Source organism: uncultured Flavobacterium sp. (genome assembly GCF_963975515.1).
Taxonomy (GTDB): Bacteria; Bacteroidota; Bacteroidia; order Flavobacteriales; family Flavobacteriaceae; genus Flavobacterium.
The window spans coordinates 115,343-173,013 of the sequence record NZ_CAXBGY010000004.1 but is presented as its reverse complement, the minus strand read 5'-3'; the positions used below and the strand labels follow the sequence as shown (position 1 = coordinate 173,013).

55 protein-coding genes and 1 tRNA gene (2 of these 56 running past the window's edge) are annotated in these 57,671 nt (G+C 28.9%); 23 read left to right on the top strand and 33 right to left on the bottom strand.

The genetic code is table 11. From position 1 onward, the window contains the following. From AAC008_RS07170 to xrtF, 12 genes are all read right to left on the bottom strand, one after another. Nucleotides 1-231: the 5' portion of a DUF2490 domain-containing protein gene (locus AAC008_RS07170; protein WP_339888352.1), read on the bottom strand. The gene continues 516 nt to the left of window position 1, outside the view; the window shows 231 of its 747 coding nt (coding positions 1-231); the start codon lies at nucleotides 229-231; the stop codon falls past the left edge of the window. Nucleotides 232-321: 90 nt separating this feature from the next. After that, nucleotides 322-1,920: a SulP family inorganic anion transporter gene (locus tag AAC008_RS07165; protein ID WP_339888351.1), complete on the bottom strand. Its 1,599-nt coding sequence runs from the start codon at nucleotides 1,918-1,920 to the stop codon at nucleotides 322-324. 89 nt (nucleotides 1,921-2,009) lie between these two features. Beyond that, nucleotides 2,010-3,878, bottom strand: a complete 1,869-nt coding sequence (locus tag AAC008_RS07160) for a proton-conducting transporter membrane subunit (protein ID WP_339888350.1) — start codon at nucleotides 3,876-3,878, stop codon at nucleotides 2,010-2,012. 6 nt (nucleotides 3,879-3,884) lie between these two features. Then, on the bottom strand, nucleotides 3,885-6,374 hold the full coding sequence (locus AAC008_RS07155; protein ID WP_339888349.1) for a DUF2309 domain-containing protein: 2,490 nt from the start codon (nucleotides 6,372-6,374) through the stop codon (nucleotides 3,885-3,887). Nucleotides 6,375-6,534: 160 nt separating this feature from the next. Then, nucleotides 6,535-6,915, bottom strand: coding sequence for a hypothetical protein (locus tag AAC008_RS07150; RefSeq protein WP_339888348.1), 381 nt, complete (start codon nucleotides 6,913-6,915; stop codon nucleotides 6,535-6,537). Between the two features lie 112 nt (nucleotides 6,916-7,027). Then, the gene (locus tag AAC008_RS07145) at nucleotides 7,028-7,381 is read right to left on the bottom strand and encodes a metal transporter (protein WP_339888347.1); all 354 of its coding nucleotides are present in this window, start codon (nucleotides 7,379-7,381) and stop codon (nucleotides 7,028-7,030) included. Nucleotides 7,382-7,453: 72 nt separating this feature from the next. Next, the gene (locus tag AAC008_RS07140) at nucleotides 7,454-9,697 is read right to left on the bottom strand and encodes a TonB-dependent receptor (RefSeq protein WP_339888346.1); all 2,244 of its coding nucleotides are present in this window, start codon (nucleotides 9,695-9,697) and stop codon (nucleotides 7,454-7,456) included. 54 nt (nucleotides 9,698-9,751) lie between these two features. Beyond that, nucleotides 9,752-10,159, bottom strand: a complete 408-nt coding sequence (locus tag AAC008_RS07135; protein WP_339888345.1) for a hypothetical protein — start codon at nucleotides 10,157-10,159, stop codon at nucleotides 9,752-9,754. Between the two features lie 45 nt (nucleotides 10,160-10,204). Beyond that, nucleotides 10,205-11,560: an MBL fold metallo-hydrolase gene (locus tag AAC008_RS07130; RefSeq protein WP_339888343.1), complete on the bottom strand. Its 1,356-nt coding sequence runs from the start codon at nucleotides 11,558-11,560 to the stop codon at nucleotides 10,205-10,207. Nucleotides 11,561-11,563: 3 nt separating this feature from the next. Continuing rightward, nucleotides 11,564-12,400, bottom strand: a complete 837-nt coding sequence (locus AAC008_RS07125; protein WP_339888341.1) for a restriction endonuclease — start codon at nucleotides 12,398-12,400, stop codon at nucleotides 11,564-11,566. A gap of 39 nt (nucleotides 12,401-12,439) precedes the next feature. After that, on the bottom strand, nucleotides 12,440-12,871 hold the full coding sequence (locus tag AAC008_RS07120; protein ID WP_339888340.1) for an exosortase F system-associated protein: 432 nt from the start codon (nucleotides 12,869-12,871) through the stop codon (nucleotides 12,440-12,442). Next, nucleotides 12,861-13,403 (bottom strand): exosortase family protein XrtF, encoded by a 543-nt coding sequence (xrtF, locus tag AAC008_RS07115; protein WP_339888338.1) that lies wholly within the window; start codon nucleotides 13,401-13,403, stop codon nucleotides 12,861-12,863. The genes AAC008_RS07120 and xrtF overlap by 11 nt, the downstream gene beginning before the upstream one ends. Nucleotides 13,404-13,548: 145 nt before the next feature. On the opposite strand from xrtF, the gene AAC008_RS07110 reads away from it, so the two are divergent. From AAC008_RS07110 to AAC008_RS07055, 12 genes are all read left to right on the top strand, one after another. After that, a complete protein-coding gene (locus tag AAC008_RS07110; RefSeq protein WP_339888337.1) occupies nucleotides 13,549-14,004 on the top strand; it encodes a GAF domain-containing protein in 456 nt (151 codons plus the stop codon). A gap of 113 nt (nucleotides 14,005-14,117) precedes the next feature. After that, a complete protein-coding gene (rpsO, locus tag AAC008_RS07105) occupies nucleotides 14,118-14,387 on the top strand; it encodes a 30S ribosomal protein S15 (RefSeq protein ID WP_026718332.1) in 270 nt (89 codons plus the stop codon). Between the two features lie 137 nt (nucleotides 14,388-14,524). Beyond that, nucleotides 14,525-16,678 carry a polyribonucleotide nucleotidyltransferase gene (locus tag AAC008_RS07100; RefSeq protein ID WP_339888336.1) on the top strand — a complete coding sequence of 718 codons (2,154 nt, stop codon included), beginning with the start codon at nucleotides 14,525-14,527 and terminating at the stop codon, nucleotides 16,676-16,678. Between the two features lie 147 nt (nucleotides 16,679-16,825). Continuing rightward, nucleotides 16,826-17,539 carry a hypothetical protein gene (locus AAC008_RS07095; RefSeq protein ID WP_339888335.1) on the top strand — a complete coding sequence of 238 codons (714 nt, stop codon included), beginning with the start codon at nucleotides 16,826-16,828 and terminating at the stop codon, nucleotides 17,537-17,539. Nucleotides 17,540-17,556: 17 nt separating this feature from the next. Further along, nucleotides 17,557-20,310 (top strand): TonB-dependent receptor, encoded by a 2,754-nt coding sequence (locus tag AAC008_RS07090; RefSeq protein ID WP_339888334.1) that lies wholly within the window; start codon nucleotides 17,557-17,559, stop codon nucleotides 20,308-20,310. Between the two features lie 3 nt (nucleotides 20,311-20,313). Further along, nucleotides 20,314-21,552, top strand: coding sequence for a DUF4249 domain-containing protein (locus AAC008_RS07085; protein ID WP_339888333.1), 1,239 nt, complete (start codon nucleotides 20,314-20,316; stop codon nucleotides 21,550-21,552). Nucleotides 21,553-21,562: 10 nt separating this feature from the next. Then, complete coding sequence (locus AAC008_RS07080; RefSeq protein WP_339888332.1) at nucleotides 21,563-22,774, top strand: DUF4249 domain-containing protein; 1,212 nt, start codon at nucleotides 21,563-21,565, stop codon at nucleotides 22,772-22,774. An 11-nt stretch (nucleotides 22,775-22,785) separates the two neighbouring features. Beyond that, nucleotides 22,786-24,006, top strand: coding sequence for a DUF4249 domain-containing protein (locus AAC008_RS07075; protein ID WP_339888331.1), 1,221 nt, complete (start codon nucleotides 22,786-22,788; stop codon nucleotides 24,004-24,006). A 10-nt stretch (nucleotides 24,007-24,016) separates the two neighbouring features. Beyond that, nucleotides 24,017-25,225 (top strand): DUF4249 domain-containing protein, encoded by a 1,209-nt coding sequence (locus AAC008_RS07070; RefSeq protein WP_339888329.1) that lies wholly within the window; start codon nucleotides 24,017-24,019, stop codon nucleotides 25,223-25,225. An 11-nt stretch (nucleotides 25,226-25,236) separates the two neighbouring features. Next, on the top strand, nucleotides 25,237-26,454 hold the full coding sequence (locus AAC008_RS07065) for a DUF4249 domain-containing protein (protein WP_339888328.1): 1,218 nt from the start codon (nucleotides 25,237-25,239) through the stop codon (nucleotides 26,452-26,454). A gap of 20 nt (nucleotides 26,455-26,474) precedes the next feature. After that, nucleotides 26,475-28,175: a hypothetical protein gene (locus tag AAC008_RS07060; protein WP_339888327.1), complete on the top strand. Its 1,701-nt coding sequence runs from the start codon at nucleotides 26,475-26,477 to the stop codon at nucleotides 28,173-28,175. A 132-nt stretch (nucleotides 28,176-28,307) separates the two neighbouring features. Next, on the top strand, nucleotides 28,308-30,539 hold the full coding sequence (locus AAC008_RS07055; RefSeq protein ID WP_339888325.1) for an amino acid permease: 2,232 nt from the start codon (nucleotides 28,308-28,310) through the stop codon (nucleotides 30,537-30,539). Nucleotides 30,540-30,618: 79 nt separating this feature from the next. Here AAC008_RS07055 and AAC008_RS07050 read toward each other — a convergent pair whose 3' ends face one another. The 5 genes from AAC008_RS07050 to AAC008_RS07030 all read right to left on the bottom strand — a co-directional run bounded on the left by AAC008_RS07050 (nucleotide 30,619) and on the right by AAC008_RS07030 (nucleotide 35,096). Next, nucleotides 30,619-31,290: a hypothetical protein gene (locus AAC008_RS07050; protein WP_339888324.1), complete on the bottom strand. Its 672-nt coding sequence runs from the start codon at nucleotides 31,288-31,290 to the stop codon at nucleotides 30,619-30,621. Nucleotides 31,291-31,446: 156 nt separating this feature from the next. After that, nucleotides 31,447-33,375, bottom strand: coding sequence for a hypothetical protein (locus AAC008_RS07045; RefSeq protein WP_339888323.1), 1,929 nt, complete (start codon nucleotides 33,373-33,375; stop codon nucleotides 31,447-31,449). A 15-nt stretch (nucleotides 33,376-33,390) separates the two neighbouring features. After that, nucleotides 33,391-33,747: a hypothetical protein gene (locus AAC008_RS07040; protein ID WP_339888322.1), complete on the bottom strand. Its 357-nt coding sequence runs from the start codon at nucleotides 33,745-33,747 to the stop codon at nucleotides 33,391-33,393. A 6-nt stretch (nucleotides 33,748-33,753) separates the two neighbouring features. Continuing rightward, nucleotides 33,754-34,170: a hypothetical protein gene (locus tag AAC008_RS07035; protein ID WP_339888320.1), complete on the bottom strand. Its 417-nt coding sequence runs from the start codon at nucleotides 34,168-34,170 to the stop codon at nucleotides 33,754-33,756. A 2-nt stretch (nucleotides 34,171-34,172) separates the two neighbouring features. Further along, nucleotides 34,173-35,096: a hypothetical protein gene (locus AAC008_RS07030; protein WP_339888319.1), complete on the bottom strand. Its 924-nt coding sequence runs from the start codon at nucleotides 35,094-35,096 to the stop codon at nucleotides 34,173-34,175. A gap of 119 nt (nucleotides 35,097-35,215) precedes the next feature. Between AAC008_RS07030 and AAC008_RS07025 the strand changes: the two genes are divergently transcribed. Then, a complete protein-coding gene (locus tag AAC008_RS07025; RefSeq protein WP_339888318.1) occupies nucleotides 35,216-36,349 on the top strand; it encodes an OmpA family protein in 1,134 nt (377 codons plus the stop codon). A 96-nt stretch (nucleotides 36,350-36,445) separates the two neighbouring features. Here the strand turns inward: AAC008_RS07025 and AAC008_RS07020 are convergent, their stop codons facing one another. From AAC008_RS07020 to AAC008_RS06990, 7 genes are all read right to left on the bottom strand, one after another. Further along, the gene (locus AAC008_RS07020) at nucleotides 36,446-37,282 is read right to left on the bottom strand and encodes a DUF2807 domain-containing protein (protein WP_339888316.1); all 837 of its coding nucleotides are present in this window, start codon (nucleotides 37,280-37,282) and stop codon (nucleotides 36,446-36,448) included. 15 nt (nucleotides 37,283-37,297) lie between these two features. Beyond that, the gene (locus AAC008_RS07015) at nucleotides 37,298-38,125 is read right to left on the bottom strand and encodes a mechanosensitive ion channel domain-containing protein (protein WP_339888315.1); all 828 of its coding nucleotides are present in this window, start codon (nucleotides 38,123-38,125) and stop codon (nucleotides 37,298-37,300) included. A 2-nt stretch (nucleotides 38,126-38,127) separates the two neighbouring features. Further along, nucleotides 38,128-38,331 (bottom strand): hypothetical protein, encoded by a 204-nt coding sequence (locus AAC008_RS07010; protein WP_339888314.1) that lies wholly within the window; start codon nucleotides 38,329-38,331, stop codon nucleotides 38,128-38,130. Between the two features lie 3 nt (nucleotides 38,332-38,334). Beyond that, on the bottom strand, nucleotides 38,335-38,898 hold the full coding sequence (locus tag AAC008_RS07005; protein WP_339888312.1) for a sigma-70 family RNA polymerase sigma factor: 564 nt from the start codon (nucleotides 38,896-38,898) through the stop codon (nucleotides 38,335-38,337). A gap of 130 nt (nucleotides 38,899-39,028) precedes the next feature. Continuing rightward, the gene (locus tag AAC008_RS07000) at nucleotides 39,029-39,640 is read right to left on the bottom strand and encodes a hypothetical protein (RefSeq protein ID WP_339888311.1); all 612 of its coding nucleotides are present in this window, start codon (nucleotides 39,638-39,640) and stop codon (nucleotides 39,029-39,031) included. A gap of 3 nt (nucleotides 39,641-39,643) precedes the next feature. Continuing rightward, on the bottom strand, nucleotides 39,644-40,072 hold the full coding sequence (locus tag AAC008_RS06995; RefSeq protein WP_339888309.1) for a hypothetical protein: 429 nt from the start codon (nucleotides 40,070-40,072) through the stop codon (nucleotides 39,644-39,646). A gap of 13 nt (nucleotides 40,073-40,085) precedes the next feature. Continuing rightward, on the bottom strand, nucleotides 40,086-40,505 hold the full coding sequence (locus AAC008_RS06990) for a hypothetical protein (protein WP_339888308.1): 420 nt from the start codon (nucleotides 40,503-40,505) through the stop codon (nucleotides 40,086-40,088). 101 nt (nucleotides 40,506-40,606) lie between these two features. Here AAC008_RS06990 and AAC008_RS06985 point away from each other — a divergent pair, with 101 nt between their 5' ends. The 3 genes from AAC008_RS06985 to rpe all read left to right on the top strand — a co-directional run bounded on the left by AAC008_RS06985 (nucleotide 40,607) and on the right by rpe (nucleotide 43,499). Then, nucleotides 40,607-41,557: a hypothetical protein gene (locus AAC008_RS06985; RefSeq protein WP_339888307.1), complete on the top strand. Its 951-nt coding sequence runs from the start codon at nucleotides 40,607-40,609 to the stop codon at nucleotides 41,555-41,557. A 79-nt stretch (nucleotides 41,558-41,636) separates the two neighbouring features. Further along, nucleotides 41,637-42,500, top strand: coding sequence for a sigma-70 family RNA polymerase sigma factor (locus AAC008_RS06980; RefSeq protein ID WP_008256407.1), 864 nt, complete (start codon nucleotides 41,637-41,639; stop codon nucleotides 42,498-42,500). 336 nt (nucleotides 42,501-42,836) lie between these two features. Next, nucleotides 42,837-43,499, top strand: a complete 663-nt coding sequence (rpe, locus tag AAC008_RS06975; protein WP_339888306.1) for a ribulose-phosphate 3-epimerase — start codon at nucleotides 42,837-42,839, stop codon at nucleotides 43,497-43,499. A 60-nt stretch (nucleotides 43,500-43,559) separates the two neighbouring features. Here the strand turns inward: rpe and AAC008_RS06970 are convergent, their stop codons facing one another. The 3 genes from AAC008_RS06970 to AAC008_RS06960 all read right to left on the bottom strand — a co-directional run bounded on the left by AAC008_RS06970 (nucleotide 43,560) and on the right by AAC008_RS06960 (nucleotide 45,984). Further along, nucleotides 43,560-44,603 (bottom strand): T9SS type A sorting domain-containing protein, encoded by a 1,044-nt coding sequence (locus AAC008_RS06970; RefSeq protein WP_339888305.1) that lies wholly within the window; start codon nucleotides 44,601-44,603, stop codon nucleotides 43,560-43,562. 80 nt (nucleotides 44,604-44,683) lie between these two features. Further along, nucleotides 44,684-45,100 carry a CBS domain-containing protein gene (locus AAC008_RS06965; protein WP_339888304.1) on the bottom strand — a complete coding sequence of 139 codons (417 nt, stop codon included), beginning with the start codon at nucleotides 45,098-45,100 and terminating at the stop codon, nucleotides 44,684-44,686. 89 nt (nucleotides 45,101-45,189) lie between these two features. Beyond that, nucleotides 45,190-45,984, bottom strand: coding sequence for a zinc-dependent peptidase (locus AAC008_RS06960; protein WP_339888302.1), 795 nt, complete (start codon nucleotides 45,982-45,984; stop codon nucleotides 45,190-45,192). A 227-nt stretch (nucleotides 45,985-46,211) separates the two neighbouring features. Between AAC008_RS06960 and AAC008_RS06955 the strand changes: the two genes are divergently transcribed. From AAC008_RS06955 to AAC008_RS06935, 5 genes are all read left to right on the top strand, one after another. Further along, the gene (locus AAC008_RS06955) at nucleotides 46,212-47,852 is read left to right on the top strand and encodes a hypothetical protein (RefSeq protein ID WP_339888301.1); all 1,641 of its coding nucleotides are present in this window, start codon (nucleotides 46,212-46,214) and stop codon (nucleotides 47,850-47,852) included. Nucleotides 47,853-47,864: 12 nt separating this feature from the next. Next, nucleotides 47,865-48,533 carry a response regulator gene (locus tag AAC008_RS06950; RefSeq protein ID WP_339888300.1) on the top strand — a complete coding sequence of 223 codons (669 nt, stop codon included), beginning with the start codon at nucleotides 47,865-47,867 and terminating at the stop codon, nucleotides 48,531-48,533. Nucleotides 48,534-48,655: 122 nt separating this feature from the next. Further along, on the top strand, nucleotides 48,656-48,859 hold the full coding sequence (locus AAC008_RS06945; RefSeq protein ID WP_339888298.1) for a hypothetical protein: 204 nt from the start codon (nucleotides 48,656-48,658) through the stop codon (nucleotides 48,857-48,859). A 215-nt stretch (nucleotides 48,860-49,074) separates the two neighbouring features. Beyond that, on the top strand, nucleotides 49,075-49,248 hold the full coding sequence (locus AAC008_RS06940; RefSeq protein ID WP_339888297.1) for a hypothetical protein: 174 nt from the start codon (nucleotides 49,075-49,077) through the stop codon (nucleotides 49,246-49,248). Nucleotides 49,249-49,564: 316 nt separating this feature from the next. Then, on the top strand, nucleotides 49,565-50,368 hold the full coding sequence (locus AAC008_RS06935; RefSeq protein ID WP_339888296.1) for an endonuclease/exonuclease/phosphatase family protein: 804 nt from the start codon (nucleotides 49,565-49,567) through the stop codon (nucleotides 50,366-50,368). Nucleotides 50,369-50,421: 53 nt separating this feature from the next. Here AAC008_RS06935 and AAC008_RS06930 read toward each other — a convergent pair whose 3' ends face one another. After that, the gene (locus AAC008_RS06930; RefSeq protein WP_339888294.1) at nucleotides 50,422-50,769 is read right to left on the bottom strand and encodes a MotA/TolQ/ExbB proton channel family protein; all 348 of its coding nucleotides are present in this window, start codon (nucleotides 50,767-50,769) and stop codon (nucleotides 50,422-50,424) included. A gap of 233 nt (nucleotides 50,770-51,002) precedes the next feature. Here AAC008_RS06930 and AAC008_RS06925 point away from each other — a divergent pair, with 233 nt between their 5' ends. Both AAC008_RS06925 and AAC008_RS06920 read left to right on the top strand, forming a co-directional pair. Then, complete coding sequence (locus AAC008_RS06925; protein WP_339888293.1) at nucleotides 51,003-52,049, top strand: histidine kinase; 1,047 nt, start codon at nucleotides 51,003-51,005, stop codon at nucleotides 52,047-52,049. Next, a complete protein-coding gene (locus AAC008_RS06920; protein ID WP_339888291.1) occupies nucleotides 52,042-52,758 on the top strand; it encodes a LytTR family DNA-binding domain-containing protein in 717 nt (238 codons plus the stop codon). Before AAC008_RS06925 ends, AAC008_RS06920 begins: the two co-directional genes overlap by 8 nt. A gap of 70 nt (nucleotides 52,759-52,828) precedes the next feature. Here AAC008_RS06920 and AAC008_RS06915 read toward each other — a convergent pair. The 5 genes from AAC008_RS06915 to AAC008_RS06895 form a co-directional block, all read right to left on the bottom strand. Next, nucleotides 52,829-52,902, bottom strand: a tRNA-Arg gene (locus tag AAC008_RS06915). Nucleotides 52,903-52,985: 83 nt separating this feature from the next. Then, nucleotides 52,986-53,432: a GatB/YqeY domain-containing protein gene (locus AAC008_RS06910; protein ID WP_339888290.1), complete on the bottom strand. Its 447-nt coding sequence runs from the start codon at nucleotides 53,430-53,432 to the stop codon at nucleotides 52,986-52,988. 289 nt (nucleotides 53,433-53,721) lie between these two features. After that, nucleotides 53,722-55,701, bottom strand: coding sequence for a cell division protein FtsZ (ftsZ, locus tag AAC008_RS06905; RefSeq protein ID WP_339888289.1), 1,980 nt, complete (start codon nucleotides 55,699-55,701; stop codon nucleotides 53,722-53,724). 69 nt (nucleotides 55,702-55,770) lie between these two features. Continuing rightward, nucleotides 55,771-57,135 (bottom strand): cell division protein FtsA, encoded by a 1,365-nt coding sequence (gene ftsA / locus AAC008_RS06900; protein ID WP_339888287.1) that lies wholly within the window; start codon nucleotides 57,133-57,135, stop codon nucleotides 55,771-55,773. 7 nt (nucleotides 57,136-57,142) lie between these two features. Next, a protein-coding gene (locus AAC008_RS06895; protein WP_339888286.1) for a cell division protein FtsQ crosses the window boundary here: on the bottom strand, nucleotides 57,143-57,671 show its 3' portion. 194 nt of this gene lie beyond the right edge of the window; the window shows 529 of its 723 coding nt (coding positions 195-723); its start codon lies off the right edge, out of view — the gene reads right to left on this strand; its stop codon occupies nucleotides 57,143-57,145.

The following is a 57,671-nucleotide window of genomic DNA, read 5'->3' as shown; positions in this document are numbered from 1 at the left end:
ATTTAAGTGATAATCTACAGAAGGTCTCCATAAAAAAGTACCTTGATCAGTTAAAAAAGCACCTGTTCTTTCGTGAATTTCATTTGAAACGCTCCAATCTTTATTAATATTTAAACGGTTTAATAAAGTAAACCAAGTATTTGTTTTGTCGTGATGAATTGTTTCTTGTGCAAAACTATTTATAGACAAAAAAACTAATGCCGTTAATGCAATTATATTTATTTTTTTCATTTTATATTTAATATTTTCAAACATCAAAGGCAAGAAGCATTTAAAAAAAAATTAAATACTTCTTCCTTTAACTAACTAAACAAATTGTTATTATTTATTTTTTCTACCAGATAATGGATGTTCTGAAAGGGGTTGATGATTATCTAAACCGATAATTGAAACAGTGCTATTATCATTAGATTCATAGTCATTTTTAAAATGTTCTAGGTTTTCCATAACAGAGTGATCAACTAATTTTGTTTTCTTTAAATCGATAGTTACATTAAATCCAGGAGGAATAGCTTCTAGTTTACGTTTTACTCCCAAATAATTTGTAAAAATGGCTGCTTTATCAATTTCAACTAAATAATTATTTCCTTCAAATGACACTAATGTTGGTGCTTTAAAGAACGATGAAATTGGTGTTCCGTTAAATAAATGAATTATCATTTTAAGTATAATTCCGGCAGCAATTCCTACTAATAAATCTTCAAACAATGTAAAGAAAATTGTTACCAAGAAAATAGCCAATTGTTCTTTTCCAATTTTAAATGTGTGAACAAATTCTTTTGGATGAGCTAATTTAATTCCTACAGTAATTAACATGGCAGCTAAAGCAGCATTAGGAATCATTTCTAAAATAGGTGCTGCTAATAATACAAAAGCTAGTATAAAAACTCCATGAAAAAAATTTGCCCAACGAGTATGTGCTCCGTTATTTACATTTGAAGAAGAACGAGCGACTTCAGAAATCATTGGTAAACCACCTAAAAATGCTGCAATTGTATTTCCTATTCCAACAGCTATTAAATCTTTATTCATATCTGACTTACGTTTAAAAGGATCCATTAAATCAATCGCTTTAACCGTTAAAAGTGACTCTAATGAACCCACTAAAGCAAACATAATTACGTATTTAATAAAAACACCCGTTTGAGAAAACCCATCAAAACTTGCATTAAATCCTAATGCATCTACAAAATTTCCAATTTTCACTAATGCATATGCTGGTTCAGTTTCTTTAAAATGCATAAATAATTCACATGGAATTGCAAACAGCAATACTACTAAAGGTGCTGGAATTATTTTAATACTTTTATTTTTGATATAAGGCCAGCCCATCATAATTGCTAAACTCACAACACCAATTAAAGTTGCTTTTGGATCTAAATTCATTATGAAATTTGGAATATTAGCCAACAATTCTAAAGGCCCTTTTCCTTTCCCTAAAGCTGGATCATCATTTAATAAAACCGGAATTTGTTTTGCAATAATTATAATTCCAATAGCAGCCAACATTCCATGAATAGCAGAAAGCGGAAAGAAATCGGCTAATTTTCCTAATTTAAAAACTCCAAATAAAATTTGAACTACTCCAGCAACAACCATTGCACCAAGAGCTAATTTCCAACCTAAAATTGGATCACCTTGTCCAAATTCGGCAACAGAACCTGCGACTATTACAATTAAACCTGCAGCTGGTCCTTTAATTGTTAATCGAGAACCCATCATAAAACTTACTACAATACCACCAATGATAGCGGTTAACAAACCCATTACTGGGGGGAATTCTGAAGCTTTTGCAATTCCTAAACTTAAAGGCAATGCTAATAAGAAAACTATAAATCCTGATATTGCGTCTGTTTTAAAATTCTCTCTCAATCCTGCTAATCCGTCAGCAGGAATATATTTTTTTATGTTTGAACTCATTTTTTCGAATATTTTTTCATTCTGAACTCGTTTCAGAATCTTTTTGATTATTTATTTTAATTGATTTTTGATATTGTAATTGCCATTGGTTAAGAAGAACGATATGGCAATTCGTGATAAGTTTTAATATGTGGCCCAAGGAATAATCTTGTATAAATACGAATTCCAGCAATTCCGGAAACGATAAAACTCGAAGCAATAAAGAATGCCAACAACACTTGATGACTTTCAATATGACTAAAAATCAAATCTTCACCAATAAAAGTTGTTGTTATTGGAAAGCCCGTTACTCCTAAAGCAGCTAATAAAAAGAAAAAAGCAAATTTTGGATGTTCATATACATGTCCTAGATATTGGTTTAAGCCAACTTTAGTTTCCATTTTACTTAATTTTATTAAAGCTAAATAACCAACAATTCCTGCAACAACAATTCCAGATAAATAGACTACTAATTCTGAGTATTCTACTTTTTCATTAAAAACAATTGCAAGTGAAATCCAGAAATGATTCAAGACAATTAACATCCATGCTATAAAAGGGCTTTTTCGCTCAGAAAAAGATTTAAAGACAAACAACAAGCCAATAAAAGCAAATACCTCAGGTAAAACACTTATTACTCTTATTGGAACTGATTCTTTAAATTCAAACAACAAAATTCCTAAGATAAAAGTTGGAATAAATATAAGAATCAGTCGCTTTAAGTTTAAAAAATCTAGTGATTTACCTAATGTTTTTAAAGGTCTCCATAGAATTAAGTTTACAAATTTTTCTAAATTAAATTCATTTAAACTCCAAATGTATAAAGCATATTCCAGTCGTTTTGGCAACGTGTTTTTAATACCTCTTTCTTTAGCCTCAAAATTGTAAAATTGCTCACGAATCATGTAACTCACAACTGATGGCGAAACCAATAATTGATAAGTTCTTAAAAAGGCATTTCCTGCAAAGTGAAATAAAGCTAAAGTCTCTAAACCAAGTGCGACTTCTATAAAAATCAATCCAATTTGCGATATAGAACTATAAGCAATTTGACTTTTAACAGACGATTGAACTTTTGCCATATAAGCTGCCATGATGCTTGTTGTTAAACCCATTAAACCAATAGCAATACGCATAAAAGTTTGATGTTCCCAAAAAGGAAATGTTCTTAACATTAAGAAAACTCCTAAGTGTACAGAAAGCGAACCATAGAAAATAGCACTTGATGGCGTTGGTCCTTCCATTGCTCTTGGCAACCAAGACGAAAATGGAATTTGTGCTGATTTTGCAGCAGCAGCTAAAGCCAATGAAAGTGCAATAAATGTCCCAATTAAAGTATGGTTTTGCAAATGCTCATTTACTAATTCAAAGTTATTCATCTTCATGAAAGTAATATTTTCATGAAATAAATGATGACTTGCCCACATGGCTAATATCATTCCAATATCTCCAATTCTGTAAATTGAAAATACTTTAAAAGCGTTTTTTACAGGTAAATAACGTTCTCTATAAAAAGCAATTAATAAGAAAGATGAAATTCCGATGATTTCCCAACCAATGAAAAGGGTTTCAAAATTTCCTGCTAAAATGGCTAAATTATACCCAAAAAAGAAAAACAAAACAGTATTAAAAAAACGCTTGTATCCTTTTTCTCTATGTAAATAATAACGACTATATGTTGTAATCATTGAAGTTAAAAGTGCTCCAATAAATAAATACACTGCCGAAATCTTATCGAAATAAAAATCAATAAAAAATTCGTAATTAGCCGTTTTTAGAAGTGTAGCTTCGTTCAAATTTAAATGATTTGCACCATTAATTATCCAAAAAATAATAAAAATAATTAAGGCTACTAATTGTGTAAAAACAGTTCCAAATGCTAGCCAAGAAATTAAAGCTTCTTTTTTTTCTGGCAACATTAAACTTATGATAAAACCTACAAAAGGTAATGCTATAAAAAATAGTAATAACTCGTTCATCTTACCTTAATTTAATATTCCAATTGGAAGGTTATCAATAGTTTCTTCAGCTAGTTTTAATTCATCAGAAATTGTAATAATTTCTTTTTGAATTGGTGTATAAATTTCAAATTCGCCATTTTTAAAATGATGTAAATCTAAAGTATCAGGATGTACAACAACTAATTTCACCCATTCATTTATGAACCATTCATAAGTTGCAGGATTTTTTGTTATTGCATACTTTACTTTTTCTGGAAAATGCTCTACGATGACTAATAGGCGAATTGGATCATGAACTTCAATCATTTGACTTGGTAAGCCAGGTCTTAAATCGCCATCAATTCCATTAGCAACACCAATTAGTCCCATGACATTATGAGGTAATTTACTTCCTGCACCTAATTTTTGATTATCAACTCTTGAGAAGTAATATTCTAAATTAATTCCACCACCAACTGGAGCTACTGCATTTAAAATTCCAGACAAATAATCTCCTGATGGATCAACTGTATAATCATAGGAATTCATAAAAGAACGTCTGTCTAAAAACATGTGTTTAGACAAACTTCTTCTTCCTACAATACACATTGCATTTGTAGCATGATTTAGTTCTGGACGTGGTTCAAACAATGAAACCGAACGTCTTTTAATACTTTCATGAATTTTTTTAAGTGATTGGGTAGAATCAATTGTATCAAATCTACGAGAGCGTTCTTTAGCATTATTTAACAATGCTTCTTCAAAAATGATTACATTTTGTTGGTGCAAACTTTTATTCTCATCTGATAAAGTTTCTTCTTGATAAAAAGTAATTTCATCACGAGTTGTATCGTGTAAACCAGGCAAAAACTGTGTCTCATTTGGAATTTCAATTCCTCTTTGAACTAAAATTTCTCTAACTTCAGGATGATTTATGGCAAAACAAGCAACGGTTGCATTAACCGAACTTGGTCTACCACAACAAGCACCGCAATCATAACCTGCATAATGTGTGTTATTAACGCTTGTTGCACCATGACCAACTAAATAAACAATTGGAGCAAAATTTTTGATTAAACCATTACTTTTTAGTAAGCCTTCTACTCTATTTGCCATTTCTTCAACAGTGAAACCTACTTGCAGATTATCTACTCTATCAGTAACATCTTTGTTTTCGATATGTAATTTTGCTTTTTTATTTAAATGCTTAAAAGATGCACTTGTTGCAGGAGTCATTCTTGGTTGAAATATATTAACAAACAACTTTATAGCTGCTGAAAAACCAAGAGTTTGTGAAATTATCCATCCAAAAAACAAAGAATGTGAACGCTTGTGATAATGAAAATCTTTGGCATGTTTTTTCTTTCTATGTTCTTCTTTTACTAAAAAAGTTGGTGTCATTGGAGCAGGACAAAGCTTAGTGAAAAACTTGCCATTAACTGGTTGATAGAAAAATTCGAAATTAAAAAAAGCAGCAGTTCCAAAAGTAATAGCTTTTTTATCTAGGTGTTCGATGTGTCTTCTAAAAGAACATTCTCTATCATCCATACAAAAGAAAGCCTGAAAACTTGGTTCGTCTTTTTCTTCTAATGGTTTATATTGCTTAACAGTTGCTAATACTTGATCGTATAATGACCATTCAAAAGCTTGTTGCCATAAGGATAAAACTTCAAAATGCTCATCTGAATCAACTGGACTAAATAAATTTTGAGGATTTTGTTCAATTCTGCTAGCTAAAGGTGCCCAATTTTCTCCAAATTTCTTATCTAATGTATCAATTTCAAGAAGTAATTCGAAAATTATAAGTTCTTCTAAAGTGATTGATTTTTTATCTAATAATGATGTTGGATTACTTTCTAAAGTTGCTACCATTCCACTCCAACCAGGATGCGAAAACTGTTGATCAAAAATATAGGTTTCATAAAAACGTTCATCACCAACTACAATTTTTAATAAATCTGTAATTGTAGCTTTCTCTTCTAGTAATCTCTTAGCACGCTTTGTGCTGAAAAATCCCGAAAAACTAGTAAGTTCTAATTCACGAATTGAGGATAAAAAACCTTTATCATGAATTGGAAAAGACCACATAGCAATTCCTTGATCTAAATAACTACAAAGAACTCTAAATAAGGTACTATGCGTAGATTTATCAAGATTCATTGAATATTGTGATTTCCAATGAGAGCGTAAACTCCCAATTCTTGGGTTTAAAGATTCATCGTACTGTTTTTTAAGCATTTTATCTAACCAAACAGAAGCATTTTCTACACCTTTATTTTTATTTATGACCTGATTTAATACAGCAGCACTAATTTTATTTTTGTGAAAACGTTTTCTAAAATCTTCGATAGACAAATAGGTTTTATACCCAAATATTTTCGAGGATTCTTGCAAAGCATCAAAAAAATGTCTGTCTTGAAAAGCATGTAATGTATTGTGATGCACAAAGTCTTTTAACGGATTTTGTGCAGGTAAATAATGAGTTAAGTAATGAAGAACATGTTGTTCATCAAAACTTATAGTTGAATTATTCATTTTTTGAATGAAATAAGATTAATACATAAGTGAATTTTTGGATTAATTAACAGATATTTCTGTTATTCTGAACTTGACTCAGAATCTATGATTAAACCAAAATAACTTTTTGAGATTCTGAATAAAGGTTAAAGTCTCAAAAAATAATCAAAATTATGTATTAAGAAAGGTGTAATTTCCACTTACAAAACAAATCATACAACGGAAGATTTTGATTTGACTTATGGAAATTATATGCTATCGAATTTATTCCAGATTTAAATTTTAGATCAAGAAAATTATTCGAAAAAGAATAGTTGTGGTAAAAATCTAATTCAATTTCAAATTCTGATTTCTCTGATTCATTATAAACCAAGTCCTTATCTTCTAAATCTGAAGAAATAAATATTGGATATTGTTTAGTATCAGAATTAGAAACAATAGTTTTTGTTTCTAATTGAAAAGTTTTTTGTTCTTGGGTAAAGCTGTTCAATGCTAGCAGCAATGCCAACATTGGTAATATAAAAACTAGTTTTTTGAAACTGTATTTGATTATACTCACTTTTACTTTTAAATAACGAACAAATGTATAACAAAAAACAAATATGAAAATTAATATTGACTTAATTTTAAATAAAAAATCCCGAAATCGATTTCGGGATTTTTTATTTAATCTATTTTATTCGATCATATTGACAACATTCGTGCATTTCTTCATAAGCTTCATCAGAAGCTCTAACTATATCTGTGTCGTGCCCAACATTTGCAATTGCCTTTGCTACATCTTCTTTTGTACATTTATTCTCGTCGATAATAACATGAATATCTTGACAATCTACATGCCATTCTGCACTTTTAACTCCTTTAACAGAAAATGCTGCTTTTTCAATACGCTTTTCACACATTTCACAATTACCAGCAGCTTTTATAATTACTTCTTTGTTTTTGCTTTTCTTAACGGCTTTATCTTGAGCATTCATTGAAAACCCAACAAAAGAAAGCAATAGTACTAAAATTAATTTTTTCATCATATTATTATTTATTGTTATTATTTTTTTTCTGAAAATCTGAAAATCAAAAATCTGAAAATCAAAAAAATTCTATTTAATTTTAAACCTTAAGCCAACGTAATACATAGAACCAAAAGTTGGTCCATAAATCATACTACTATCAAAATACGAACCAAAAGGATCATTTGTTCCTACAATTGCATTGTTTTGTTTGTAATTTCCGATATTTTCTCCACCAACATACATTTCAAACGTGCTAGAAAAAGTTCTTGTAATTTGAGCATTTATAACTCCAAAAGCTTCTCCAAATTCATTTAAACGGTATTGGGGCAAATTACTTGCTGTAATTGGCAAACGTTGCTTCCCTAACCAATTGTATGTAGCATCAAATTTCCATTGTTGCCCTTTATCTAAAATATGTGTTTCGTAAGATAAATTAGCAAAAAATCTGTTTTTAGCTTGTAATGCTTTTTGAAGATTTCCAACAATATAATCTGTGTTAACATCATAATATTTATAAGCTGTTTTTAAATTCAAATGCTTTTTCAATTCAATATTAAATTCGGCTTGAAATGAATTGGCAACACTATTTCCCTTTAAATTATAGAAAACAACTTGTTGAGGACTAAAATCAACATCCACAACAGCTTGATTTTTAAAATCGGTTCTATAATAATCCAAAACCACATCAGCATCTTTACCAAATAATTTAAAATTCTGAATAAAACTTAATCCGTAATTCCATGCAATTTCTGGATTTAAACCATATAATTTTCCATCAGTATTTAAGATTGAGAAATTTCTGCTAGAAGCAAATAATTGTTGATTTTCGGCAAAAATATTTGCAGCTCTTTTTCCTCTTCCAGCAGAAGCTCTAACAACTGCATCTTTCCAAGGATTATATCTTATGTGTAATCTTGGTGTAACAAACGTTCCTAAACGGTTGTGATTATCAATACGAATTCCTGCAACAACTTGAAAGTTATCTAGATTATCATAATCATATTCAAAAAAAGCACCAACTGAATTATCGATTCTAGAAAAATCTTGAGCAAAATTTACGGCAACAAACTCTTTATATTTATCGTAAGTAAAATTAACTCCAGTGGTGAATTTATTTTTTGTATTTGTAATTATCGAACTGAAAAGTAAATTAGAATAATAACTTTTTTGATCAATATCATATTGGTTTAAACCAAAATATGATTCTTGTTTATGCGATTGAAAAGAGTTTTGAAAACCAATACTTTGATAAGGCATGTCTGGAAAGACGTAACCTGTTTTGTTTGAAATTTCCATTTTTTCGGTGTCAATTTCACTTCCCCAAGCATTTGTAGTTAATTTATCCGTATCAGGATTAAAAGCCACTTGACCCGCTTGTTTTTCGTCATTCATATAACGAAGATTTAGAAAACTTACAATTCCATTTTCAGCATCATTATATTGCCAACGGTTTAAAACATTAACTTGTTTTCCTATAGGGTTGTCTAAAAAACCATCGTCATTATTATCCGTTTTAGTATTTCTAGTATTTCCATGAAGAAACAACGTTGAACTTAACTTATCAGAATATTTATGATTGAAGTGTGTGTTTAATTCATATCTTCCACCCATTCCTGCATAAGCATTTAGAAAAAATGGGTCATCAAAGGCTGGTTTAAGAATTTCGTAATTTATTTGACCCGAAATACTTTCATAACCATTAATTACACTTCCAGCTCCTTTTGTAATTTGAATGCTTTCTACCCAAGTTCCAGGCACAAAAGACAAACCATAAGCTTGTGAGGCTCCACGAACCGAAGGAATGTTTTCTTCGGCAATTAAAATGTATGGACTTGTTAACCCTAACATCTTAATTTGTTTGTTTCCAGTCACAGCATCCGAATAATTGACATCAATAGATGGGTTTGTTGAAAAACTTTCGGAAATATTACAACAAGCAGCTTTTAGCAACTCTTTTTGCCCCATGGTTTGCACATTAGTGGCTTTAAACAAAGAATGTTCAGTACTTTTTAAAGATTTTGAGAGAACAACTTCAGTTAATTCTTCAACTGCTTTTAGTTTAATGGTTAAGAATGAATCATCAATTACTTCAACTTTTTTGGTATTATAACCAATATAGCTGACTACCAAGCTTGTTGTTTCTTGTGCTTTTTTAATGGTGAATTCACCGTTTTCATTGGTAACTACACCAATATTTGTATTGAGCCAATAGACATTTGCTCCTAGTAAAGTTACATTGTTTTCATCTACTATTTTTCCTTTAATTACCTCATTTTGAGCTTGAGTAATCGAAGAAACTAGCAATAGTAAATACATTATTTTTTTATACATAAATAGTTATTTAACGTTATTAAATCAATTCTAATTTGATAAAAACATTAAATATTATGCGTATAAAACTAATTGGCAATTTAATTTGTAAATAGGTGGTGCATTGGAATCACAATAAAAAGCAGCAGTTTCTTTTTTAGTGTAAAAAACGTGTCTTTTTAAGAATTCAAATGATGTTTTTTCTTGAAAAGTAATGGATTCGAAACCAATTTTAAAATGTTTAGTAACAAAATTATCTGTTTTCTTTTCAACCTTAATTACTTTATCTGAACAGCAATTATCGTGATTGTTTTCTAATGCACAACAAGATGCAATTTCTTCAATACAAGGCTCTTCAAATGCAGATTTTAATGAAATTGAAGCAATAGTATCTTTACAATAATGCACTGTAAAACTATAACCAATGTTAGCCATAAAGACCACAAAAGCTAATAGCATACTGATATGTTTTTTAAATTTCATTGGCACAAAAATAAGGATTCTAAATCAATTTGACGTTAAAACTTTCTAAATTTCAATGATTTGTTCTAAAAGCGGCACAATACAATCAAAACCATAGGTTTCATTTATCTTAATTCGAAGCTCATCTGCTGCAGCGTTTTCACCATGAATTAGAAAGACTTTTTGTGGTTTATTTTCCAGTTCACTTAACCAATTAATCAAATCTTTTTGATCACCATGAGCAGACAAACCTTCAACCATTATTATGTTTGCATTTACAGGATAATATTTTCCATAGAATTTAATTTCTTTTGAACCTTCTAATAATTTTCTACCTCTTGTTCCTTCAGCTTGATAACCAACCATAAGAACCGTATTTTTTTCTTCTACTATATATCGCTCTAAATAAGAAAGCACTCTTCCACCAGTTATCATGCCACTTGCAGCAATGACTACTTTTGGTTTTTCATTATAAATAGTTTCAATTGTATCTTTATAAGAAGAAATCATGGTAAACATTTTACACATTTCTTCACATTGATGCGGGTTTAATTTATGCCATTTTGTATTTTCCAGAAAAACATCAAGAACGCTAATTCCCATAGGAGTATCAATTACATAAGGCATATCTGGAATACGTTTTTGCTCTTTTAATTGCCAAAGCAAGTACATAATAGTTTGGGCGCGTTCAACAGCAAAACTTGGAATCACAACATTGCCTCCTTTTTGAAAAGTATTGTTTATTATTTGTTCCAACTCGAACATTACATCATTATTAGGATGCAATCTATTTCCATAAGTACTTTCCATAAAAACAAAATCGGCTTTTTTAGGTTTTATTGGTGGGTAAAGCAAGACATCATCATCTTGACCAATATCTCCAGAAAAAACTAAGACCTTATCTTCAATATGCAATTCTATGGAACAAGCTCCTATAATATGACTTGCGTAAAAGAATTTAAAATAGATTGTATCCGTCAATTTAATTTCTAAATCTTTGTCCACAACTCTAAAAAACGGAATTACTTTTTCTGCATCTTCTACGGTATATAAAGGTTTAGCAGGATTGTGTTTTGAATAATTTTCTTTATTGGCTCTTTCTGCTTCTTCTTCCTGAATTTTTGCACTGTCTAAAAGAATTAATTGAGAAATTTGTTTGGTAGGGCTTGTACAAAATATTTTACCTTGAAAACCATCCTTTACTAATTTTGGCAACCAACCACAATGATCTAAATGACCGTGGGTTAACAATACAAAATCAATCGTTGAAGGCAATATCGACAAAGGTTGCCAATTTAATTCGCGTAAGGGTTTTAACCCTTGAAACAAGCCACAATCAATTAGAATACGGATTTCATTGTATTCAACCACAAATTTTGAACCTGTTACTGTTACTGCAGCACCTAAAAAATAAATTTTCATCTTTTAATGTTTGAGAATATTACACAATTGATTGGTTTCTTTTAATACATTTTTAATTCGATTTTCGCTTAATCCAATTTTAACTAACCATTCTTTATTTGCCAATAATTCTTTTGCTGTAATAATATTTTGAGTTAATAGTTTGTCTTTTTCAGAAAGCGTTAAAGTTGTTAAAGCAGTAACTGGATATATATGATAAGAATCAATCTTGTTTTTTAAACTATTACCCGAAGGATAATTCCAACTTAATAATTCCATATGCGAACAAGTAGCAAATTGAATTGCATCTTCTGTAAATCGGTTATTGGTAATAATTCTACATTTTGATATTTTATTGTTTTTATTAAATAAAGTGTATTCTTTAACCGCTAAATCATTAAACCTTGATAAAATATACATGGGAACTTTTACATCTGTTTTTGCGTCTTGACTACTGTGAAATTTGCATTCTACCATACTGATTTCTTCGTCTTTTTTTAACAAAACATCTAGTTCGTGAGAAACACATTTTCCGTCTAAAGTCAGATTGGTCATGGTTTCAAAACCTTCCAATTGAAAAAGTTTTGCTACAAATTTTTCAAAATAAAATCCAGCTGGGCCAAGAGCCATAATTGCGCTTCTTAAATTATATTTTGCCGCATGAACATTATCTATTTTCTTCAACAATTGAAAAGCCATTTTATAGATTTTCTTTGTTGGAATTCCGTCATACAACTGTTTTTCGATTGTTTCTAGAACACGATTGACATCAGCTTCACAAGCACCTGATTTAAATAAAGATTTTTTGAGTTTATCTTTTTCAAATGTAACAACTTCACCAGAATACTTAGTAACTTTCATAACACCCAATTTTACACTTAAAGGTAGTGAAAAAAAATGTTATTCGGCTTTTTTCTGAAAGTAAAATGCAGGAATTAAAAGCAATATCAAAACAGGCTGAATTAAAAATCGTCTTACATAAAACAATAGCAAATAATCAGGCTTATCTGATCCAAAAACTAAAAATGAAAACACTGTTATTAATACAACAAACAATATCAAATACAAAAACGATGCAATTTTGACATGCATTTTGTTTTGAAAAAGCAGATAAATAATACTTATGGAAAGTAATGTATTGGCTAAATATCTTAAAAAAAGATTCAATAGCAATTTGAAACTATCAAAATTCGGCAACGATTTATTTTGATAATCTGATTTAAAAAATTGTAAAAAAGGATCATAAAACAACTTATCTTCAAAAAACCTGATGCAAATGATCAAGAATAAAGCAACAAAAATTCCAATATATCTAATGATTTTATTTTGCATATTTAGAGAATTTTGTAACCCAAATTATCCATAAAATAAAAACTACTCCATAAATAAATAAAGGAAATATTGTTCCATGCAAAAATTCTTGATAATCAGGATAATAATAAATAGCCCAAACCAACAAACCAATTCGAATTATATTTAAAACGTAGACCAAAATAGCTCCAATAAAAATATACAGAGATGTTTTAACCCAACTTGAAGCAAAAGCAAAAATAAAAGCAGCAAATAAAATAATTACACTAATTGCATTACAACCTTCTATAATTCTGGCAACATATTTTCCGTTATAAATTACTTTCATTGAAGATTCTGATTTATTAGGAATCACATAATAATCTTCCTTAAAAAAGCGCATTAAATATGTCGTATGATCTGAAACCATTTTTGTAATCGAATCCAATTCAAAGCTAGATACATCAAACTGATTTAGAAATTGATTATAAATAAAAGCAAAAACGAAATAGAACAAAACGAACTTTACTAAAAAAGTAAAAAAAGGTTTGTATTGAATAAAAATTTCTTTCAAGGCTATTTTTTTTCAAAAATATACATTTTAATTGAATGTAAGTAACTTTTAAAACATTCAATACAACTATAAAATATAGTTAAAATAAAATCAATTAGTTTTTTGATGTGAATTCTATTAAATACTTTTGTAAAAAAAATAGAAAATGAACTTTGAAGATTTAAAACCATCAATTTCAGAAATTGTTAAAAATGAAGTTTTAACTAGAGATGAAAAATTAAAAAACATTTGTCAATACTTACAAGACAACATATCCTATTATAATTGGGTTGGATTCTATTTTGCTAATCATGAAACTAAAACATTACATCTTGGAGCTTATGTTGGAGCTGAAACAGATCATACAGTAATTCCTTTTGGAAAAGGAATCTGTGGACAAGTGGCTGAATCAAATGCTAATTTTGTTGTTCCAGATGTAGCTGCTCAAGACAATTATATTGCTTGTAGTTTTACAGTGAAATCTGAAATTGTTGTTCCATTATTTGTAGACGGAAAAAACATTGGTCAAATTGACATTGACTCACATGTTATTGACCCTTTTACTGAAGCAGACGAACGCTTTTTAGAGTTTGTGAATGAGCAAGTTGCAAATTTATTTTAACTTAGTAAAAATAATTCACAATTCATAATCCACAATTCACAATTATTCTTATCTTTGCACCCGAATTACTACCATATAATTCATACATAATAATCATTTAAAGTAATATTAGCATGTACTTAACTAAAGAAGTAAAAGCAGAAATCTTCGCTAAACACGGAGGAAAAGCAGAAAATACAGGATCTGCAGAAGGACAAATCGCGTTATTCACACACAGAATTTCACATTTAACGGAACACTTGAAAAAAAATCGTCATGATTATAACACAGAGCGTTCATTAGTTCTTTTGGTAGGAAAAAGAAGAAGTCTTCTTGATTACTTAATTAAGAAAGACATTTTGAGATATCGTGAGATAATCAAAGAATTAAACATCAGAAAATAAATTATACTAGGGGCTTTGTGCCCCTTTTATTTTACGTTTTATAGTAGAAAAAGTTCAGTTTTTTCATTGGGTTTCAAACAACTACACACACAACTACAACACAACTAACCCTTTGTTTAATTAAGAATTAAAAAATTATGATTCCACAATTATTTGTAGAAACTATCGATTTAGGTGATGGAAGAAACATCACAATCGAGACAGGACGTTTAGCTAAACAAGCAGATGGTTCTGTAGTCATTAGAATTGGAAAAACTGTTATTTTAGGTACAGTTGTTTCTTCTAGAAAAGCAAGCCCAGGCATTGACTTTTTACCTTTAACAGTAGATTATCGTGAGAAATTTGCTGCTGCAGGTCGTTTTCCTGGAGGTTTCTTTAAAAGAGAAGCAAGACCAAGTGATAGCGAAGTATTAACAATGAGATTAGTTGACCGTGTTTTACGTCCACTTTTCCCAGATGATTATCATGCAGAAGTGCAAGTTATGATTCAGTTAATGTCTTACGATGAAGACGTTATGCCAGATGCATTAGCAGGTTTAGCAGCATCAGCAGCTCTTGCTTTATCTGACATTCCTTTTGAAACTTTAATTTCTGAAGCTAGAGTTGGTAGAATTGATGGTAAATTCATCATCAATCCAAGTCGTGCACAATTAGAATTATCAGATATTGATATGATGATTGGAGCTTCTATGGATTCTATCGCAATGGTAGAAGGAGAAATGAAAGAAATTTCAGAAGCTGAAATGCTTGAAGCAATTAAATTTGCTCATGAGCACATCAAAAATCAAATTTCTGCTCAACTACGTTTACAAGCTGCTTTTGGTAAAAAAGAAGTTCGTACATACGAAGGAGAAAGAGAAGACGAAGCTATTTACGCTAAAGTAAAAGAAGCTTCTTATGATAAAATCTATGCCATTGCAAGTAAAGGTTCTGCAAAACAAGAACGTACAGCTGCATTTGAAGAGGTTAAAGAAGAAGTTAAAGCTTTATTTACAGAAGAAGAATTGGCAGAAAATGGAGATTTAGTTTCTAAATACTTCAAAAAAACCAATAAAGAAGCTGTTCGTAACGTAACTTTAGATTTAGGAACACGTTTAGACGGAAGAAAAACTACAGAAATCAGAGATATTTGGTGTGAAGTAGATTACTTACCTTCTGTTCATGGTTCTGCTTTGTTTACACGTGGAGAAACTCAAGCTTTGGCAACAGCAACTTTAGGAACTTCTAGAGAAGCAAACCAAATTGATTCACCTTCACAACAAGGAGAAGAAAAATTCTATTTACATTATAACTTCCCTCCTTTCTCAACTGGAGAAGCTAGACCTTTAAGAGGAACATCTAGAAGAGAAGTTGGTCACGGAAATTTAGCACAACGTGCTTTAAAAAATATGATTCCTGCTGATTGTCCTTATACAATTCGTGTTGTTTCTGAAGTTTTAGAATCTAACGGTTCTTCTTCTATGGCAACAGTTTGTGCTGGAACATTGTCATTAATGGATGCTGGAGTTCAAATGATTCGTCCTGTTTCTGGTATTGCAATGGGATTAATTACTGACGGAGATCGTTATGCTGTTTTATCTGATATTTTAGGTGATGAAGATCATTTAGGAGATATGGATTTCAAAGTAACTGGAACTTCTGAAGGAATTACAGCTTGTCAAATGGATATAAAAATTGACGGTTTAAAATACGAGATTATGGAAGCTGCATTAGCTCAAGCTCGTGACGGACGTTTACATATCTTAGGGAAATTAACTGAAACATTAGCTCAACCAAGAGTAGATGTGAAAGAGCATTCTCCAAAAATTATTACAAGAAGAATTCCTAATGCATTTATTGGTGCTTTAATTGGACCTGGTGGAAAAGTGATTCAAGAATTACAAAAAACTACTGGTTGTACAATTGTTATCAATGAAGACCCACTTACTGAAGAAGGAATTGTTGAAATTTTAGGAACTGATCCAGCTGGAATTGCTGCGGTTATGGCTAAAATTGATTCAATCATTTTTAAACCAACAGTTGGTGAAGCTTATGAAGTAAAAGTAATTAAAATGTTAGATTTTGGAGCTGTAGTAGAATATACTGACGCACCAGGAAACGAAGTTTTATTACACGTATCTGAATTAGCTTGGGAAAGAACAGAAAACGTTACTGATGTAGTAAACATGGGTGATGTATTTATGGTAAAATACTTCGGTGTTGATCCAAAAACAAGAAAAGAAAAAGTTTCAAGAAAGGCTCTTTTACCTAGACCTCCTAGAGAAGAAAGACCGATCGAGAAAAAAGAATAATCTTAAAAAAGGTTATTTTTAATACTAAATTTCATAAAAAATTCCGTTTTAATTATTTTAAAACGGAATTTTTGCGTTTTCGGTAAAATCTTACACAAAATGTTTTTAATGTAATTATTTTTAATACTTTTATAAAAAGTTAATTTCATGAAATCTATACAATTAGTCCTTTTATTTAGTAGTTTATTCTTTACCTCTTTTTTTTGCTTGTTTGCACAAGAAAATGACAGCTACTTAACAACATATGACAGTATTATTGGTAAAGAAAACTTAGCAATAACAAATGGCTTATTTCACTATAACAACTACAGAGTAAACAATAATAAAGATATTTACTACAGTAGTGAAAAATATGTTACTGGTTCTTTAAATTACTTAGGACAAGTGTATCATAATTTATCATTAAAATATGATGCCTTCAATGACGAAATAGTTTTTAGATCTTCAGGGAATTCGGAAAAAACTGGAATAAACTTAATCAAATCAAATGTAAATTCATTTAAAATTAAGGAATTAAATTTTGTTAATTTAGATAAAGTAGATTCCGAAAAAAATGAATTTATAAAAGGATTTTATGAAGAAAAAATAAAAAACAACACCTTATCATTTTACATAAAACATTCCAAAAGCAAAAGAGAAGTATTTATAGGTAAAAGTATTTTTGTGGAATTTAGTGATGAAACTGATTTTGTTTTATACAAAGACAAAAAATTCAACCAAATATCATCCAAAAAAAGTATTGTTAATGCATTTCCTGATAAAAAGAAAATCATTAATGAGTATTACAAAAATAATTCAGAATTAAAAAAGAAAGATAAAATCTTGTTCTTTACTAATTTACTTCAAAATATTAGCCAATAATTTTTTATTAAAAAAACATGAAAAAAATATTCATTCTTTTCTTTTTCGTTCTGTCTCAAGTTGTTTTTTCGCAAATAGAAAATCCAACTTTTTCCGTTGAGTTTAAAGATTCTAAAATCTCTGATGTAATTAAATATATTGAATCAGAAACAAATTATAAATTTTTCTACAACGATGTCTGGATTACTGAAGGCAATATAACTATCTCCAAAATTTATACTAATGCTAGTTTAGATGAAATCATAAATGATTCATTTAGAGAAACTAATCTAAATTACTTCATTGATAATACTAAAATCATCCTTACAAAAAACAGTATTATTTATGACAAGATTCCTGAAACTATAATAACAACAACTACGGTAAAAACTGAAACAATTAACAACAACAATGACCCCGTTTTTTATCAACAATATCAAAACAAAAAAAATAGTTCTATTGTACTAATTGGTAAAGAATCTAAAAACAGTTCTCAAAGTTCGTATATATTATCTGGAATAATAAAAAACGAAAAAACAGGAGAACCCGTTTCTAACATTGTTGTAAGAACTTCCGATAAATTAAAAAATGCCGTTACCGATGATAATGGAAAATACACCATTAGTGTTCCTGCTGGTTTGAATGAAATAGAAGTTGTTTCGTTAAACTATTTAGGTGAATTCAAAAAAGTAATGATGTATAATCATGGAAAATTAAACTTTTCTGTGACAGAAAAAATCAACCAACTTGATGAAATTGTACTTACCGGAAAAGAAAAACAAAACATCAATAGTGTAACTAGTGGAGTTACAACCATTACATCAGAAGAAATTAAAAGTGTTCCAATGGTTCTTGGCGAAAGAGACATATTAAAAGTAGCAACAATAATTCCTGGAATTAAAAGTGTTGGAGAAGGCTCATCAGGATTTAATGTTCGTGGAGGAAAAGAAGATCAAAACTTATTTTTATTAGACGATACCGTTTTGTATAATCCAGCTCACTTTTTTGGTTTTTTCTCATCTATAAATGCTTACACTATAAAAAGTGCTGATATTTATAAAGGAAGTATTCCTTCTCAATTTGGAGGTAGATTATCTTCTGTATTTGACATTTCAACAAAAAATGGAAATTTAGAAAAACTAACTGGAGAAGGTGGAATTGGCCCAGTAACATCCAACATAACTGTAAGTACACCAATAGTTAAAAACAAATCTAGCTTATTACTTGGAGGAAGAGCTACCTATTCAGGTTGGATTTTACGCACATTAAAAGATTCACAATTACAGAACAGTAAAGCCTCTTTTTATGATGGAATTGCAAAATACAACCATATAATAAATGATAAAAACGAACTTGAAACCACTCTTTATTATAGTGATGATGAATTTAGTATATCATCTGATTCAATTTATCATTACAATAACACATTAGCGACTGTTAAATGGAAACATAAAGTAAATGATAAAACAAATTTTACAGCAAATCTTTCAAATAGCCAGTATAAATTCAACATCGATTATGATAATGGTTTATCTAACTCTTTTAAATATGGGTATAAAATTAATGATTCACAATTGCAATTAAAGTTCAACACTAACTTTAGTGAAACACATAAGTTTAATTATGGAATTTCGACCAAGCATTATAAACTAGATCCAGGAGAAATTAGACCCTTAGGTGAACAATCTTTAATAATATCCAAAAGAGTTGATAGAGAAAAAGGATTAGAATCTGGTATTTTTATTAATGATCAAATTAAGGTTAATGACAGATTTACTGTTAATGTTGGAGCAAGATATTCTTATTTTGTATCTTTAGGAGAATCGAATCAAAATGTTTATGAAGCTGGTCTTCCAATTAGCGAAGCTACTTTAGTAGAAACAAAGACTTTTAAAAATAACGAAGTTATAAAAACTTATGGAGGATTTGAGCCTCGTATTTCTGCTCGTTTTAAACTTTCAGAAGACATGGCAATAAAAGGTGGTTATGATAAAACTTTTCAATATTTACACCTTTTATCAAGTAACACAACACAATCTCCTTTAGATACATGGAAAACTTCTGATTTAAATGTCAAACCTCAATCAGCATCACAATATTCATTAGGATTCTATAAAAACTTTAAAGAAAACATTTATGAAGTAAGTGTTGAAGGGTATTATAAAAAGTTAAATAACATTCTTGACTATAAAGTTGGTGCAGAATTAGTGCTAAACAGCAATGTAGAAACAGAGTTATTACAAGGAGAAGGAAAGGCTTATGGTATAGAATTTTTACTTAAAAAACAATCTGGAAGGCTAAACGGGTGGATTGGTTATACGTATTCTAGAACTTTTATAAAACTAGACGGCCAATTCAATGAGCAAAAAGTAAACAATGGTGAATTCTTTGCTGCTAACTACGACAAGCCTCATGATTTTAGTGCCATTTTAAACTATAGATTTACTAAAAGATACAGTTTTTCTGCTAATTTTATTTATCAAACAGGTAGACCAATTACATATCCTGTAGGATCTTATCAATATGGCAATGCAAATTACACCTTATATAGTGATCGAAATAAATTTAGAATTCCAGATTATTATAGAATGGATATTGGTTTAAATATTGAAGGAAATCATAAATTAAAAAAACTAGCTCATAGTTTTTGGAACATATCTATTTACAATGTTCTAGGAAGAAACAACCCTTATTCTGTGTTTTTTGTAACAGATGAAGGAAAAATTAAAGCTTATAAGACATCTATATTCGCTATTCCAATTCCGACTATTACTTATAATTTTAAATTTTAAGAAGTGAAAAAAAATATAGCTTTCATGACAATAAGTCTTCTTACAATTTTAACAAGTTGTACAGATCCTTATGCTTTTCAAAATGATAGTTTTGAAGATGTACTTGTAATAGAAGCAACTGTTACAAACGAATTAAAAAAACAAGAAATTAAAGTAACTAGAACTTTTCAATTAGAAGAAAAAGATCCAATTTTTGAAAAAAATGCAACAGTTTTTATAACAGATGATTTAGGAAACCAATTTAATTTTGAAGAGCAAAACGGAAAATATATTTCTCAAAATGAATTTCAAGCAATACCTATAAGACAATATCAACTTTTTGTAAATACAAGCAACGGAAAAGAATATCAATCTACAATTGAAGAATTACCTTCAATTTCAAATCAAGTAGAATTAAATGCAAGTGCAACTAATTTATTTGGAGTTGATGGTGTAGAAATAACAGCTAATAGCTTTGATCCAACAAATAGTTCAAAATATTATAGATTTGAATATGAAGAAACTTATAAAATAGTATCTCCATATTGGACAAGTGACAGCTTAAATTTATCATACAATCCTACAAATTTTATTGTATCTACTTGGATAACCCAAAAAAGCTACAATAGTAAAGTTTGTTATAACACCGAATATTCAAACGAAATATTACTTGCTAATACAACAGCTATTTCAGAAGATAAAATAACTGATTTTCCAGTTAGATTTATTCCTCAGAACAACTCAATAATTGCTCACCGATATAGTATTTTAGTAAAGCAATATGTCCAAAATTTAGAAGCACATACATTTTACAGTAAATTAAAAGAATTATCAAATACAAATACCAATATATTATCCCCAAAACAACAAGGTTTTGTTGAAGGAAACATGAATAATAGAACAGATAATTCCGAAAAAGTAATCGGTTTTTTTGATGTATCTTCAGTTTCTAAAAAAAGAATATTCTTTAACTATAATGACTTTTTTGAAGGAGAATCTGAAAACAATTATCCCTTTAAGTGTATACCAAAAGGATATAGTGAATACCTTGAAGTTGTAGATTGCAATAGAAACCCTCCATACAAAGATATACCACCATATTGCGAATATGGAAAATATGCATTATATCTAGAATTAGTTACTTATAAATCAGGAATATATGCAGGTTATGATGGAGATACAGCCTCATTTTTAACCACTTTTCCCATTTGTGGGGAATGCAATAGATTATGGTCAACAGAAGTGCCTTCTTTTTGGCAATAAAATTTAAGTTATGAAAAAAATACTATCAATATTAGTAGTTATTATTGCTATAACAAGTTGTACAGAACCTTATGCGCTTCAATCAAGTACTTTTGAAGACGCTATTGTTATTGAAGCAACAATTACAAATGAGCTTAAGAAACAAGAAATAAAAATAAGCAGAACCTTTAGGCTAGAAGAAAAAGAACCTCAAACCGAAGCTAATGCTACTGTTTATGTTACTGATGATTTAGGCAATCAATATAATTTTAATGAAACAAATGGTAAATACATTTCGGAATTCGAATTTCAAGCAATGCCAAATAGACAATACCAACTTTTTGTGAATACTAGTAACGGAAAACAATATTCTTCAACAAGAGAGGAACTTACAACAGTTAATAATTTGACTTCTATTGAAGCAACAGCTAAAAATAAATTTGGGGTTAATGGCATTGATATAACAGCAAATAGCTTTGACCCAACAGGAACTTCAAAATACTATAGATATGAATATGAAGAAACACATCGTTTTACTGTTCCTCAATGGGTTCCAGACAGCATAACTGTTTATGGAAATGCAGAATACTGGGATTTAAATGGACATATTACTTATGCTTTTAATATAGTAGACCGAACTGGTGAATCTAAAAATTGTTTTAAAACTACTAAATCCACTGAAATTATTTTAAACAATACAACGTCTTATGCAGAAGATAGAATAAGTGATTATTCCATTCGTTTCATTAGTCAAGACGATTTTATTATTGCTGACAGATATAGTATTTTGGTAAAACAATATATACATAACATTAACTCATATTCATATTATAAAGTATTGAGAGACATTTCTGGCTCTGGTTCTGTTTTATCACCAAGTCAACCTGGGTTTATTTACGGAAACATAAAAAACACTAGTGATAATAACGAAAAAGTGATTGGTTATTTTGACGTATCTACTGTTTCTGAAAAAAGAATATTCTTCAATTTTGGTGATTTATTTCCTAATACGGAAGTACCTGATTTTCCATATGAATGTGTTGAAACAGTTTATGACACAACATTATTTAGAGGACCAACCGGTTTTCCTGTATTTGGACTAACCGATTTTGCAACTAAAATTAGAACAAAAAAAATACTGAGATACAAAACAACCTCTCAACCCAATGTAAGTACATTTAGTTCCGAATGTAGTGATTGTAGAGTAACAGGAAGTAATATTATTCCAAGTTTTTGGCAATGATAAATTAACAAATGAAAAAAATAATCTTTTTATTAACATTAATTATTGTGACAATTAGTTGCACAGAACCTTATGGCTTTCAAAATAATAATTTTGAAGATGTATTGGTTATTGAAGCTACTATAACAAATGAATTAAGAAAACAGGAAATTAAAATAACAAGAACATTTCAATTAGAAGAGAAAGTAGCTTCTTTTGAAACTAATGCTACTGTATATATAACTGATGATTTAGGCAATCAATATAATTTTGAAGAAGAAAACGGAAAATACATTTCTCAATTTGAATTTCAAGCAATACCAGAAAGACAATACCAACTTTTTGTAAATACCAGTAATGGTAAACAATATAGTTCAACTAGAGAAAAACTTACTACACATTCTCCAATAACAGAAATAAATGCTAATCGAGTAAACTCATTTGGAGTTGAAGGAATTGAAATAACAACTAATTCTTTTGATCCTACAAAAACGTCCAATTATTATCGTTTTGAATATGAAGAAACCTATAAAATTGTTACTCCTTATTGGACATCTGATAGTTTAAATTTTAATTACAACACTACTACATTTGATGTTGCTATTACTACTACAACAAAAAGTTATGATAGTTCTATTTGTTATAATACTGTGAATTCTAATGAAATTCTGCTTAAAAACAACACGGCAGTTTCTGAAGATAGAATTGAAAATTTTTTGGTCCGATTTATTCCTCAAAAAAATACAATAATTGCACATCGCTACAGCATTTTAGTTAAACAATATATTCAAAACTTAGAAGCCTATACTTTTTACAAAACATTAAAAGATTTATCTTCATCAGGTAGTGTTTTATCACCAAATCAACCCGGATTTATAAATGGTAATATTAAAAACAAGGACAACAATGCTGAAAGAGTAATTGGTTTTTTTGATGTCTCAACTGTTTCAAGCAAAAGATTATTTTTTAATTATAATGATTTTTTTGATGGTGAAGCAGAACCAAACTATCCTTTTGACTGTCCAGTTGAAAAGTATTATGCTTTTTACCCAGTTGTAGACTGCGAAAAAACACCTCCTCCAAAAACTACACCACCATATTGTAGATGGGGAAAATATGCTTTATTTAAAGACTATCAGTATAATTTACAAATTTATTTTGAATTTTTAGACGGCAATTATTTAACAACAAGACCAATTTGCGGAGAATGCAATCGATTATGGTCAACAGAAGTTCCCGATTTTTGGGAATAAATATGAAATTATGAAAAAAATAGTATTACTATTACTAGTTATTACAGCTGTAAGTTGCACAGAACCTTATGCCCTTCAAACAAATACTTTTGAGAATGCAATTGTTATTGAAGCAACTATTACTAACGAACTAAAAAAACAAGAAATAAAAATAAGTAGAACTTTTCAATTAGAAGAAAAAGAACCTCAACCTGAAACAAATGCAACCGTTTACATTACTGATGATTTAGGAAATCAATACAACTTTAATGAAACAGATGGCAAATACATTTCTCAGTTTGAATTTCAAGCAATGTCTGAAAGACAATACCAGCTTTTTGTAAATACAAGCAACGGAAAACAATATACTTCAACTAGAGAAAAGCTTACTACTATAAATAACTTAACTTCTGTAGAAGCAACTGTTAAAAACAAGTTTGGTGTAAATGGAGTAGATATAACGGCTAATAGTTTTGACCCAACAGGAACTTCAAAATATTACAGATATGAATATGAAGAAACTTATAAAACAATCGCTCCTTTTTGGGCTCCAGATAGTTTACAAATTTTTGGTAATGCTGAAGAGTGGAATTTAGCACTTGGTCATATTGAATATGCTTTTACTCAACACCAAAGAGTTGGAGAATCAAAAACTTGCTACAAAACTGAAGTTTCAAATGATATTATTTTAGAAAACACAACTTTAACAGGAGAAGACAAAATTAAAGATTACTCTATTCGTTTTATAAGTCAAGACAATTATAACATTGCCAATAGATACAGCATTAAAGTTAGGCAATATATTCAAAGCCTAGCATCCTATACATACTATAAAACATTAAAAGATATTTCTGCTTCTGGCAATGTATTATCTCCAAGTCAGCCAGGATTTATAAATGGCAATATTTCATCAGTTGAAAACAAAAATGAAAAAGTAATTGGTTTTTTTGATATTTCCTCTGTGTCTGAAAAAAGAATATTTTTCAATTATAACGATTTATTCCCAGGTGAACCTGAGCCACCTTATTTTTATGATTGTGAAATTTCAACTTATGATAGGACTAAGAAGAAAACGGTCGGCGAAACTCCTTTTGATGGTTTAACATATTTGGTAATAAATACAAGAAGTGGTAAGTTAATATTATACGAAAGAGAAGATCCAATATTTAAAATGGTTCCTCCTCAATGTGGCGATTGTAGAACAGTTGGATCAAATGTAATTCCGGATTTTTGGCAATAAGAATTTAACAAATGAAAAAAGTAACACTTATAGTAACTTTATTTATTGTGACAATTAGTTGCACAGAACCTTATGCCCTTCAATCAAATACTTTTGAAGATATACTTGTCATTGAAGCAACTATTACAAACGAACTAAAAAAACAAGAAATAAAAATAAGTAGAACGTTTCAGTTAGAAGAAAAAGAACCTCAAATTGAAAAAAACGCAACGGTTTTTATAACAGATAATTTAGGAAATCAATACAATTTTAATGAAATAAATGATAAATACATTTCTGAATTTGAATTTCAAGCAATGTCTGAAAGACAATATCAGCTTTTTGTAAATACAAGCAACGGTAAACAATATACTTCTACAAGAGAAAAATTAACAACAGAGAACAACTTAACTTCAATAGAAGCATCTGTAAAAAATAAATTTGGTGTTAGAGGTGTTGACATAACTGCAAATAGTTTTGACCCAACTAATTCATCAAAATATTACAGATATGAGTATGAGGAAACATATAGATTTACTGTACCCTTTTGGGCACCTGATAGTTTACAAATATTTGGAAATGCTGAATATGACGATCCTTCCAAAGGAAAAATAAAATATGCTTTAACGCAACACCAAAGAAATGGAGCGTCTAAAACTTGTTTTAAAACAGATAAAAACAATCAAATAATACTATCAAACACAACGTCTCTAATAGAAGATAGGATAAAGGACGAATCAATTCGATTTATTAGTTATAATAATTTCATCATTGCAGATAGATATACAATTTTAATAAAACAATACATACAAAACTTAGCTTCACACACTTATTATAAAACTTTAAAAAAGTTATCTGAAACTGATAATGTTTTATCACCTAACCAACCAGGGTTTATAAATGGTAACCTTAGTGCTGTTGAAAATAAAAATGAGAAAGTAATTGGTTTTTTTGATGTATCAACAGTGTCTGAAAAAAGAATTTTCTTTAATTATCAAGACATCTTTCCAGAAGAGTTAGAGCCACCATATTTCTATAAATGTGATATTTTAGATTACGATAGCAAACTACTTAAAGATCCTGCATTAAGCATCACACCTCCTTTTGGTTTGACAAATTTAGTAATAACCTCAAGGCAAGGAAATTTAATCTTATATGAAAGAATTGCAAACATTTACAGAATGGTTCCTCCCGAATGTGGAGATTGCAGATCAATTGGGTCAAACATTCCACCAATCTTTTGGCAATAAAAAAATAAAAAAAACAATAAATGAAAAAAATAATTCTTTTTGCTTTAGTTTCAATGTGTTCAATAAATAGTTGGGCTCAAACTAATATAAATTCAAGAGATGTAAAAACTTTTGATTCTTCTGTTAATGAATCTATTTATTTGCATATAAATAATCCAACTATACTAGTTGGTGAGTCTATATTCTACAAGCTATATTGTTTAAATTCTATTAATCATACCTATAGCACAATAAGCAAAATTGCTTACGTAGAAATTTTTGACACAGACGGAACCAGTATTTCTAAACAAAAACTCCTTTTAAAAGATGGTGTTGCTCAAGGTGATATTTTCATCCCAACTTCTGCAAATTCTGGAGCCTACAAACTAATTGGATACACAAATTGGATGATGAATTTTTCAAAGTCTAATATGTTTGAAACTGATATTACTATCATAAATCCATTTCAAAGCAAGATTCTAATTCCTCAATTTAGCACTACCCCATTGGTTAAAAATGAAGATGGACTTCAAATCAATTTGAATAAGAAAAATTATAATTTAAGAGAAGAAGTAAAACTTTCAATAAACACAATTATTAAAAAAACAAATAAAGGAAATTATTCTTTATCCGTTAGAAAAGTGAATGACTCTACTGAGAACGAATCAATTAGTTCCGTAAAATTTTTATCTAATTTAAAAAATACTAAAAGTTTAAATCAAAATGTTACTTCTTTACCAGAAGTAAGAGGTGAAGTAATTTCGGGAAAAATAACTTCAGTTGACGCTAATAATACTATCGAAAACAAAACCATCTCATTATCAATTCCTGGAAAATCATTTGAATTCAAATTAACAAACACAAATAAAAAAGGAGAGTTTATATTTATTTTAGATGAATTACCAAACAAAGCAAACGCTACGCTACAAGTTGTTGATGACGCTAGAAAAAACTATACAATTGAAGTAACAAATCGTGCTATTAATTTTTCGAAATTCCAATTTCAACCTATACAGGAAGTTTCAACTGAATTAAAAAAAATAATAGAAAAAAGATCAATAGCGAATCAAATTGAAAATGCTTATTTTTCTATTAAAAAAGACACTATAAAAGACCAACCAAGCAATAAACCCTTTTATTTTCCTCTTGAAAAAACAATTTCTTTAGATGATTACACTAGATTTTCTACTTTAAAAGAAACAATCATTGAAATACTTCCTAATACATTTTTTAAAGAAAAAGATGGTGTTTATACCATAAACTTAAGAGATAAACTATCAAATGGTGTTGATAGTGGATATACTTTAGTTTTAATCGACGGTCTATTAATTCAAAATGTAAAGGAGTTGTTTGAATATAACACTAAAAACATAGACAAAGTTGAATACATTACTGAAAAATATGTTTATGGCTCAAAGATTTATAATGGTCTTATTAATTTTATAACCAAAGAATTTGACTACGAATTAAAGGAAACAGGTGATTTTATTTTAAAAACCGAAATACAAAGACCTTTAACCACAAAGTATTATTACAAACAAAATTATTCAGATGTTTCAAAATTTGAAAGAATTCCAGATTATAGATATCAATTACTTTGGAATCCAACTATTGACTTAGAAAATGAAAAAGAAATATCTTTTTTTACATCTGATATAAAAGGGAAGTTTGAAATTTCAATTGAAGGTTTTTCAGCTGATGGGAAACCCGTTTCGAGTAAAGAATATTTCGAAGTAAAATAAAAATTTATTCAACAATAAAAAAGTCAATTTCAAAAAAACAGAAATTGACTTTTTTATTTTATTTTAATTACTTTTATCAAAATAGTGACATTCGAGTAAAATCGTGTCCTATTAAAGCATATAAATCTTACTATGGAAAAAAACTTACAAAGCTTAAAAGCTAATTTTGGAACATTACCGGTTTTTTTAACAGCAATATCTACCATTCTTGGAGCAGTAATGTTCTTGCGTTTTGGTTATGCCGTTGGAGAAGTTGGTTTTGCAGGTACTTTGTTAATTATACTAGTGGCTCACATGGTAACCATTCCAACAGCAATGGCTTTGGCAGAAATTGCAACCAACCAAAAAGTGGAAGGTGGTGGAGAATATTTCATTATTTCACGTTCATTTGGTGTAAATATTGGTGCTTCTATAGGAATTGCCTTATATCTTTCTCAAGCTATTAGTGTAGCCTTTTATATTATTGCCTTTGCAGAATCTTTTGAAGCTATTAAGCCATGGGTATTGTCCGAATTTGGTTATGAAATTTATGACAATCGAATCTTCAGTGTTCCTGCATTAATCTTATTAATTGGACTAATGGTTACAAAAGGTGCTGATTTAGGAATGAAAGCCCTTTATGTAGTTGTAGCCATTTTATTCGTATCCTTAGTGATGTTCTTTTTTGGAACAACAGATTATGCTTCAACCTATGATAGTTCTATGTTGTTTAAAAATGTAGATTCAAAAATTGGAATATTTGCAGTTTTTGCAATTATTTTTCCAGCTTTTACAGGAATGACAGCAGGTGTTGGATTATCTGGTGATTTAAAAGATCCAAAAAAATCTATTCCTATGGGAACTTTAGCCGCTACCTTAATTGGAATGGTTATTTATGTTTTTATTGCTTTAAAACTTTCTTATTCAGCTTCACCTGCCGATTTGGTAAATGATCAATTGGTAATGAGTAAGATTGCACTTTGGGGACCAATTATTCCTTTAGGATTAGCTGCAGCAACGATTTCGTCTGCATTAGGATCATTCATGGTTGCACCAAGAACTTTACAAGCCATAGGGAGTGATGATGTTTTTCCAAGAGATTCTGTAAACAAATGGGTCGCCAAAGGAACTCCAAATAAAAACGAACCAAGAAACGCTACTATATTAACCAGTGTAATTGCATTAGTTTTTGTAATGATGGGTGATGTAAATGCTGTTGCCGAAGTTATTTCGATGTTTTTTATGGTAACTTATGGTTCACTATGTTTAATCTCATTTATGCAACATTTTGCAGCTGACCCAGCTTATCGTCCTTCGTTTAAATCGAAATGGTATTTGTCTTTGATGGGTGCAATTTTATGTGTTTATCTAATGTTTAAAATCAACACTGTTTATGCTTTTGCATCTATTTTATTGATGGTTGGAATTTACTTCTATATCACACAAAAAAATGAATCAAAAAAAGGAATGGCTAATATATTTCAGGGTGTGATTCATCAATTTAGTAGAAACTTACAAGTGTTTTTACAAAAAACAGACAAAGAAAAATCAGATGATTATTGGCGTCCAGGTGTTTTATGTTTATCTAAAGATTCTTTTGAACGATTAACTGCCTTTGAAATGATGAAATGGATTTCTGATCGATATGGATTTGGAACTTACATTCATTATGAAAAAGATTATTTTTCTAAACATTCTAAAGAAGTGGCTGATGAAAAATTAGAGAAATTAATCAAAATAGCGAACAATACTAATTCAAATGTGTTTTTAGAAACTATAATTTCTCCATCAAATACAAATGCTATAGTACAAGCTATTCAACAACCTGGAATTTCGGGTCATTCGAATAACATGATGATGTTCGAATTTAAAAAAGGAACAACGGAATGGTTAGAAGATGTGCTTGATAATTACAAATTGGTTCAAAGTGCCAATTATGATTTATGTATTTTGGCTAGTTCTGATAAAGGATTTGGATACAAAAACGAAATTCATGTTTGGATTAAGAAGGAAGATTATGAAAATGCCAATTTAATGATATTACTTTCTTACATAATTTTAGGTCACAAAGACTGGAAAGGTGCAGAAATTAAAATATTTGCAGCCGTAAACAAAGAAAATATTGACGAAGAAAAAGCAAACTTAATAGAATTAACTTCTTCAGGAAGATTACCAATTTCCTCTAAAAACATTATTGTTATTCCAATTGATGAAACAATAGACAAAATTGAATTGATTAATGAAACTTCAAAATATGCAGATTTAACTATTCTAGGTTTTCACGAAAGTTCTATTAAATCAAAAGGAATTGAGACTTTTAATTTATATGACAAACTAGGAACAATATTATTTGTAAATACTTTAAAAGGAAAACAAATTAAGTAACAAATCAGTTAATTATTTAATGGAAATAAAAAGAGCCTCATTCGTTAAAATGAGGCTTTTTTATGAAGTAAAATTACGATTATTCTTCTTCGTCTTCTGTTAATAAACAATCTCCTTCAAATTCTGAAGCCATTAATTCTTCTTTATCCAACCAATATTCAGAAGTTATAAATGTAAAGTTAGTAGCATCTTTTTTGTTTAATTCCCATAAAATATCTTCAGCTTGTTCAAAGGATTCTTCCGTTGTCATTTGGTCTGAAAACAATCTTTTAATTACATTTCTGTCTGAAATTCCGTTGTTAAACGATTTTAAAACGATCTCTTTTGTAATTTCACCATCAAAACTATCTAAAGAAGTAATTGAAAAATCTACAACTGTTGCTTTACAGTTTAAGAACTTTCCGTTGTAAGCTTTAAATAACAACTGATTAACGCTATATAAATGATAATGCAAATCTATTTCTGGATATTCTTCACACACTTTATCAATCAACATATCATTTGATATTTGTGCAATTTGTCCTTCATTTAAATTTTCAGAAAGTTTATAGGCTAAAACAATTTCTGCAGCTTCATTAGGCTCAAAATCTGCAATTGCCATAAAAAGCATTTCTCTCAAATTTTCAGGCTTGATTGTGTTTGCATCAGGAAAACTGAATAATTCTAAAAGATTTACATAATCTTGATTCGTCCAGTAATTCTCTATTTCTTCAACAGTTGTTGCTTTATTTAATACTATTTTAAATTTCATTTTTTTTTATTTTATTTAAGGATTTTTATTCTTCAAATTTATGAGAATATAACGATTTATATTTAATTTAAAAACCGCAGTTTGCAAAATTAACACAGAATTAACTGCGGAAATTTTATAAAATGCGGTGAAATAAAATTAAACTTTGAAGTAATTCTATTTATTATTTTTAATTGAATCTTTTACAATTGTTGCTTTTTGAATGGTTTTATCAGCTTTTACAGTATTACTTTTAATAATTTCCGTAGTAATGTTACCAGTTTCTGTATCAAGAGTTACTTTTCTAGTTATCTTAACAGGTTCTGTGCTTGGTTTTTCAATTGCTGTCTTTTTAGTTGCCGAAGTATTTTTTTCTTGCAACTTTTTTTCTAAGACTTCTATTCTTTTGTTCAATAACTCTATTTCATTAGAACTACTTTTTTCTTTTGAAACTGGATCAGTTTTATCTAAAATTTTATCAATAAGCATTTCTAATTCTGCTGGAGACATTTTTATTAACTCTTTAGGCTGACTTGCATCAACTTTAGTAGCTTTGACTTCTTTTATAATTACTTTTTGAACTTCTAAAGTGTCTTTCGATTTAGGAACTATTACAGTTTCATTAGTAACTTTAGCAATATTTTCTACTTTTTTAACTTCTTCAATTGCGTTAGTTGTTTCTTTTTTTTGTTTTAAAACTTCAACAGCTTTTGCAACATCATTATTCGTTTTTGCAATTTCTAATTCTGTTTGTAAAGAATCTAATTTAGTTTGATAACCTTCTTTTAATTCGGTTAACAATTTATCATTTTCCTCTTTTTGAAGAGCAGATTTTTCAGTATATTTTTTTTGACTTTCTTCATCTTGTATTAATAAAGCATCATCAACTTGATCGTTATAAACATCATTCGGGTTTTTAGATTTTTTACCAAAAGTCAATTTTAAACCTGCATTATACATAATATGAGTTTGTAATTTATCTGGAGAAGACAAATCTTCTACATTACTACCAGAAGTAACCATTCCTCTTGCACCACCAGTAATCAAAATGTGCTTACTTAATGGAATATTTAATCCTAAACCAGCAGAAGCAAATTCCTGACTATCAAAGTTGGATCCGTTTTTTCCTTCATAACCTTTAAGTGTATTTAAATAACCACCACCTAAAATTAAATAAGGTGTAACACCATTTCCATCATTTAATCTTGCTCTAAATTCTAATCCATACATAGAAAATCTATCTAAGTTAGTTGAGATTTGATCATCTTGAGTAGGTCTAAAGAAAAAGGCTCTAACACCAGTATATTGATTAAAATCTAAACCAGCGTAACCACCAATTAAATAAGTGTCTCTAAAGTTAGATTTATCATCAAAAGTAATATAGTTTACACTTGGTTCAAAAATTATTTGCAACCCTTTAAAACCACCTTTAAACTTGTTAAGGTAAGCTTTGTCTAGTTCTGTTAACGTTCCCGGTTTTCTTCCACCTAAGTAAAACTGTAAACCAGCATTTGCTGACCAATTATACAATCTTTCCGTTGAAAAATCACTGTCAGAAACTCCTAAAGCAGTTTTATTTGCTTCAGTTAATAAATTTTTTCCCGAATTAAAGTTAAAAGCGGTGTTTTTACCTTCTAGTGTAAATACAATTCTATCGGTTATCTTGGTCTTTATTCCAATGGCTGCATTAGCATAAATTTGATCAAAATCTGTATTGTTATCTAATTCAATATTTTGAATTCCAGTTCCAATTGTTATATATGGACTTAGTCTTCCTGTTCCAATATTAGCTTTAATTTCTCCACCCCAGCGTGTTAATTTTAAGTCTTGTGAAACAAACATGTCTTCAGAGAAACCTGCAATTCCAAAATCATTAAAATTGGTTTTCAAATTTAAGGATTGAGCGTAAATGGCTCTTAATTCAATATATTCACCAAAGCCAAAACCAAGCTTTCCTCCTACTAAAGCTCCATCATTTAATCCCGATTTGTTGTCCCAGAAAGTGTAATCTGCAAAAGGAGATAAAGTAAAGCTTATGTCTTTTACTTGTGAATTTGCAAGATTGCAAAAGAGTAATAAATAGAGTACGGTTATCTTGGTTTTCATTTTTGTTTTATTTAATTATTTTGTAATTACTTCTGTTGAATCTTCAACTGTAGTCTCAATAGGAGCTTCAACATTCGAAGCCTTTAATTGATTAGCAAATTTTAAATTATTTATTTCAATGTTTTTTTCTAAAATTGTCTTTTGGTCTGTTAACTTCTGAACAGCATTTAGATTTGTGATTTCTCTGTTCTTATCTAAAAAATAAAAAGACAACACAAAAAGCAATCCTACTACTTGAAGTAAAATTAACGGCATGAAAGAAACGATTGCAAATCCAAAATCAACATCAACTACAGAATTAAATAATTCCATATTAAGAATATACAAAAACACATTAATTATTAAATATAATAGTAAAAGTAAATTTCTCATGATTGTTTAGTTTAATTTTTTGATTTTTTTCTCAATAGCAATTAACACTTTTTCATTCGACTTATATTCATTAACCACATCTTCAACAGATTTATTTGTTAAAAATGCTTTATGTAAGTTTCCGCTTTTAATATAATGACTCAATGTAATTGCACCAAACTCTGATACAATTTCTGTTTGTCTTGCTTCAATTCTTTTTTGCTCTTTTTGCAAAGAAACTTTATCTGAATATTGGTGAATTTTTTCGTTAGCTTCTTCCACTAATTCTGCACTTGCAACATAAACTTTTGCTGAATTATCTTTTATTTTTTCTGTTACTAAAGTCGCTCCTTCTTTTACATTTTCTGTAACATTTTCGAAGAAATTCTTAAGTGTATCTAAAGTTGATGTGCTTTTTTTGCTAGTATCTTTTTTTGCTGCCATGATTATTTGTTTGTTTTATTATTTTTTTTTCTTTTTCCTAACACGTATAAAACATAAAAAACAAGAGAAATAATTCCTACAGCAATTAAAGCAAATAGAAGTCTGTTTTTTGTTTTACTATCATTTTCTGCAGCGATTTGTGTTTCTAAATCTGTAGCTTCTTTAGTTGCTATATCATCATTTAAACCGACTACTGTTGTATTAATATCTGCTACTTTTGAAGACAACTCTGAAATTTGTTTATCTATAGCATCAATTTTTGAAGTAATAACACTCTCTTCCTCTTTAGCATATTCGCTAAAAATTTCTTGAGCATTATAATTTTCTCTAATTTTAGCACTTAAAAAACTTCTTTTATCAACAATGGAAACAATTTGTTCTTCTACATCTGCAACGTTTCTGTTTAGGTTTTTAACTTTTTTGGTTTCAGTTCCTATTTTCCCATTAATACCTGCTAATAAAGAATCAACTTTTACAAAGTCTTTTGGTGCAGCACCTTTGTCATATAATGCTTTTCTTTGAGCATCATAAACAACTTTTTCTTGGTTTAAAAGTTCAACTTTTTTTAAGGCTAATTCAGTCTCTTTCTTTTGCAAAGCAACTTGCTCTTCAAAATTTTCTTTTTGACCTTTAAGTTCATTTAATTTTGTATTTACACCTTCTATACCTTTATCAATTTTTGAATCATTGATTCTTGACATAGATTCTTTAGTGCTTTTTAACACACTTTGTAACGAATCTTTTTTTCTTGACAAATCAATTATATGAGCTTTTAATTCTTCTTGTTGTTCTAAAGTCAGCTGTAACTCATAATCTGGAGCAACAGTAACAGTTTCAGCGGCTTTTGTTTCTAAAGAAGAATTTCCTTTTTTATCACAAGCTATTTGTGTTAGAACCACAAAAAGCACTATTAAAATTTTTTTCATTTGATTATATTATTATAGTTATTTATATTAGGACACAACAAAATAGAATAAGTCACATATTATTTTAACAAAAGTGACTTTTATCTATTTATTGTGTCTAAAAGGTAAAACTATTAATTATGAAGTTTAAATATCTACTAGCCTTAACTATACTTTTTTGTTCTTTTAATGCAAACAGTCAATCAAAAGGTAAAGAAGGAGAAATAATAATTTCTGAAGAAAATTTAATTCACTTAATTCAGAAAATTAGAGCAAAAAGAGATGCAAACTATTTGCTATCTCAAAAAACTAATGTTGTTACAAATACGAAATCAGACGTAGATTTATCTAAAGTAAATTCAAAATTAGTAACACTAGAAAAGGAACTAAAGTATTTAACAAATTTACTCGAATCGAAAAACACAACAGAAGAAATAAACACCGAATATTTCATCCTTAAAAAAGACAGTAACGAAGTGCCTATAACAGAAAAAGTTGTCTATATAAGAGACACTATCTATAGTTTAAAAGAAACTATTTACAACACAACTGACACTGTTTATAAAACGGAACTAGTAGACGCAACTCCTAAAACAAAAGACACCGTCTATTTGTCAAACAAAACATATAAGCCTGTTAAATCTGTTAATTTAAAAGAAACTAATGAAAAACCTACAGTAGTTGAAAATAAAAAACCAACAAGTACTAAAAACATAATTGTTCCTTCAGCAGCAATTACAGCGAATAACAATACCAACGATTCTACCGTTAAGGCTATTGAACGATTAGAAAGTAAAATAGACTCGTTGTTTGCAGCTAATAAAACGAATAAAGAAGTTATTTATTTATCCAACAATCAAACAACTAAAAATAATTCTGATAAAGCAACAACTAAAACAGATACAGTTTATGTAAACAATACAAATTCTAAATATGAGTTATTGAAGAGTAAATTTAGTGGGTTTAAAGAGAAGGTTTATTTCGAAAACAATTCAAGTGAAATTAACAATTCTAAGAAAATTGATTCAATTATTACACTATTAAATTCAAATGAAAATTTAGATGTTTATTTAAAAGGATTTGCCAGCAATAAAGGAAATGCAATTTATAATCAGGAATTATCGTTTAAAAGAGCAGAAACTATTAAGCGCTATTTAGTTTCAAATGGAATTCATCCTAGTAGAATATTATCTCAATTTCATGGAATTGATTATGAAAGCAAGAACGAAACTGAAGCAAGAAGAGTTGAATTGAGTTTTATAATTAGAAAATAATTTATTAAAACTTCATAAAAAAAACGCTAAACAAGTATTTGTTTAGCGTTTTTTGTTTTCATTTATATTGAAATAAATATCTTTAAAAAGTTACAATTATTTATTCTTTTTAATAATATGAGCATTATCTCGTATGCCTTCAATTTTTACTTCTGGAGAATTAAACAAGTATAACTTAGCTTTATCAGTTAAAAAGATATTTATTTTATCTTGCACATTTACATAAGCATCAGACGAATTTGATTGTTCTATAATTAACTTATTATTTACAAACTCTCTTGCTCTTAAAATCGGCTTTCCTACCAAAATTGCTTTCATAAAAGTTGTACTTCCTTCCAAATCAAGTTCAGCATCGTTATACATTTGAAGATTGCAATATTTAGCTTTTACAAGACCCTTAGTGTCAATTTCATCACTCAACACCATTTTGATTGAATCTGCTTGAAAAACGAAATCGCCTTTAGCATTATTATTCAGTCTAAAGTCTATGTTTTTGGCATTAACATCAAGCTTAAATTTTGAATTATCGCTAGCTGTAATTGAAAAACTGTTAGGTGTTTTAATAAATCCTATTTGATTTGCTTCTGCTTTATTATGAAGAATAACTGAATTTATATCTTTACCATTTACTACAATTTCTAATTTCTTTTTAGAAGTGTATTTATAATCTGTATGAATTTTTAAAACGGTTCCAACTGTTTCAAAAACTATAGTTTCTTGCAAATTAGAGTCTGCGGTAACTGTACAATTATTAGTACTGTTTCCTGATGAAAATGTAATTTCGAAATCATCATATATTTCTAATGTTTCAAAATTAGCTAAATCGAAAGTTGTTGTAATAACCTCTTTATTTCCTTTAATTTTAATTTTATCTTGAGCATAAAAGCTGAAACCAACTAACAAAAATAATGCAATATGTAATTTTTTTTTCATTTTTTTTTCTATATTTTATTTAATAATTTCTACTTTGTTGTCGACAATTTCTTTTATAGGAATAACTGTTTTTCCTGTTTCTGTAATAATAGTGATACAAATATTATCCATAGATTCGATTGTACCTTCTATAGAATTAACTTTAATTCTATCACCAATTTCATAGTTTTTTCTTGAATAAAAAGACAGTAGTAATTTTTCGATTACCTCTTTTGATCCAAATCCAAAAGCTAATGCAAATGTCAGTAATAATGCTCCTAATATAATTGTAATGTTATTAGTTATTACAGTAGTATCAATATTTGCTTGATTAAGAGCAGTTATAGTTACTAAAGCAACAATTCCATAAAAAACAGCCGTACTAATAATCTTTGAACCACTTAAGTCAAATGAATTAAACATTCCATAAATTGCTTTTCTAACATAGTTTGCAATATAAAGACCAACCATAAACAGCACGATTGCACTAAATAATTTTGGCAAATAGCGTAAAAGGTTACTAATTTCAACAGAAATAATTGTCCATTGCATTACATCTGCAGCTATAATGAATAAAACTAGAACTAATATCCATTTTACAAAACTTAAAATTACCGTTGAAATATTAAATTTTATTCCTTCTTTTCCAAAAACTTCTGCTTTGTTAATTCTATCTGTAAGCTTATCTATTTTAGCCACATGTAAAGCTTTTGACAGAATAAATAATATGAATTTTGTAATAAGCCATCCTACAATTAATATAAGGACAGCATAAACAAAACTAATAAAACCTTCTCCTATCTTATAGAACAATGAGTTTAAAGAGTTAAAAGTATCAGTTTTTAATTGATTAAAAATTTCCATAATTAGTTTGAGTTAGGTTTATTATTGTTTGGTTTTTTTGTTTTAAAGAAACTTTCTAATGTAGCTGCATAATTTGAAGAAAACAAACTAGTTACTTCCATAATAAATTTTATGGAATTTACATCGTCCATTACTTTTCTCTTTAAATCTTTTGGTACTTCTTGAGGAGGAATACCTATTTTTTTAAAAGGATTGTCTTTTTCCATTTTTTATAATTCTAAATTATTATAAACTTCTGCAATTTTAGTTTTTGCTCTTGAAAGCCTCATTTTAATAGCACTTTCAGACAATTCTAAAACCTCTTGAAGTTCTTTAATTGAAACATCATCTTGGTATTTTAATTGCAAAATCATTTTGTCTTCTGGGGAAATAATAGTTAAAGCTTTTTCTAATTTATCTGCTCGCATTTGATATAAACTATGATCACTAACTTCTACTGACAAATTATATTCTTCTTCAACCTGATTAGATTTAGAACTAATATCTCTCTCTTTATCTCTATTTAGATAATTAACACAAAAATTATAAGTTACTGAATATAGCCAAGTTGAAAATTTTGATTGCCCTTTAAAAGTTGACAATTTGATAAAAACATGCAGAAAAACATCTTGTGTTAAATCTTTTGCTTCATCAACAGAACCAACAAAGCCATAACATTTATTATAAACTAAGTGCTCATATCTATCATACAAAACACCAAACATAGAAGTGTTATTAGTTTTACTAATTTGCAAAACTAATTCATCATCTGAGAATTCAAGATATTTTTTCACTTTAAAGATTTATAACTCTTTTTCATTAAGACACATCATAATAAAAAAAGTCACATTAAAAGTATATAAATTTTAATTACATTGAACTTAAAATTTAAAAAACCTCATTTAAATAAATGAGGCTTTAGATTTATTGTCTATAAACCAGTCCAAACATTAAATACTGTGAACCATATTTTTCATTAATTTTTTTATTAAACAAATCATAAGGTGAAAAATTATAATGACATTGAAAGCCTATATTTTTATAGTTAAGTTTTATGCCTTGTGAAATATAAAATGTAGTTAAAACTTCGCTAGTAAATTCTTTTTCTTCAAAAGCTAACTCATTTGGGGCTTCATAAAAATTAAGACCTAAGCCTATACCAGTGTTCCATTCTAAATTAAAACTCCTTGTTTGGTTTGACATAGATATTATTTTAGCAAATCTTGTTCCGATAGAAATTCCAAAATGTTCAGATTTATATTTCACTATTGAATCTCTATATCTAAAATCAACATCTCTAGCCTTTTTTGGTATAAAAAAGTTAAATCCAAAATCAATATAATCATCGTTAACAATTCTGTTTCTAAACCAAAATCCAACACTTGGAGAAGTCTCAAACTTATTTGCCATTTTTCCTAAAGGTTTTACAAAACCAACTTCTATATAAACTCTTTCATATTCATTTATATCAATTGAATCATTTTGAGAAAAACCAAAATAGCCTATTAACAAAATGAATAAAAATATTTTTTTCATAATTTACCAATTTATAAAAGGAAACGCCCTTTTGTTATTAAGATTCCACAATCCAATTTGCAATCCTCTTGAAAACGACCTATTGAAAACTCCGATTTGAATTCCTTTATTTTCTTTACAATAATTTACTAATCCTATTTGGCTTCCTTTCAATTCATAGGAGCTATTCATGACTCCAATTGTAATACCTTTTAAGTGGTTGTTTGCATTATACAATCCTATTGAAACACCATTCTGATTATCTGCAATTGTACCAAACGCTGACAAAGACAAACCGTTGAAGTCATTAAATTTATTTCCCAAAGAAATATTTAAACCATTCATACTACTTGAGGTAAAGAAACAGCCTGTCGTTAGATTAATTCCGTTTAATTTTAAATTAGGATTACTATTCCATTTTTCAATTTTAATAAACGCTCCATTTTGTTTCAAACTATCTGGAATTTTATTCTTTGTTAATTATTTCTGGCAAATACATTATTGACATAAAACCCAAAAAAACACCAGCAATTGGAGCACCATTAACTTCAATATTTAGACCATTTATCGTTTGATTCTGTATTCTCTTATTTTCAAAATGTCCAACTCCAAAAACCAATCCGTTTACTTTATCTACTTTTCTTGAAATAGGCGACAAACTAAAAATTTGAGAATGCGTCTTATAAAAAATGCTATCATTTTGAGAGTTTGCATTTAAAATCCCAAACAATAAAAAAACTAAATAGCTTTTAGCAAACATTTTTCGCATAAGTACATTAATTAAGCATGAATATGAATACATTTCTTCTGAAGTGTAAATTGATAACTCTTCGCTATATCGCTTTACTCTTTTAATTCTGTTTCTTAATAAATCTAATTTTTTCATAGTATTAAGTTTTAATTTCTGATCCAAAACTATTTTAATTATCGCAAAATAAATTGCGAAATTCAATAATAATATTTACTATATTTGTGAAAATCGCAAACATGAAAACTCAAAATCTGCTTTTAAATGCCATTAGAAAACAATTAAATAATGGAATTTCAATTATTGATGAAGTTGCACAAATACTAAACATTAGTTATGATGCTTCACACAGAAGAGTTTCAAATAAAAGTAAATTTTCAATAGAAGAAACGGTTCTCCTGTGTGGTCACTTTAAAATTTCCATGGATAATTTATTTAAAAATCAACAAAATATTATTTTAGAAAAAACCAAGTCCATTAATCAAATTAAAGATTATCAAACTTATTTTTCTGAGATAGCAAACAAAATATATTTAAACCCCAAAGAAGAGAATACTTTATATTATTCTGCTAAAGACATACCTATATTTTACACTATTGGCGGAAGCATTTTGTCAAAATTTAAAATGTATGTTTGGTATAATCTAATGACTGAAAATGAATTAATTGCTTTTGAAAAATTCAATGTAGAAAATTCATTATTAAATGAAACATCAAAATTAATCGAAATAGTTAGTCAAGTCAAAATAATTGAAATTTGGAACGACACAACTATAAATAGTAGTTTACAACAAATAGTTTATTATTTCGAATCGGGTTTATTGACTTATGAGACTTCAAAATATTTATTAGAAGAAATTACTGCAATTATAAAATCTATTGAGAAAAAATGTGATTCTTCAAATTCTGATTATCAATTATATTATAATGAATTATTGATTTTAAACAACAATGTTTTGTTTGCATCGAAATCGTCAAAGCAGGCTTTTATTCCTTATAACATGTTAGGTTATTTTTCTACCAAAAACGAAAAAGTAACTTCAGAAATTCACAACTACTTTACCAATCAAATAAAAAATAGTAAATCTTTACAGTCATCTGGTAAAAAAGAACAGAAAATGTTTTTCAATAAAATGTATCAGAAGATAGATTTCTTTATTAAAAAAATAGAAAATTTTATTCTTAATTAAAAAAAGCACCTTTTTTGTAACTTTTTTGAAACACTTGCGTATAACTACTGTACACGAATAAAAAAGTACTGTAAAAAGAATGAGACAACTAAAAATTACCAAGCAGGTAACGAATCGTGAAACTGCTTCCTTAGACAAATATTTACAAGAAATTGGAAAAGTTGACCTAATTACTGCTGATGAAGAAGTAGAATTAGCACAACGTATTAAAGCTGGTGATCAACGAGCTTTAGAAAAATTAACAAAAGCAAATTTACGTTTCGTAGTATCTGTTGCGAAACAATATCAAAATCAAGGATTAACACTTCCCGATTTAATTAATGAAGGAAATCTTGGTTTAATAAAAGCAGCTCAACGTTTTGATGAAACTCGTGGATTCAAATTTATATCATATGCTGTTTGGTGGATTCGTCAATCTATCTTACAAGCATTAGCAGAACAATCTCGTATTGTACGTTTACCATTAAACAAAATTGGTTCTATCAATAAAATCAACAAAATGTATGCTTTATTAGAGCAATCTAATGAAAGACCACCTTCTGCTGAAGAAATTGCAAAAGAATTAGACATGACAGTGAATGATGTAAAAGAGTCTATGAAAAACTCTGGTCGTCACTTATCAATGGATGCACCTCTTGTTGAAGGAGAAGATTCTAACCTTTATGACGTTTTACGTTCTGGTGAATCTCCAAATCCAGATAGAGAATTAATTCATGAATCATTACAAACTGAAATTGAAAGAGCATTAGAAACATTAACTCCAAGAGAGGCAGATGTTGTTCGTTTATACTTTGGTTTAGGGGATCAACATCCAATGACTTTAGAAGAAATTGGTGAAACTTTTGACCTAACTCGTGAGCGTGTTCGTCAGATTAAAGAAAAAGCTATCAGAAGATTAAAACATACTTCTAGAAGTAAAATATTAAAAACTTATTTAGGATAAACCCTAATTACAGCGAACAATAGTCTAAAGACTATTCGTTTTTTGATTGATGATTGAAACTCCGGCTGATTACCGGAGTTTTATTTTTTAGGAATAAAACTCCAGTCGATTCGCAAAAGCTCGGGTTACCGGAGTTTTATTTTTTAATCTGAACTCGTTTCAGATTCTTATTAATTTCATATCAATACCTCTGAACTCGTTTTAGATTCTTATCAATTTTATTTCAAATTCATCTAAACTTATTTCAGATTCTATTTATATAATTTATCTTTGCACAAACAACACTAACAAACTTTCAAGTAACTGCAAAAGATACTGAAATAAATTCAGCATAAAATGAGTAAAAACACTTTAATTGCACCATCAGTATTAGCTGCTGATTTTGCTAACTTACAACGAGACATCGAAATGATTAACAACAGTGAAGCCGATTGGTTTCATATTGATATTATGGATGGTGTTTTTGTTCCAAACATTTCTTTTGGAATGCCTGTTTTAGGAGCTATTGCTAAACATGCTAAAAAAACTATCGATGTGCATTTAATGATTGTTGATCCAGATAGATATATTTCGACTTTTAAAAAATTAGGAGCAGATGTATTAACAGTACATTACGAAGCTTGTACACATTTACACAGAACGCTTCAAGCTATTAAAGCAGAAGGAATGCAAGCCGGTGTAGCCTTAAATCCACATACAAACGTTTCATTATTAGAAGATGTAATAAAAGACATTGACTTAGTTTGTATTATGAGTGTAAATCCAGGATTTGGAGGACAATCTTTTATTGAAAACACATATAAAAAGGTAAAACAATTAAAAGAAATCATCACAAGAAATAATGCTTCAACAAAAATTGAAATTGATGGTGGTGTAACCAATAAAAACGCAAAACAATTAGTTGATGCTGGTGCTGATGTTTTAGTGGCTGGAAGTTATGTTTTTGGAGCAGATGATCCAATGGCAACAATAGCTGATTTGAAAAAAATCACACAATAAAAAAAAACAAAAAACGCACAAAAATTCATTTGTGCGTTTTTTTATAAAAGTATTTAAAAATTATTTCTTAATAATTTTTGACTTATACAATACGTTTTTTGATTCATCTGATACAGAAACAAAATAGACACCAGAAGCCAAATCTGAAATAGTATAACTATCTGAAACTTTAGAAGATTTTACTTCTTGTCCTTGTAAACTATAAATAGTGATATTTTTGGCTAATCCAATCATGTCATTAGGAATTGTAATAACAAAATCAGATTGCACTGGATTTGGTGAAATTTTAAATTCGTTAGCATCTGTAAATTTATCATTGCTTAGAACAACAGAGTATTGCACATTAAATGGCATATCTTGAGGGAAATCTGGAGCTGTAGCAGGATTCCCTGCATCAATTAAACTTGACCAAGTATTAGTTGTAGCAACATTTTGTTTTGCATTCCATCCAGTAATCCCACGAACTCCAGAAATTGTTACTGGTGGAAAAAACAAAGTACCATCGTTTGTTGGATGACCTTGATAAACAACCCAATAAGTTCCTGAAGGTAAAGATGCTGTTAAATTTGCTCTTACTTTCCATAATTTTCTTGTAGTTCCTGTTGCAGTAACTGCTGGAACAGCAGAATTAAAAATTCTATACATTAAAGCGTCATTACTATCAGTCGCACTATATACATTAGTAGTAGCGTTACCTGCAACAATATTAGACGTTAAAAGAGAAGGATCATTATCATATATAAGAACACGTAATCCATCAATAGGCGGTGTAGTTCCAGCATAACCCGTTTGATAGCAATAGAAATCAAATCCAGTTACATTCCAAGACTGTCCAGTTGGAACTGTAAAGTCATCTGCTAATTGAAAACTAGTAGTTCCTGCAGTATTGTAATTACCACTAAACCCAGAATTAGTATTTGACTCTGTAGTATTACCTGTCTCATTTTGACATTCACTCCAGGTATAACCTGTTGGAGCAGCGACTGCACTATTAGAAGTACTTCCTGTTGATAAAGCACCATTAATATAAGGCTGCGCAATTAACAATTGCAAAGTTGTAGCAAAAAAACTGGCCACAACAAAAAGAGTAGTTTTTTTATTCATATTTTTATGTTTTAAATTTGAAATAAAATTATGAATTAAAACAATACAAAATACAAATATTTAAGAAATTATTAAACATATTAATACTGATCTATCAAATATTTTATTAAATCAGTAGTAGTAACAATACCTACCAATAAATCTCCTTCACAAACAGGTAAGGCATGAAATTCTTTATTTGATAAGATTTCAGCCGCTTCTTTTATAGTTGTTTCTGGAGAAATAGTCACTAAATTTTTTGCCATAACTTGCTCTACAGTAAACATATTATATACTGTTGCGTCAATTAACTCATCTTCATCAACAGCATCAACAAAAGAAATTCTTAATAAATCAGTATAACTCAACATTCCAATAATTTTACTGCCATTAACTACAGGAATATGTCTGATTTTATTTTTCTTAAATAAAGATTCAGCTTTGGTTAAATCATCTTGAAGATTTAATTTAACTACGTTTTTTGTCATAATTGTTGACACTTGAACTCTTTGTTTCATAACATTCATATTTTAAAGGATTAATAAATAAAGTTACCCTTAAATTTACAAAATAAACATGACAAATGTTAGCTTTAAAATTGGATTTTTTATTCTGAAAAATTAATCATTGAACGCACTTTTTCATAAAGCTCTGGAAATTCACTTTTAAATTCAGTTGGAGTTTCAAAAAAGTGCTCAAGAATTACGGCTATAAATTCAAACTCATTGGTGTAAGCGTAAATTCTAAAATAATTAGATTCTATTAAACGTTTATAATTTAATGGCCTTTTTATTTGATCCATAATTTCTTGATAAGTTACAGAAAAAATAGTAGCAGAAGTATCTGCATTTAACATCCCTTGAAAATGCAACACATGAGAGAATTCATGTAACCCTAAGTTAAGGTTATCATTGCTTATTTCATATCCTTCTATGAAATGCTTCCAAGAAAAAACGATAGCTTTCATTCTTGGATTAAATTCTCCCTTATGGTGATTATCATTAATTTTTGAATAATAAATATCCGGATAAACTACAATTTTATCAATAATGGTAAAGAGATAAGTCCGCATTCCAAAGGTCAACATTATTGCTGTAGAAGCTATTAATATTTTTACTTGATCCGTAATCTCTAAACCCTCTTTTCCATAAAAAGGATAAGTATCAATAAAAGTAGCTACACGATGTTCAAAATATTTTTTTAATCTAGGAGAAAGCTTTTTGTAAAACACAAACTCCTTTTCAAGAATAACCAATTGAGATTTTGTTACTTTTTGTGGGTTTATATAAAAATGAACATATATAGGCTTTCTAAAGAAAAAAGCGTACGCTGGTTCTACAACTCCATTGTACAACACAAAACCAATATAAATAAAAGCTACGAAGCCAAAAAGATATCCCAAAGAAAATAATTTAAAAGCGAATGTAAATATTACAAAATAATAAAACTACATATTTTTACAAAAGAACTACTCTTTTTTATTCTTTACGCTTTTATCTTTTTTAAAATATTGATATACAGCTAAAAACTTATATTAAAATTAAACACAACCCAAAACGCAAATACAACTTTATAATTTGTTAATTAAAATAAAAACCTTTTTACTAATTTCGGGAAATGAAATTCACTATGAAACATTTCCCGCTTTTATTTATAATTTTTATTTTAAGTTCTTGTGAAAAAGAAACTAAACCAAATGCACCAAGTAGCTTAACTTATACTGACTATATAGAAAAAGCTAATAATAAAGTTTCAACTTTAGAATTAGACAGTGCTTACTTTTACTTCAACCAAGCAAAATTATCTTGTAAGGATAATGAAAAAGAAATGAAAATATATGCCTTACTTGGTATGGCAAATATTCAAAAAACCAATTGTGACTTTGTTGGTTTAGAAGAAACAGCTACAGAAGCCTTTGGTATTGATAACGAAACAAATTATAAAGAATATCTAAATAACTTTTTAGGTATTGCTTATAATGAACAAGCCGATTATGAAAATGCTTTACTTTATTATAATAAAACGCTCGATAATTCAAAAAATGAAACTAATCGACTTACTATTAAAAACAACATTGCGGTAAATTATTTAGATCAAAAAGAATATGTAAAATCAATTGATGTTTTAGAAAAGTTGCTAAAAAATGATTCTTTAAAAATTTATCCAAGTGAATACGCTAGAGTAACAGATAATCTTGGATTTGCTTATTTTAAAATCAAAAAAGACTCCTTAGCAAAAGAATATCTTTATGCTAGTTTAAACATAAGAGACAGCATCAATGATGATTACGATAAAATTGCATCTTATATACACCTATCAAATTTTTACGATGAAAACAATCCAGTTTTATCAAAAGAGTTTGCAAATAAAGCGTTGCAATCAGCCACAATTGTCAATAGTCCAGATGACAAGTTAGAAGCACTTGATTTGTTAATAAAAAACCCTACCAACAAAAAGGCCGTTAATCATTTTGCTATTTATTCACACATTAATGATAGCATTTCAAAAATAAGACAATCAGCCAAAAACCAATACTCAAAAATAAAATATGATTCTAAAATTACTTTAGAGAAAAACGAGAAATTGAAAGTTGAGAAAGAGTTTATTACCTATTTATTTATCGGATTTGGAATTATCGCCCTTTTAATTTATTTCTTAATTCGTTTTAAAAACAAAAACAAACTTCAAAAATCTACATATGAAGCGGAAACTCGAATTTCAAAAAAGCTTCATGATGAACTAGCCAACGATGTTTACAACACCATGACTTTTGCCGAAACTCAAGATTTATCTGATTTAAACAAAAAGGAACATTTCTTAAATCAAATTGAAAATATTTACAACCGAACAAGAAATATTTCTTTAGAAAATAGTGAAATTGATACGGGCGAAAACTTTAAAGAAAATTTATCCTTATTACTTTCAGGTTTTAATAGTGAAGATACAAACGTAATCATCAAAAATTTTGAAGCTATAAATTGGACAAAAACTAAAAAAATAACCAAGATAACTGTTTATAGAATTCTTCAAGAACTGTTGGTTAACATGAAAAAACACAGCCAAAGCAATTTGGTTGTAATTGGTTTTGAAGACAAAGGAAAATCATACGAAATCAATTATTCTGACAACGGAATTGGAAGCAGCAAATCATTAAGGCTTAAAAATGGTTTACAAAATGTGGAAAACCGTATTAAAACCATAAATGGAACCTTTACTTTTGAAACAGAAACCCAAAAAGGATTTAAAGCTAAAATTGTTTTTCCTAAATAAAACCATTTAACTATGTTTTCAAAAGTACTATTGGCAGAAGATTTAGACAGCATCAACATAGCTGTTGCAACAACCTTAGACGAATTAAATATCGTTGAAGTAGACAATGTAAAATATTGTGACGATGCCTTGTTAAAAATCAAAAAAGCCATACAAGACAACAATCCTTATCAACTATTGATAACCGATTTGTCCTTCATAGAAGACTTTAGACCCAACCAATTAAATTCGGGCGAAGAACTAATTACTGCTGTAAAAAAAATACAACCCAACATAAAAGTGATTGTTTTTTCTGTAGAAGAAAAACCTGTACGCATCAAATCCCTTTTCGAAAACCAAAACATCAATGCCTTTGTATTAAAGGGAAGAAACAGTTTGCCCGAATTAAAAAAAGCCCTAAAAAAAGTTTCTGAAAGCAACGACAAATACATAGCAGCAAACCTAGCCTACATTTTTCAGGATAAAATTACACACCAAATTGACGATTATGACATCCAATTAATACAACACTTAGCTTTAGGTGTAGCACAAGACAAAATGGATCTAAAGTTCAAAGAACTAGGCATTGAACCCAACAGCAAATCTACTATAGAAAAAAGAATAGGCAAACTAAAAGACTATTTCAAAGCAAACAATACAGTGCATCTAATAGCCATTGCAAAAGATCTTGGTTTAATATAAACCTTTCACACGATTCACAATTAAAAAACTCGCTTTTACGGTTTCCCGTAAAATTATATGATTTTGTTGCCTTAAGTTTGAAAAATATTTCAAAAACAACTTCATATATGAAACGTTATTATGTGGATATCATAGCAAAAGAAAACAGAGACCATGAACTGCACAATGAATTTTGTCTTTATATGCCTGTAATTATTAATGCACAATACATTGGAGATTTTTCTGACGATAAAAAAGCCTTAGAAGAAGCTCTAAAAAGTTACCCTAATGCCAATGGATGCAAAAATTGTTGCTCTACATGTCATATTCAACATGAAGTAGAGTAACTAATACTTAATTGATGGTTTGTTAATTAGGTTGGATTGCAAAAAACTCTAAAGTGACAGGAAGCTTTGGAGTTTTGCAATCCTTTTTTTAGAGTTATGAAAGCAATTAAAATAGAAAAAAATCACAAACTAAAAGTATCTAAAATCAAAACAACTGGCTATTACAAATGAAAAAAATAATCAATTTTTTGAGCATCTGTTTTTAATACAGGTTCATGAATCTCAAAAACTGTGAAGAAGCTAAAAAAAGAGGTTTAAAATTTAGTCACAAGAGCAACCAAGATTTAGCAAACACGAACAAGGATAAAAGTTATTGGCATGATGAATATGGTATACAGTATATAATTAATGAACATTATGCTATTACTAACATTAAAATTCATCAATAAATAATCTTTCATGTGGTTACGGTTTCCCGTAAGGAATTAATTTTTTGAAGTTATATGTTTGGATAATAATTTATTCATTATGAATCATTCAAATACTAAAAAGAACACCATAAAAATAATTATCATTTTACTATTCTTACTCGCAATTTATATTCAATGCAATTATTGTAATGTTTGAGTTTGTGAATCTAAAAAGTAATTATATACCATTTCTTCAAAACCTGCAGACATCAAATTGCAAAAAAATCAAAATATGAGGTTCAAGATTTAGGACTTACCCTTTGTGGATGGGAAGATTAATAGTATTTTTGACCGAATGAAGAAACTCTTATATATTCTTTTTCTATTTATTTCTACAGCTTTATTTTCACAAATAAAAGTAATATCATGGAATGTAGAAAACCTAGGCAAATCTAAATCAGATTCAACAATAACTTATATTGCTAACACATTAAAAGAATATGATGTAATAGCCCTACAAGAAATTGTAGCTGGTTATGGAGGCACACAAGCAGTAGCCAAGCTAGCAGACGAACTAAACCGAAAAGGATCAAAATGGGATTATGTTATAAGTGACCCAACAACGAGTAGTGCATATAAAACTGAGCGCTATGCTTTTTTATGGAAAACCAGTAAAGTCAAAAAAATTGGTGATGCTTGGTTGGAAAAAAAGTATAGTTTAGAAATTGACAGAGAGCCTTTTTATTGCACTTTTAAATACAATGAAAAATCAGTAACTCTTGTTAATTTTCATGCCATTACAAAAAGTAAACAACCTGAAACTGAAATCAAATATTTTAAATTCTTACCTTTAGAATATCCGTTATTGAATTTGTTTTTTATTGGAGATTTTAATTGTCCACAATCACACACTGTTTTTAATCCTTTAAAGAAAATGGGATATGTTTCTGTATTTAAAAATCAAAAAACAACTTTAAAAAAAGCATGTAAAAAAGAGATTTGTTTGGCTTCTGAATTTGATAATATTTGGTACAACAGTTCAAAAATTAAAGTCCTAAAATTCGATGTGATTCATTTTTATAAGGATTTTAATTCGCTAAAAGAAGCTGGAGAAGTTTCAGATCATATTCCTATTTGGGTAGAAATTAGTTTGAATTAACTAAAAAATGCTCAACAAATTGCGAGCATTTTTTAATTCTATTTTCTAGATGTTTATTTTTCCAATAAAGTCAATATTATTATTCCGACTCTTGCTATTAAAAAAGTAAACATTCCAAATACTAATGGCAAAAAAGATATTTTTAAACCACTAGAAAGCACTTCTGGACTAATACTTCCAATAGATTCAATGGCATCAAAAGCACCTATTAAACCTATGGCTTGTCCTAAAAATCCCCAAACCAAAACGAATAAACTAATGGATGAAATTAATCGTATTGTTTTTGAATTGGCATCTTTCTTAATTAGACCTCTTACAAACAAGAAAATTATAAGCAATAAAATAATTAATATTGGCATCATAAAAAATGGACCACCTTCATTTATTCTTTCTAAAATCATAAGTTTATATTTTTAAATTAATAATAGTTCGAAAGTACTTTTTAAACCAATATCAATTTTTTATTTGCGACGAATGAATGAATTTACACCTTTTTTAACTGTTTTAATCAAAAATTAGTATTTTTTTGTAGATTTTGAACCAAATCAGGTTTAAAAATGGTTATCCGTCGCAATTACAAACTTGTTTTTATTATTTTATTTATCTTGCCTAAATGTTTTACAAGATCCTAAATATGTACAAAACTATTTTACTTCACTTTCTTTTTTGGATTGGAGTTTGGTTTTTCTTTGTGTATTTTTTTAGTTATAATTCTGATGACACTTACTACATAACTTGGTTTTCTAGTTTATTATTACCCATAGCTTTAACAACTACTTATATTACTATATATTTTTTGATTCCGAAATATTTATTGACTAAACGCTATTTTAAATTAGGACTTTATAGTTTTTATACAATTGTTTTATCTGTTTATTTATCTATACTTGCCGTTTATGGAAGTTTTATTTTCATCACTAAATTAGACATTACAAAAGTTCCTCCAATGGGAAAAAACTTTGTCTTTATTTTAATTTTAGTTTATTTAATTGTTGGAATTGTGAGTTTTATCTATTTATTAAAACACAATTTTAATGCTCAAACAAAATACAAAGCCTTAGAGAATAAGATCTTAGAAACCAACCTTCAAATTAAAGAACAAGAATTATATTATTTAAAGAAGCAGATTCATCCTCATTTTTTGTTTAATACTTTGAATACAATTTATGGCTTTGCACTTAAGAAATCCGAATTCACTCCAGAATTAATTCTAAAACTTTCTAATTTATTGGATTATATTTTATACCAAGTTCAAAAACCAAAAGTACTTTTATCAGAAGAAATCGAACATATTAATGAATATATTGATTTAGAAAAGATTAGGTTTGAAGACCGATTAAAAGTTAAATTTTCTTATCCAAAAATCATGGAAAACATTGAAATTGCTCCAATGTTATTGATTCCGTTTATTGAAAATGCTTTTAAACATGGAAACATTATAAATGGCTTTTTGACAATTTATATAAATTTATCCCTTACTGAAAACAACCAGTTATTATTTGGAATTAAAAATAGTTTTTTAAACAACAATATAGCAGAAACAACAGGAATTGGTTTAGAAAATATTAGAAAACGATTAGAATTATTATTTCCGAATAAGTATGATTTAAAGACAGAACTTAAAGAAAATTATTTTGAAGTTTCTTTAGTTATAAACGAAATTAAGCCAATAGATGAGTAATAGTTATAACTGCATTATTGTTGATGACGAAAAAGCTGCAAGAGAAATATTAGAATCTCATTTGCAAAAAATTGATGCTGTAAAAGTTTTGGCTAGTTGCAAAAATGCTATTGAAGCTTTTGCTGTAATTAATTCTGAAAAAGTAGATTTAATTTTTCTAGACATTAATATGCCTGAAATTAATGGTTTGTCGTTTGCCAAATCTATTAACAAAGATATTAAAATCATTTTTACAACTGCTTATAGAGAATATGCTGCTGATGGTTTTGATTTACAAGCTGTTGATTATTTATTAAAACCAATTTCGTTTGAACGTTTATCTCAGGCAATTGCTAAATTAATTGGCGAAACTATTATTAAAAACAATGAATTATCAACTGAAATTACAGCTGAAAAAAGTGATTTTATTTTCGTTCGTTCCGATAGAAAAATGATTAAAATAGACTATTCAGACATTTTCTACATTGAAAGTTTGAGTGATTATATCAAGATTCACATTACAGAAAAAACTATAGTTACAAGAGAAACTATTTCCAACATTGAAGCCAAGTTACCTAATAATGATTTTATGCGTGTACATCGCTCCTATTTGATTGCGATTTCTAAGATTGAATCGTTTACAAGTGAACATCTAGAAATTAATAAAAACTCAATTCCAATAAGTAGAAGTTATAAAAAAGGAGTTTTGGAGATTTTGGAAGGGTTTTAGTTTTAGATTTTGTAACTGATTTACCACCCAACCTTTGGACGCCCCTCCAAAGGAGTAAAATATATTATTGTGACCTCGGCAGGGTTCGAACCTGCAACCGTCGGAGCCGAAATCCGAAATTCTATCCAGTTGAACTACGAAGCCAATTTGATTTAAGATTGTTGATTAACGATTGTTGATTTTTGAAATAACAAACCATCAACCTATAACTCACAACCTACAACGTTTTATACTAACAACTTCTTCACTACAGTTGATATTGTTTTTCCGTCTGAGTTTCCACCAAGTTGTTTAGAAGCCATTCCCATTACTTGACCCATTGATGCCATACCTGAGAAATTACCATCTGCAATGATTTTTGCTACAGCTGCTTCTACTTCTGCTTCTGATAATTGTGCTGGTAAGAATTTTTCAATTACAGCTATTTGAGCTAATTCTGGCTCAGCTAAATCGTTTCTGTTTTGTTCTGCAAAAATAGTAGCACTGTCTTTACGTTGTTTTACTAATTTTTGTAAAATCTTGATTTCATCTTCTTCGGACAATCCTTCTGCTGAACCTGAAGTTTGTGCTAATAATATTTCTGATTTTATGGCTCTTAATGCTTCTAATGCAACAGTATCTTTAGCTCTCATAGCATCTTTCATACTGTCCATAATTTTTGTTGATAAACTCATTTTTTTTTATTTTTTATGGTTATTTGTCTTCCACTAGCTAAAGCTATTGGTAATTGACTACCCCAGATTGCAATGAAAAGCCTTTTTGTGGTTTATTTGATTTTTTCTTGTGAAAAAAGAGCGACTTTATGAAGCTCCTTTTTTTGCTTATAAAAAACAAATAAACGCAAAAAGCTTGTAATGGAAAGCTGGAAATAGGTTCTAATTAAAAACTAGGGCAAAGATAATTAAAAAACCCGTATGCTTTTTATAAAACGATACGGGTTTTTGAGGTTAAGTTTACGGAGCATTAGTCTACATTATCATGCAAGAAGGAATTGTTAGAACGCAGTTGGGGATCGTCGTTACTATCATTTCCTAGTGACATTCTAGACTTATTATTGTTTAATTCTGGTGATTCTAAATCAACTCCCATTCTTTTGTAGGCTGGTTGTCTTTCGATTTCGTCGATACGAGAATTTGTGTTGAATTTATAATTAAACTCTTTCATTTTACGTTTGCGCTCTTCTGTACGTAGACGTAAAGTTTCTTCAATAGTTAGCTCTGTTAAATCTCTATTTTCAAGACTTAAAATTGATTCTTGTGCTTCTTTAGCTTCAACAGTGTTTATTTTAATATCTAATTCTGGATTTACTGGCTCTGAAACCTGTGTTGGTTTAGCAGTCAATAATTCGTTTTCTTTTTCTAAATATTCTTCTAATGAATGTTTAATGATTCCGTTTTTTTCTACTTCTGTAACAGGAATAAATTCAACGTGTTCATTAACTACAATATCTTTTGCGTCGTCTAAATTGAAAACAATTTGATCTTCTTTTACTTCTTTTTTGTCTTCAAACATATCTAAAGAAAAAAGTAAATCGTCTTCTTTTGCAATTACAAATTCTGGCTCAACCACTTCGATTTCTCTAATTGGTTTTGGCATTGATGTAATTTCGAAAACTGGTTTTTCTTTACTTTGTGGAGAAATAATTTCGAAGGTAACTCCAATATTTTTTATAGCTTCAGTTGTAGCAATTAATTCATTTTCTTGCGCTACAATTGCATTAAATTCTTCTTTAGCTTCTTCTAAAGTGAAAACAATTTTTTCTTCTTTTTCTTCTGAAACTACACTTTCTACTTGTGACGTTATTGATGAAGTTGACTCAGCTTGAATTGGATTAACAACTTCTGCTTCAACTTCTATATTAAAATTTGCCTTTTCAATTAGATTTTTAACGATTTTTTGTTCGTCTTCTAAGGAATGGATAATTCTATTTGGTTCTGTGTTTACAATTTCGTGTTGTTGTTCTGCATTGAAGCCTGTTGCAATAATTGTTACAGAAACTGCATCTTCTAATGAATCATCTTCCCCAACTCCCATAATAATATTAGCGTTGAAACCAGCTTCAGTTTGAATGAAGTCGTTGATTTCTCCAATTTCATCAATTGTAATTTCTTGAGAACCAGAAACAATTAACAACAATACATTTTTAGCACCTGTTATTTTGTTATCATTCAACAATGGTGAATCTAAGGCACTCTTGATTGCAATTTTTGCTCTATCATCTCCAGATGCAACAGCAGAACCCATAATAGCTGTACCACTATTTGAAAGAACTGTTTTAGCATCTTTAAGGTCAATATTTTGTGTATAGTGATGTGTAATTACTTCAGCAATTCCTCTTGAAGCCGTTGCTAAAACTTCATCTGCTTTTGAGAAACCAGCTTTGAAACCTAAATTACCATATACTTCTCTTAATTTATTGTTGTTAATTACGATAAGTGAATCCACTTGTTTACGTAATCTTTCTACTCCTTGCAAAGCTTGTTCTTGACGCACTTTTCCTTCAAATTGAAAAGGAATTGTTACGATACCAACTGTAAGAATATCTCTTTCTTTTGCTAATTGAGCGATAACTGGTGCAGCACCAGTTCCAGTACCTCCACCCATTCCAGCAGTGATGAAAATCATTTTTGTGTTAGTATCTAACATTTTTTCGATTTCTTCAACGCTTTCAATAGCAGATTGTTGTCCTACTTCTGGATTTGCTCCAGCACCAAGACCTTCCGTTAAGTTTACACCTAATTGTATTTTATTAGGCACAGGACTATTAGCGAGTGCTTGAGAATCTGTGTTACAGATAAAAAAGTCAACACCTTTTATTCCTTGCTTAAACATGTGGTTGATTGCGTTGCTTCCACCGCCACCAACACCAATTACTTTAATTACGTTCGATTGATTTTTAGGTAAATCAAACGAAATGTTTCCAAATTCTGATTCGTTGCTCATATTTTTGGGGTTTTATTTTTTCTTAATTTAATCTTTTGCATTAATTTTTTACTAAATACTGCAAACTTTCTACTCTGCGTTGTCTAAAAATTCTTTAATTTTTTCGATATATTTATCAAAGAATGATCTTTTTACTTTTCCTTCTGTACTTTCTGAATCGTTGTTTGAAGTCACCATTTCATTATCAATAATTTCTTCTTCTTCAACTTTTATTTCAGATTGTTTAACCATTTCTTCTCTTTTCATTTCTACTAGTGGTGTTGCACTTTTAGTATTATTTCTAATACTATTCATTACTAAACCAACGGCAGTTGCATATAATGGACTTGAAATTTCTTCATCAGAATCTCCAGCTAAATGTTCGTTTGGATATCCGATTCTCGTATCCATTCCAGTTATATATTCTACTAATTGTTTGATGTGCTTCAATTCTGCTCCACCACCTGTTAAAACTATACCAGCAATTAATTTTCTTTTATTGTCTTCGTGACCGTATTCTTTAATTTCAGCATAAACTTGTTCAATAATTTCCACAACTCTTGCGTGAATAATTTTTGACAAGTTTTTAAGCGAAATTTCTTTTGGTTCGCGACCTCTTAATCCAGGAATAGAAACAATTTCGTTGTCTTTGTTTTCTCCTGGCCAAGCTGATCCAAATTTCACTTTTAGTAATTCTGCTTGTTTTTCAATAATCGAACAACCTTCTTTGATGTCTTCAGTAATTACATTTCCTCCGAAAGGAATTACAGCTGTGTGACGAATAATTCCGTCTTTAAAAATCGCTAAATCTGTTGTTCCACCACCTATATCTATTAAAGCTACACCAGCTTCTTTTTCTTCTTGACTTAAAACTGCATCAGCCGAAGCTAATGGTTCTAATGTTAATCCAGATAAATCTAATCCAGCACTTTTGATGCATCTTCCCACGTTTCTAATTGAAGCTGCTTGTCCAACTACTACGTGAAAGCTAGATTCTACTCTAGAACCGTACATTCCTACTGGTTCTTTTATTTCGGCTTGACCGTCAATTCTGAATTCTTGTGGCAAAACGTGGATAATTTCTTCTCCAGGTAGCATTGCCAATTTATGTACTTGACCAATTAATTGATCAATATCTGCATCGCCAATAACTTCTTCTGCATTTGGTCTACTAATGTAATCGCTATGTTGAATACTACGAATATGTTGCCCTGCAATTCCAACTACAACGTCATTTATTTTATAATCTGAATTTGCTTCTGCTTCTTGAATAGCTTGTTGGATTGACTGAATAGTTTGTGTAATATTATTCACAACACCACGATGTACACCTAAACTTTTTGATTTACCTATTCCTAGAATCTCAAGTTTACCGTATTCGTTTTGACGACCAATCATTGCAACAATTTTTGTTGTTCCGATGTCTAATCCTACTGCTATGTTCTCTTTTCCCATATCCAAATTATTTAGCACAAATTACCTGTTCTGTAAAAATCAGATTGACCGATTTATAACTTTTAATCAATGTATCTTTAGTTGCGTGTTGTAAAAACGCTTTGTAATTTTTGAACTTGGCTTCCAAATTGGTTTCTGTTCCAAAAATTACTTTATAGTTAAAATCTCTTACAGAAAAAACAATATTTCCTTTCTGTGTTTTTTTAATATCAACTATATTATGTTTTAGCATTTCGTCATTTTCAATAAAATTAAAAAGACTAACTAGTTGTTTTACTTCATTAGCACTAATCACACCGAAATATACAGGCACTCTTGGCGTGAAATTATCCGACAAAGGAACTTTATCTCCTTTATCGTCTAAATAGTAAGAACCATTTTCATTAAAAACCCTAATTATAGGTTTTTTCTGTTTTATTTTTGCAATTAAAAAACCATCGATTGAACAAAATACTTCAGAATTATCTACGTATTTGTTAGCATTCAATACATTTTCCAGCTTCTTCAAATCTACCCTTTCTTTTTTTACTTTGGAA

What these genes read in the sequence shown, in the direction of transcription:
- AAC008_RS07165 (WP_339888351.1), bottom strand. Translation starts at nt 1,920, where the DNA reads ATGAGTTCAAACATAAAAAAATATATTCCTGCTGACGGATTAGCAGGA.
- AAC008_RS07160 (WP_339888350.1), bottom strand. Translation starts at nt 3,878, where the DNA reads ATGAACGAGTTATTACTATTTTTTATAGCATTACCTTTTGTAGGTTTT.
- AAC008_RS07155 (WP_339888349.1), bottom strand. Translation starts at nt 6,374, where the DNA reads ATGAATAATTCAACTATAAGTTTTGATGAACAACATGTTCTTCATTAC.
- AAC008_RS07145 (WP_339888347.1), bottom strand. Translation starts at nt 7,381, where the DNA reads ATGAAAAAATTAATTTTAGTACTATTGCTTTCTTTTGTTGGGTTTTCA.
- AAC008_RS07140 (WP_339888346.1), bottom strand. Translation starts at nt 9,697, where the DNA reads ATGTATAAAAAAATAATGTATTTACTATTGCTAGTTTCTTCGATTACT.
- AAC008_RS07135 (WP_339888345.1), bottom strand. Translation starts at nt 10,159, where the DNA reads ATGAAATTTAAAAAACATATCAGTATGCTATTAGCTTTTGTGGTCTTT.
- AAC008_RS07130 (WP_339888343.1), bottom strand. Translation starts at nt 11,560, where the DNA reads ATGAAAATTTATTTTTTAGGTGCTGCAGTAACAGTAACAGGTTCAAAA.
- AAC008_RS07125 (WP_339888341.1), bottom strand. Translation starts at nt 12,400, where the DNA reads ATGAAAGTTACTAAGTATTCTGGTGAAGTTGTTACATTTGAAAAAGAT.
- AAC008_RS07120 (WP_339888340.1), bottom strand. Translation starts at nt 12,871, where the DNA reads ATGCAAAATAAAATCATTAGATATATTGGAATTTTTGTTGCTTTATTC.
- AAC008_RS07110 (WP_339888337.1), top strand. Translation starts at nt 13,549, where the DNA reads ATGAACTTTGAAGATTTAAAACCATCAATTTCAGAAATTGTTAAAAAT.
- rpsO (WP_026718332.1), top strand. Translation starts at nt 14,118, where the DNA reads ATGTACTTAACTAAAGAAGTAAAAGCAGAAATCTTCGCTAAACACGGA.
- AAC008_RS07100 (WP_339888336.1), top strand. Translation starts at nt 14,525, where the DNA reads ATGATTCCACAATTATTTGTAGAAACTATCGATTTAGGTGATGGAAGA.
- AAC008_RS07095 (WP_339888335.1), top strand. Translation starts at nt 16,826, where the DNA reads ATGAAATCTATACAATTAGTCCTTTTATTTAGTAGTTTATTCTTTACC.
- AAC008_RS07090 (WP_339888334.1), top strand. Translation starts at nt 17,557, where the DNA reads ATGAAAAAAATATTCATTCTTTTCTTTTTCGTTCTGTCTCAAGTTGTT.
- AAC008_RS07080 (WP_339888332.1), top strand. Translation starts at nt 21,563, where the DNA reads ATGAAAAAAATACTATCAATATTAGTAGTTATTATTGCTATAACAAGT.
- AAC008_RS07075 (WP_339888331.1), top strand. Translation starts at nt 22,786, where the DNA reads ATGAAAAAAATAATCTTTTTATTAACATTAATTATTGTGACAATTAGT.
- AAC008_RS07070 (WP_339888329.1), top strand. Translation starts at nt 24,017, where the DNA reads ATGAAAAAAATAGTATTACTATTACTAGTTATTACAGCTGTAAGTTGC.
- AAC008_RS07065 (WP_339888328.1), top strand. Translation starts at nt 25,237, where the DNA reads ATGAAAAAAGTAACACTTATAGTAACTTTATTTATTGTGACAATTAGT.
- AAC008_RS07060 (WP_339888327.1), top strand. Translation starts at nt 26,475, where the DNA reads ATGAAAAAAATAATTCTTTTTGCTTTAGTTTCAATGTGTTCAATAAAT.
- AAC008_RS07055 (WP_339888325.1), top strand. Translation starts at nt 28,308, where the DNA reads ATGGAAAAAAACTTACAAAGCTTAAAAGCTAATTTTGGAACATTACCG.
- AAC008_RS07050 (WP_339888324.1), bottom strand. Translation starts at nt 31,290, where the DNA reads ATGAAATTTAAAATAGTATTAAATAAAGCAACAACTGTTGAAGAAATA.
- AAC008_RS07045 (WP_339888323.1), bottom strand. Translation starts at nt 33,375, where the DNA reads ATGAAAACCAAGATAACCGTACTCTATTTATTACTCTTTTGCAATCTT.
- AAC008_RS07040 (WP_339888322.1), bottom strand. Translation starts at nt 33,747, where the DNA reads ATGAGAAATTTACTTTTACTATTATATTTAATAATTAATGTGTTTTTG.
- AAC008_RS07035 (WP_339888320.1), bottom strand. Translation starts at nt 34,170, where the DNA reads ATGGCAGCAAAAAAAGATACTAGCAAAAAAAGCACATCAACTTTAGAT.
- AAC008_RS07030 (WP_339888319.1), bottom strand. Translation starts at nt 35,096, where the DNA reads ATGAAAAAAATTTTAATAGTGCTTTTTGTGGTTCTAACACAAATAGCT.
- AAC008_RS07025 (WP_339888318.1), top strand. Translation starts at nt 35,216, where the DNA reads ATGAAGTTTAAATATCTACTAGCCTTAACTATACTTTTTTGTTCTTTT.
- AAC008_RS07020 (WP_339888316.1), bottom strand. Translation starts at nt 37,282, where the DNA reads ATGAAAAAAAAATTACATATTGCATTATTTTTGTTAGTTGGTTTCAGC.
- AAC008_RS07015 (WP_339888315.1), bottom strand. Translation starts at nt 38,125, where the DNA reads ATGGAAATTTTTAATCAATTAAAAACTGATACTTTTAACTCTTTAAAC.
- AAC008_RS07010 (WP_339888314.1), bottom strand. Translation starts at nt 38,331, where the DNA reads ATGGAAAAAGACAATCCTTTTAAAAAAATAGGTATTCCTCCTCAAGAA.
- AAC008_RS07000 (WP_339888311.1), bottom strand. Translation starts at nt 39,640, where the DNA reads ATGAAAAAAATATTTTTATTCATTTTGTTAATAGGCTATTTTGGTTTT.
- AAC008_RS06990 (WP_339888308.1), bottom strand. Translation starts at nt 40,505, where the DNA reads ATGAAAAAATTAGATTTATTAAGAAACAGAATTAAAAGAGTAAAGCGA.
- AAC008_RS06985 (WP_339888307.1), top strand. Translation starts at nt 40,607, where the DNA reads ATGAAAACTCAAAATCTGCTTTTAAATGCCATTAGAAAACAATTAAAT.
- AAC008_RS06980 (WP_008256407.1), top strand. Translation starts at nt 41,637, where the DNA reads ATGAGACAACTAAAAATTACCAAGCAGGTAACGAATCGTGAAACTGCT.
- rpe (WP_339888306.1), top strand. Translation starts at nt 42,837, where the DNA reads ATGAGTAAAAACACTTTAATTGCACCATCAGTATTAGCTGCTGATTTT.
- AAC008_RS06970 (WP_339888305.1), bottom strand. Translation starts at nt 44,603, where the DNA reads ATGAATAAAAAAACTACTCTTTTTGTTGTGGCCAGTTTTTTTGCTACA.
- AAC008_RS06965 (WP_339888304.1), bottom strand. Translation starts at nt 45,100, where the DNA reads ATGAAACAAAGAGTTCAAGTGTCAACAATTATGACAAAAAACGTAGTT.
- AAC008_RS06955 (WP_339888301.1), top strand. Translation starts at nt 46,212, where the DNA reads ATGAAACATTTCCCGCTTTTATTTATAATTTTTATTTTAAGTTCTTGT.
- AAC008_RS06950 (WP_339888300.1), top strand. Translation starts at nt 47,865, where the DNA reads ATGTTTTCAAAAGTACTATTGGCAGAAGATTTAGACAGCATCAACATA.
- AAC008_RS06940 (WP_339888297.1), top strand. Translation starts at nt 49,075, where the DNA reads ATGAATCTCAAAAACTGTGAAGAAGCTAAAAAAAGAGGTTTAAAATTT.
- AAC008_RS06935 (WP_339888296.1), top strand. Translation starts at nt 49,565, where the DNA reads ATGAAGAAACTCTTATATATTCTTTTTCTATTTATTTCTACAGCTTTA.
- AAC008_RS06930 (WP_339888294.1), bottom strand. Translation starts at nt 50,769, where the DNA reads ATGATTTTAGAAAGAATAAATGAAGGTGGTCCATTTTTTATGATGCCA.
- AAC008_RS06925 (WP_339888293.1), top strand. Translation starts at nt 51,003, where the DNA reads ATGTACAAAACTATTTTACTTCACTTTCTTTTTTGGATTGGAGTTTGG.
- AAC008_RS06920 (WP_339888291.1), top strand. Translation starts at nt 52,042, where the DNA reads ATGAGTAATAGTTATAACTGCATTATTGTTGATGACGAAAAAGCTGCA.
- AAC008_RS06910 (WP_339888290.1), bottom strand. Translation starts at nt 53,432, where the DNA reads ATGAGTTTATCAACAAAAATTATGGACAGTATGAAAGATGCTATGAGA.
- ftsZ (WP_339888289.1), bottom strand. Translation starts at nt 55,701, where the DNA reads ATGAGCAACGAATCAGAATTTGGAAACATTTCGTTTGATTTACCTAAA.
- ftsA (WP_339888287.1), bottom strand. Translation starts at nt 57,135, where the DNA reads ATGGGAAAAGAGAACATAGCAGTAGGATTAGACATCGGAACAACAAAA.